This window comes from Deinococcus aquaticus (assembly GCF_028622095.1).
GTDB classification, from domain to species: domain Bacteria; phylum Deinococcota; class Deinococci; order Deinococcales; family Deinococcaceae; genus Deinococcus; species Deinococcus aquaticus.
On record NZ_CP115165.1, the window covers coordinates 2,059,032 to 2,115,666 of the forward strand.

The following is a 56,635-nucleotide window of genomic DNA, read 5'->3' on the forward strand; positions in this document are numbered from 1 at the left end:
CCCACCGCGGCGTCCACCATGCCCAGCAGCGTGGTCGGCAGGGTGTAGAACGCCACGCCCCGCAGGTAACTCGCGGCCGCGAAGCCCGCCAGGTCGGTCGCGGCCCCACCGCCCAGGCCCACGACCGCGCCGTCACGGGGAATGTTCGCCCCGGCCAGCCTCGACAGCACGCCGCCGAGCACGTCCAGGGTCTTGCAGTCGTCACGGGCGGGCACCTCGATGGTCAGGGCCGGGTTCAGGGCGGCCTGCACCTGCGCCACGAACTCGCGTGGCAGGTCCACCGGATGAATGAGTGCCACGTGCCGCTCCGGGACGCTCAGGCCAGCCAGCAGGTCCGCGCCGACCGTGACCGTGTAGGCACCGGGCTCTCCGGCGTGGCCGACCTCAATCCGCCGCACGGTGATCCCCCCCGGCGCCACCCTCGGGCGCGGCGGCGGCCCAGGCGTGCTGCACGTCCGCCCAGTCCCACAGCCGCTCGATGATCTCCTCGACGATTTCCTCGCTGGGCCGCCCGTCGCTGTGCACGTGAATGGTGCCCTGCCGGTACACCGGTTCGCGTTCATCCATCATCGAGCGGATGGTCGAGAGGGGATCCTCGACGCGCAGCAGCGGCCGGTCGCTGTGCTTGGTGCGCTGGTACACCGTTTCCGGCGTGGCCCACAACACCACGACCGGGCCGCGCTCCAGCAGCTGACGGCGGTTCTCCTCCTGAATGAAGGTCCCGCCGCCCAGGCTGATCACCGCGTGCTCCAGGCGCGTGACGCGGTGCACGACCTCGTGCTCGCAGGCCCGGAAGTACCCCTCGCCCTCCTGCTCGAACACCTCGGGGATGGTCTTGCCCACCACCCGCGTGATCAGCTTGTCGGTATCCACGAAGTGCAGCGCCAGCGCCCGCGACAGCTCCCAGCCGATGCGGCTTTTCCCGGTCCCCATGAAACCGGCCAGAGCCACCCACGACACGGGGCGCTCAATGAGGCCGGAACTGAACATGGGGGACAGTGTAAGGGAATCCCCGGCGAGCGGCGTGACGGATGCACCCTCCGTGAGCGCCACCTCCGGCGGAAGTTCCCGCAGGTGCCCGTTCAGGCCGTCCTCCAGGCCCGCCAGGAAGGCCGCCAGTGCCCCCGCGCCTGCCTGCTGCGTGTCGCTCAGCACGCGCCCGCCTCAGTACGCCTGGGCGAAGGCGCGGGCCGCCGCCACGCGCTCCTGCAATTCGGGCAGGGTATCGCCGCCGAACTTCTCCAGCATCGCCTCGGCCAGCACCCAGCCCACCGCGCACTGCAACACCACGCCCGCCGCCGGAACGGCCGTCGTATCACTGCGCTCACGGGCCGCGTCGGACGGCTCGTGCGACACCACGTTCACGGTCGGCAGCGGCTTCATCAGCGTGGCGATGGGTTTCATGGCGACCCGCACGATCAGCTCCTCGCCGTTCGTCATGCCGGCCTCCAGCCCACCCGCGCCGTTCGTGTCACGCGCGTACGTCCCGTCCCGGTAGTACACCGCGTCATGCACGCCACTGCCGGGGCGAGTGGCGTTCTCGAAGGCCCGGCCGATCTCCACGCCCTTCATGGCCTGCACGCTCAGGCACGCCTGCGCGATCCGCCCGTCCAGCTTGCGGTCGTAATGCACGAACGACCCCAGCCCCACCGGCAGGCCCCGGAACCGGACCTCCAGAATGCCGCCCAGCGTATCGCCGTCCTTCTTGGCCTGATCGATCCGTTCGCGCATCTGCCCGGCGGCGTCCGCGTCCGGCGTGCGCAGGTCGCTGTCCTCGATCACGTCCAGCGCGTCCCAAGAGAACGGCTGCCGCGTCTCGATGCCCGCCAGGTTCGCCACGTAGTTCGCGCCCTGCACACCCAGCTCGCCCAGTAGTTTCAGGGCCACGCTGCCCACCGCCACGCGCGCCGCCGTTTCACGCGCACTGGCGCGCTCCAGCACGTCCCGCAGGTCCTTGTGCCGGTACTTGATACCGCCCGTCAGGTCCGCGTGACCGGGCCGCGCGTCCGTCAGTGACTTCTTGCGAGGCTCGCCGCCCGGCTCGGGCGACATGATCTCCGTCCAGTTCCGGTGATCCTTGTTCGCAATGGCCAGCGTGACCGGCGCGCCCGTCGTGCGGCCCGCCCGCACGCCACTCAGGATCTCGGCCTCGTCCGTCTCGATGACCATGCGCCGGCCCCGGCCGTACCCACCCTGCCGCTTTCGCAGCCACGGGTCGATATCACCCTTGCCCAGATTCAACTGCGCAGGCAGCCCCTCGATGATGGCCGTCAATTGCGGCCCGTGCGACTCCCCGGCGGTCAAGTACCTCATACCACCGGACTGTAGCGCCCCTCCGCGCCCCGCACGGCAGGCATGACCAAACAAACACGCCCCCCGGGCCGCAGCGCGCGGCGAGGGGGGCAGAGTGGACGCGAGGGGTTACTTGACGACGTTCCCCGTGATGACCACCAGCAGCTGCGTCGTCTCCTTCTTGGTGGCTTCCTTGCCGAACAGTCCGCCGATCACCGGGATGGTCGACAGGAACGGCACGCCGTCGCGGTTGGTCGACTCGGTATTCTTCAGCAGCCCGCTGAGCAGCAGTGTCTCGCCGCTCTTGAAGGTCAGGGTCGTCTGAGCCTCGCTGTTCACGAACTGCAGCAGGTTCGGCACGGTATCCGCCGTGATGGCCGTGCGCAGATCGTTGATCTGGCCGCGCACCCGCATGGTGATCGTGCCGTCCGGCGCGACCTGCGGATCGAAGAAGTCCAGGTTCACGCCGTAATCGATCTGCTTCTGAATGGGTGCCACGTTCGCCGCCGTCGAGGGAATGTTCAGCTCCAGTCGCCCGCCGCTCTTGATGGTGGCAGCCGCCGAACCCGAGGCATTCTGGGTGCTGGTGCCGCTGCCCAGGGACCGCTGACCGCTCTGCATGGTGATTGCGCCGTCGTACACGCTCTTGCTCAGGCCCTGGCCCTGCAGGGTGTTCAGGGTCGCGCCCAGGTTGAAGCCCACCAGACTGCGCGTCGGATCGAAGGCCGCGCCCAGCCCGCCGCTGCCCGCGCTGACCGTGAAGCCCCCGAAGCCCGCTTTCCAGTCCATGCCCAGACTGCGGCTGGCGGTCTCCGTGACCTCCTGAATGCGCACCTGCACGTTGATCTGCGGTACCCGCTGATCCAAGTTCGGGATCAGTTCGGCCACCTGCGCCACCTGATCCGCCGTGCCGCGCACGATCAGGGTGTTCGTCCGCTTGTCCGCAATGATCGACGCGGTGGCGGCCTTGGTGTCGGTCGCCGCCGTGCCGGTGCCGGTCGTGCTGGACACAGGGTTCAGCGGCGCGTTCGCCAGCGCCCCCGTCGTGTACGGCTGCCCGGTCGTCGGGTCGATCAGCGTGGCGTTCGGCACGATGGAAGTGCTGCTCAGTTCACGGGCCAGCGCACCTTCCAGGGTCGCCTTGACTTCCTCGGCGCTGGCGTTCACCAGCTGGAAGACCCGCTGCGTGATCTGCGCACCAGCCACCACGGGCGAGGTGCGGTCCACCTGACCCAGCAGGGTCACGGCGGCGTCCAGCTGGTTCTGCGGTCCCGTGATCACCAGTTGCCCGGTCTGCCCGACTGGCGTGACCTTCAGGCCCGGGTACTGCGCAGCCAGCACGGCCACGATGTCGGCCTGCGCGCCCTTCACGGCGTACACGCGCTGCACGGTCTGCGTTTCGGTGGTGGTCGCGCTGGTCCCGGCCCCAGGGGTGCTGTCCAGTTGCCCCAGCAGGCGCGTGACCTCGGCCACTTCCTTGTTCGTGCCGCGAATGATCACGCTGTTGCTGCGCACGTCCGGAATGATCCGCAGGGTCGCGGAATCCAGTTTCACGTCCGCCAGGGTGCGCAGGACGCCGGTCGTGTTGCCCTGCGCGTCCTTCTGCGGCGTTTCGCTGTAGGTGGGCGTCCCGAAGAACAGTTTCACCTGTTGTGAGGCCTGCGTGGCGTCCGCGTTCTTCAGGGTCACGTTGCGCTGGATGGGCGTGTTGCTGACGCGCAGGACCGGTTCGCCGCTCAGGCGCACCACGTCGTAGCTCAGGCCGTACACGTCCATCAGCAGCGGCCAGACCTCATTGAAGGGTTTGTTCTGGAAGGAGTACACGACCGGGCGGGCCGTGCCCGTCGCGGCGGCCGTACCGGCGGTGCCGGTGCCTGCCTCGGTGGTGGGGGCCGCCGTACCGGCCGCCGAGGGCAGCGCGTCCACGTTGGTATCCAGGATCAGGCCGTACCCGGCTGCCTTGGCCAGCGCGGCCAGCAGGCTCGACAGCGGCCCGCCGTACCGGCCGATCTCGATGGTCACGTTCGCGCCGGACAGCGCGCCGTCGGCCACGGTGCTGGTCTGTGCGGCCGGGGTGGCGGGAGAGGTCTGCGCGGTGGCCATGCCCAGCGCGGCGGTCAGCAGGAGGAATGCGAAGCGTTTAGTCATGGCTCACCTTTTATCCAGTTCGAGTGTCTTCGAGTTGTTGCCCAGGCTCAGTGTGGCGCTGGTCGCCGTGACTTCCTTGACGGTGACCTTGGTGTCGGGCAGCGTCTGACCGACCGACACGACCACGAAGCCGTCCTTGCTGCGGAAGATGGCGGTGTTCACGGGGCCCAGCACCACGGCGTTGAACGCCAGGTCCTGCGCCTGCACGAAGGAGTCGAGTTCATTCAGGGTCGGGACGCTGGCGTTCCCGCTGCCCAGGTCCGTGATGACCTGCGGCGTGCCGGGGCGGGGCGTGCCCGTCACGGGCGCGGAGGTGCCGCCGCCTGCGCCCGCAGCGCCGGAAGAGGTGCCGGTGCCGGAGACCGGAGTGCTGGTCTGGGGGGTCAGGGTGGGCACGCGGGTCACGCTGGGCACGCTGACGCCCGCCACCGGGGGCTTGATGGGCGCGGGGGTCGGCTCGGTGCCGGTCCCGTTGCTGCCTGCGCCGTTACTGCCATTACTGCCCGTACCGCTACTTCCAGTGGTGCCGTTCCCGGTTCCCGGCGTGATCACGACTGGCTCGGTCCCGCCGGGGATGGGCGTCACGACCACGGGGGAAGCGGCGCTGCCGGTGCTGCCGTCCCCGCCAGGAATGGGAGACACTGGCAGCGGCCCGGCGCCCGACACGGAGCCGCTGCTCGTGCCGGGCAGGGGCGTGATGGCCAGGGGACCGTCCGCCGAACCGAACGAGTCGGGGTTCGTGGGAACCGTGACCGGCTCGGGCAGCGCCGCGCTGGGCGTGGAGACCGGCGTGGTGGCCGGAGTGCCAGAGTCGCCGCCCGCCGACGCGGAGGCGTCGAGTTGCAGGGGCCGGAAGGGGTTGTTGCCGGGCACGGAAGCCAGCGCCGCCTCGGGGTTAATGCCGGACGGGCTGGGCGGCACGTCGGTGGAGGTCGTGGGGTCGGTGGCGCTGCCGTCGGTGGGGAAGGGCGGGATCACCTCGACCTGCACGGGCGCGTCGGGCTGCACGGCCACGCCGGGCGCGGTGCTGGGCGTTTCCGTACCGGTTTCCGGGGTGGGGGCGGGCGTGACGGGAATGGTGTCGTCACCCGGGCCGCCTGTCACGGCGGGCGGTTGCGGCTGGTTGGCCAGTTCATCGCTGGCGCTGCGGTTGGTCAGCAGGTACCACAGGCCGATCAGGGCGACCATGAGCAGCAGCAGCAGCAGCAGCTTCATCTCACGGGAGAGTTTCACGGGCGCTCGCGTCACTGGGTGCCTCCTGCGGGAGCGGCGTTCGGGGCGTCTGGAGCCTGCGGCGTCTCACCGGCAGCCGGGGTCGCCTGGGCCGGGTCGAAAGTGTACACGGTCAGGGCCAGCGTGCCTTCCAGCGTGGGATCAAACGTCGTTGCGGTCGGAAGTTGCAGGGCCACGTTGTTCACGGTCGTGAAACGGCTCATGGTTTCCACTGAGCGCAGCATCTGGAATAGCTGAGCGAAACGCCCGCTGACCGCCACGTTCAGCCCGATGGGCCGCACGCCGGCCGGCAGGCCCGCCGTATTACCGCCCTGCACGGTGAAGCTGTTCATGGTCGCTCCGGCGGCGCTGGTCGTCAGGCGCAGCTCGTCGAGTACCCCGCCGAAGTTCGCGGTCTGCGGCAGCGCGGCCAGGAACTCGTCCTGCTGCACCTTGAGTTTCGCGACCTCTTCACGCAGGGCCGGGACCCGCTGGGCGTTCGAGCGCAGCGTGGTCACACGGGTCGTGATGGTATCCAGTTCGCCCTGCAGGTTACTGATCTCGGTCTGCCGGGGCGTGAAGCGCATGGTGAAGTACAGCGCCAGAATGATCAGGCACACGCCCAGCGCTACGAAGAACAGATTTCTGGGAGAGAGTTTAGTTAACACTGCCGCCCCCCTGCGTGGTTCCGGCCGGCGCGGCTGGAGCGGCCGGCGCGCTGCCCGGCGTGGCCGGATCGGTCGCGGACGCCGTAGCCGTGGCCTCCTGCACGATGCCCACGCTGGCGCTGAAGGAGTACTGTCCGGTAGCACTGTCCGTCTGCATGGACCGGAAGTTCACGCCGAAATTCGGGTTGGTCTCGAACGTCCGCAGGAACGTCACGACTGCCTGCTGACTGGATGCCGAGCCGGTCAGGTCAATTTCCCGGCCGACGTTCTTGCCGCTGTACACGCCGGTCTGCTGCAGGCTGCTCAGGGCGTTGGCGTCCAGCGCCTTGATGGTCATGCTCTTGACGGCCACGCCACTGCCGGTCGGCAGCTGCGCCGTGAAGGCCGCCAGGTCGTTCGTCCAGTAGGTTTTGCCTTCGCGCAGCTGGTTGGCGATCGCGGTGATCTGCTCCAGCTGGGTCTTCTCGGTGGTCAGCTGACCGTACTCCCGGTTGACGGGGGCCAGCGCGGTGGCCTCGCCGTTCAGGCTGTCGATCTGTTTGCGCAGGTCCCCGGCGCGCGTGGCGGTCATGACTTCCGGAATGAGGAGGGCGGCGACCGTGACCGGAATCAGGGCGTACGTGGCAAAGCGCCAGGCGCTGGGTTCCGACTGCTTGCGGTATTGCTGCGGCAGCAGGTTGATTTCAACCACGGTTGGTCACCCCCCGCAGCGCCAGCCCCAGCGGCACGGTGAATTCGGGCGCGTTGGCCTGCAGGTACCCGGTGTCCACGTTCGCCTGATCGGTCTGCACGGTCAGCCAGGGGCTGGCGACCTCTACCCGGAAGCCCAGTGCGTCGCTGATCGCGGCGGCCAGTCCGCGTAGTTTTGCGCCGCCGCCCGCCAGGAAGGTCCGGTCGATGACCACGTCGCCGCTCTGCACACGGTAGAACTCCAGGCTGCGGCGGATCTCGGTGATCAGGTCGCCCAGTACCGGGCGGATCACTTCGAACACGCGCGCCGGGCTGTACTGCTCGCGGGCCATGTCGAAGTTCAGCAGGTCTTCCTCGTCCTCGGTGGGCGTGGTGGCGGTCGCGTACCCGAGCTTCACGTCCTCGGCGGCGCTGAAGTCCAGGTCGAAGGCCTTCTGCAGCGCGGTCGTGAAATCGTCGGCGGACACGTTGATGTTACGGGCCATCAGCACCCGGTCGCCGCGCACGAGGTTGATCACGCTGCTGCTCGCGCCGATCTCCATGACCAGCGCCACCTCGCCGGCCTCGGTGTAGTTCGTGCCGGTCAGGGTGCTCTTGGTCAGGTGCTCGCCCAGCAGGTTGCCGCGCAGGGCGCGCAGCGACGCGAAGCTCTTGAGGTCCACCACGGTCGGTTCCAGGCCCGCCAGGCGCAGCACCTCGATCTGCCGCGCGATCGCCTCGGTGGGTGCGGCGGCGATCACGACTTCCATCTGACCGTCCTCGGGGATGGTGCTCAGGTCGTCAAGCAGGTCGAAGTCCAGGCTGACGTCGTCGATGGGGTAGGGAATGTAGCGCTCGGCTTCCCACTTGATGGCTTCTTGCAGGTCCTTGCGTTCCATGCGCGGCACCATGATGTTACGCGTGACCGCCACCTGGTTCGGGACGGCGGTCACGGCGTACTTGGTGGTGATGCGGTGCTGGGCCAGCAGGTTTTTCAGTTCGGTCGCGACGGCCTGCGGTTCGACCACCAGCCCGTCGCGCATGCTGCCGATGGGGGTGGGCACCATCACGGCGTGCTGGAGGGAAGGCGGTGAGCCGGGGCGCAGGGCCACGACCTTGATGGCACTCGTGCCGATTTCCACGCCGAGGGCATTCGGGCGTGGGTTTAAGAGACGGTTCAGGAAACTCGACATTCTCCCTCCAGGATCACGCGGATTTTAGCATTCACTCATCTGGCGTCGTGCGGGCCCAGAGGGAGCAGAGGTGGGAAGACGGAAGTGAGGCGGCTGGACAGGCATGTAAGCACCATGCAATCACCTTCACGCTTACGGAACTCTGACACCCCCGGAAGAAGCTGGGAGGTGCGTGCAGCAAGGCGTTTCTCCTGCGCCGGCGTACCCCGTGAGGCGAGGGGGTACGCAGGGTGGACCTGCCCCTGAATCCACCCCGAACATGAAGGCGTCCCGGGCTGAGGCAGTTGCAGTACACCACACAGTACCCTTCATCTTGCTCACGCGGCCTGCTGCCCCGGCCGGCGCGCGCAGGTCCAGAGCGCCGACACACCCCTTCCGGGGGCGTGGACCCCGGAACGCCATCCCTGCGGCGCGCGGTTGGCGCTGGCGATCAGGGACCACCCAGGTCGGCGCTGAAGGTCCGCACGGCCCCCGACCCGGACACCGTGACGATCTGCGCCCCCACCCGCCCGACCCGGCCCGGCCCGTGCGCAACGCCCGTCACCACCCGCCCCGCCGCGTCGACGCGTTCCAGTTGCTGCCCGGTCAGGCGGTACGTGCCCCACGGCGTCCCCACCTGCGGGGCCGCGCTGCCCACCGCGCCGTCCAGCGTGACGCTCAGGAACGCCGCCCCCCGCGACAACGTGGCCCCGTCAGAGACGCGCCTCACCGCGCCGTCCACCAGGGCGTACTCGCGGCCGTCCCCTCCGGTCACAGCGGACGACGGGAAGCCGGTCAGGGAACGGACGGCCGTGGGCGTTCCCGCGTAACTCACGGCGCTGCCGTCCTGCCGGTACACCTGCGCGCCGCTCAGGGCTGCGGCCTGACCAACCGGCACCGTCCGCGCCGCGCGGTCCAGCGTGACGATCACCCCCAGGTCAGGAACGGCTGCCCAGGCGTCCCCGCCGTTCCAGCCGACATCCACCACGGCCGGCAGGCGCGGGCACTCTGCGCGGAACGACGGGGCGCGCGCCACGCAGGCCCGGCCAGCGGATACCCACGCCACGCCCTGCTCACTGAACGCCGCCCGGAACGCCGCCGCTGCCGGAAGCTCCTCCAGCGCGGCAGGCGCGCAGCCGGCCACCCAGCCCGGCAGGGACAGCAGGACAACCAGGGAACGCAGGCGGCCAAAGCGGGAGGCGCGGGAAACCATGTCCGCATTCTGCCGCGCCCAGCCCAGCGTCCCGTGAGGGCCACACCGGCCAGCGGCTCCCGCCCACCACCCCTGGCCGGTGCTGCACCCCCGGGCCGGTTATTCCAGCCCATCCCGCGCGGCCAGCAGGGCGTTCACGACCACGTCCAGTCCCACGCCCTCCCGCGCGCGTTTTTCGGGCGTCCAGCTGATGCCCCGGCTGGCCTTGACCAGCAGCACGTCCCCGTCCCGCACCTCGGCCAGCAGCGCGTCCAGCAGTTCCGGCACGCTCGCGAAGGCCCGCTCGCCCAGCTCGGCCGCGAAGGCCCCCACCCCGAAGGTCAGGTCCGCGTGCGTGCGTGCGTACGCGCCCACCCCGGCGTGCAGTTCCTGCTCGGTCGGCCCGAGTTCCAGCATGCGCCCCAGCACACTGATCCGCCGTCCCTGCCAGCCGCTCAGGGCGTCCAGCGCCGCCCGCACCGCCACGGGCGAGGCGTTGTACGCATCGTCGATAACCGTGAACCGCCCCGGATGCACCCGGTACCGGCCGCCGGGCACACTGACCGCCGCCAGCCGCGCCGCCGCCTCTGGCAGTGGCACGCCCGCCTGCTGCGCCAGCGTCAGGGCCAGTACCGCCGCCTCGGCCTGCACCCGCGCCGCCAGCGGCAACGTGACGGGCACGCCCGCAAACCGGAACGACGCGCCCTGCGGCGTCACCGTCAGGTCCTCGCCCGCATGCGTGACGTCCCCGAACCCGTAACTGTCCACGCCCGCGTAGTAGGCCGCCGCCTGCGCGCCCACCAGCGCCCGCACCGGCTGTCCGTCCACGCTGCGCAGGATCACGCCCTTCTCCCGCACGATGCCCTCGATACTGCCCAGCTGCTCCAGGTGCGCCGGGCCGATACTGGTGATCACGCCCACATCCGGGCGCACCAGGTCCACCAGCTCGGCCATCTCGCCCAACCGGTCGATGCCCATCTCGACCACCAGCGGCCGCCCGGAAGCGCCCAGTTCGATCAGAAAGCAGGCAATCGCGGGCATGGTGTTGAACACCGGCATAAAGTGCGCGTCCAGCGCCGCCGCCACGAAACTCTTCGCAGTGGTCTTGCCCGCGCTGCCCGTCACGCCCACCACCAGCGGACTGAGCGCCCGCTGCTCCCGCGCCCACGCCAGCAGCGCCGAGTGCGCGTCCGGCACCCGCACCGCGCGCGGCACATCCAGGTCCGTCAGTACGAACGGGGCGCCCGCCGCCAGCGCCGCCTCCACGAACCGGTTCCCGTGCATCGACTCGCCGGGCAGGGCCACGAACGCCACCTCGGGCGACACCTGACGCGAATCCCAGGTCAGCCGCCGCGCCGGACGGGCCTCCGGATGAACAGCAGCGGCAAACGGCAGGGGCAGCAGGGGATCAACCATGACGCACCAGCATACCGGCCCTGACCACGCCCCCATGAGCAGCGGCCGTCCAGAACCTCTGGCCAGCGCTGCCGCGATGTGTACCGGGTCAGCTGCGGGACGGCCTGACCTTTCCAAAAGCTGACGTTTCTGTGCGTACAATGTGCTCTACATGAACAAATCGACCGCTGTGCTTCTGCTGACCTCGGCCCTCGGCCTGACCGCCTGCACCGAAACGCCCCGCACCCCCGAACCGGTCAACGTCACCATCCTCGGCCTGAACGACTTCCACGGGAACCTCGCGCCCACCAGCTTCACCAAGGCCGACGGCACCAAGATCAGCGCCGGCGGCATCGAGGCCATCGCCGCCGAAGTCAGCGACGCCCGCAAGGCCAACCCCAACACCATCTTCGTGGGCGGCGGCGACCTGATCGGCGCCAGCCCCATCAGCAGCGGCCTGCTGCGCGACGAACCCGCCGTGTACGCCCTGAACGGCATGGGCATGAAGGTCAGCGCCCTGGGCAACCACGAGTTCGACCAGGGTCTGGACGAACTGTTCCGCATGCAAAACGGCGGCTGCGCCAGCAACGACACCACCAAGGCCTGCCAGTACGACACCACCTACACCGGCGCGACCTTCAAGTGGATCGGCGCAAACGTCGAGTACAACGCCACCTCCGGCAAGACCGGCAAACCGTTCGCGCCGTACATCATCCAGGACATCAACGGCATCCGGATCGCCTTCGTGGGCGCCGTGACCAAGTCCACGCCCGGCATCGTGTCCCCCGACGGCATCAAGGCCCTGACCTTCACCGACGAGGCCGCCGCCGTCAACAAGTACATCCCGGAAATCAAGAAGCAGAAACCCGACGCGATCATCATGCTGATCCACGAGGGCGGCGAGATCGTCCGTCTTGACAAGGACGGCAAGCCTATCAACCAGGACGTGAACTACAGCACCGTGGGCTGCAAGGTACTGGATGAGAAGAGCCCCATCGTGGATATCGCCAAACGCGTCGATCCTGCCGTGAGCGCCATCATCAGCGGCCACAGCCACCAGGGCTACAACTGCCTCGTGCCCGACCCGACCGGCAAGGACCGCATCGTCATCCAGGGCGACTTCTACGGTCACCTGCTGCAGCGCCTCGACCTGACCGTCGACAAGGCCAACCACAAGGTCATGACCGTGGCGGCCGCCAACCTGGTCGTGAACTACGACGAGCGCAAGGCGAACGGCACGCGCGACGCGGCCATGACTGCCATCATCACCAAGGCTGACGCCAAGGTCGCCGCGATCAAGAACGTGCAGGTCGCCACGCTGGGTGACGCGCAGATCCAGCGCGGCGTCAGCAACGCCCGCAACACCGAGTCCCCGCTGGGCGACGTGATCGCCGACGCGCTGGTCTACACCACCAAGAACCAGGGCACCCAGATCGGCCTGATGAACCCCGGCGGCATCCGCGCCGACCTGCCCGACACCACCCAGATCAAACCCGGCAACGTCGTGAACTTCGGTGACGTGTTCGCCGTGCACCCCTTCGGCAACACCACCACTGTCGTCAGCCTGACTGGACAGCAGATCAAGGACCTGCTGGAACAGCAGTGGAGCGGCGCGAACGCCGCCGCCGTGAAACTCCTGCAGGTTTCCGAGGGCTTCAAGTACAAGTACACCCTGGGCAACGCCGACGGGCAGCGCGTGAACATCGCCGACATCACCCTGAACGGCACGCCCATCAGCGCCACCGCCACCTACCGCGTCGCCACCAACAACTTCCTCGCGGCCGGCGGCGACAACTTCACGGTGTTCAAGGCCGCCACCAACGTCGTGCAGCTCCCCGGCCTGAGCGACACCGACGTCCTCAGCCAGTACCTCAAGGCCTTCGGACCCAGCCTGAAGAACGTGGTCAAGGGCCGCATCACCAAGCTCTGAGCTGACTCCGATGGAATGGTTTGTAAAAACCGTTCAATCCGAGCGGAGCGAGCAGGAGCAACGAGGATCCGGGCGTGGAGTTGGCAACCCGGTGTGGTTCCGGGTTGTTAACGAAACAGACGGAATCCGTATGAGCTGACTGCCCGGCCTGCCCAACTGGCGCCCGCCCTTCCAACGTGGAGGGCGGGCGCTGCCGTACCCTGAACGGCATGACCCACCATCACCTCGGCACCGGCGCCATTCACACGGTCTGGGATCAGGCCCTGCCTCCTGCCCTGACCCTCGACAGTGGCGATACGGTCACGCTGGCCACCCTGGACGCCTCGGACGGCGGCGTGGCCCGCCGGGTCGCGGCAGGCGACCTGAACGCCCCGCCGGAACTGCGCGCCCTGATCGTCGCGGACGCCCACCCGGAACGCCCCGGCCCGCGCGGGCACCCCCTGACCGGCCCCATTCACGTGCGCGGCGCGCAACCCGGCGACGCTCTGCGCATCGAAATCCTGGACGTGCAGACCGCCACCTGGGGCTGGACCGGCTGCCGACCCGACGGCATCGGCCTGCTCGACGCCGCGCTGGCCGCCGAGGGCCTGACCCCCTACACGCACTTCTGGGACCTGCGCGCCCGCACCCACACCGACTTCCTGCCCGGCATCCGCCTGCCCCTTGCGCCGTTCCCCGGTGTGATCGGCGTCGCCCCCGCCGCGACCGGCCCGCACCCCACCGCGCCGCCACGCCATGTGGGCGGCAACATGGACATCCGGCAACTCGTGACTGGCAGCACCCTCTGGCTGCCGGTTGAGGTGCCCGGCGCGCTCCTGTCGTGCGGGGACCTGCACGGCGCGCAGGGCGACGGGGAACTCTCGGGCACCGGCATCGAAACCGCCGGGCAGCTCACGCTGCGCGTGCATGTGGAACGCAGCGCGGGCGTCACCACCCCCGAATTCACCACCCCCACCAGCGGCGGCACCAGCCGGCAGTGGCACGCCACGACCGGCCACCACCCGGACCTGATGACCGCCGCCCGCACCGCCCTGCGCGCCCTGCTGCGCCGCCTGCAAGCGCGTGGCCTCACACTGGAGCAGGCATACGTGCTGGCCAGTGCCTGCGTGGACCTGAAAATCAGCCAGATCGTCGACGCCCCCAACTACACCGTCAGTGCCTTCCTGCCACTCGACATCTTTGGTGGGGCAGAAGGCTAGAGGCGGAAGGCAGAAGGCGTGCTGACCTTCGCCATCTGCCATCCGCCTTGTGTATGTGTGACAGATCGCCCTGCGCGAAGCCCGCCATCACGCTGGGTTGGGGCGGGTGTGCCTGATCATGCCCACAGCTCGGGTGATCATGGGCCGCTCACGGGGGCCTTTCTAAGCTGCGTTCAACCCGGCCAGGAAGCCGGGAAGGAGGCAGGACTCATGATGAATGCGAAGGGTCTGGGAATGCTGATGGGCGGGCTGGTCACCTGGACGCTGCTGGGCGCGGCATCGGCACAGGGTACCTTGGGGCAGGGCACCTTCGGGTCGGGGACGCTCAGTCCGCTTCAGCCGGTGCTGAACCCGAATGTCCTGCGGGCCGTGACGGGACCGCCACTGCTGGTGCTGCCGGACGACGGCGCGGTGACGCTGGTGTGGCCCGGCGACGCGCGGGCCGCCGGGTACGACGTGTACCAGGGGAGCCAGAAGCTGACCGCGCAGCCCCTGCGGTCCGGCAAGGCGGGCGGGCCGATGTCGTTCCGGGTGAAGGGCCTGAAGAACGGGCAGCGGTACGACTTCCGGGTGGTGGCGCTGGGCGACCCGAAACTGGCGGCAGCGATGTCCCCGGCTCCGGCGTCCGGCGGGCCGCTGGTGTGCGCGCGCTACCCGGTGCAGGGCACGGACATGGGCGCGCAGTCGCAGAACGTCCGGGTGGGCGGCGCAGCGACTGTGACCGTGAACGGCGTGAATCTCGGCCTCTCGGGTGGGGGGCTGTACCAGGGCACCCTCCCGGCTCCCGTGGCGGTGGGTGCGCCGCTGAACCTGTTGACGCGGGTGGGCGAGTGCCTGGTGTTCGCGTCAGACGTCGTGCCGGAAGTGCCCGCCCTGACGGCCCCGGCGGCGGGCAGTAGCCTCGCGGCATCGGCGGCGCTGCCGGTCGCGTGGACGTCCGCGAGCAGCCCGCAGCGGTTCGTGGTGTCCGCGACCTGGGTGACGGGGGGCGCGGGAACCGGCTGGCGCTCCGGGGACCTGCCCGGCGCGACGCGTAGCTTCAGCATCCCGGCGGGGACACTCCCGGCGGGGCAGACCGTGAAGGTCCGCGTGTACGCGTACAACGACGGGACGTTCGTGGGCAGCTTCACGCCGGACTCGCGCATGGCGATCCGGGGCGGGAACGAGGCCGGTCGGGACGTGACGGTGCAGGCCGCCGCGCCGAACCCTCCGGCGGTCAGCTGGGGCGACCCGCACCTGATCACGCTGGACCAGACGGCCCTGGAATTCCAGGCGGTCGGGGAGTTCGACCTGACGCAGGCCACCACCGACGACTTCCGCGTGCAGGCCCGCCAGCGCCCCTGGGGTGGCAGCCGCGTCGTGAGCGTGAACACGGCGGTCGCCACCCGCATGAACGGGCAGAAGGTCGGCGTGTACGCCGGAATGATCCCCGCGCTGCGCATCGGCGAGGCGGGCGTGCGCACGGACGTGCCCGCCGGGGGCCTGGACCTGGGCGGCGGGCACCGCGTCACGCAGAGCGGCAACGTGTACACCCTGGACTTCCCCGGCGGGGAGCGGCTGGCCATCACGAACAACGGCGGGTATCTGGACGCCCGCCTGACCCTCCCGGACGTCCGGCGCGGGTGGGTGCGGGGCGTGTGGGGGAACTTCGACGGTGTGACCACGAACGACCTGACCGCGCGGGGCGGCGCGGCCCTGAGCAGTCCCGTGACGACCGCCGACCTGTACGGCGTGTTCGGGCAGTCCTGGCGGGTGCCGAACCCCGCCGAGTCCCTGTTCGTGTACGACACCGGTGAACGCTTCGGAGGTTTCGATGACCCGGCCTTTCCGTCCGCGCCGGCGGTCGTCCCGGCCGGCGCAGCCGCCGGCGCCGAGGCGACCTGCCGCGCGGCGGGCGTCACCGACCCCCTCCTGCTGGACCGCTGCGTGACCGACGTGGCCCTGACGGACAATCCGCGCTTCGCGGCGAGCAGCGCCGAGACGCAACCCGCCCGCGATCAGGTGCGCCTCGCCCTGCCGGACCTGACCGTCACCGCGTTCAGCGCCGTGTACAGCGGCACCTGCGCCAGCGGCGCGCCCCTCGTGACCGCCCGCGTGACCGTCCGGAACGTCGGCGCGGCCGCCAGCCCCGCCCGCAGCGACGTGGGTCTCGCGCAGGTCGTGGACACCCGCGACGAGACCCTGAGCGCCGGGTACCGTGGCAACGGCGTGGGCCTCCCCGCCCTGGCCCCTGGCGAGAGCGCCACCGTGACCGTTCCCGTGTACTACCCCGCCACGCAGCCCACCAGCGCACCCGGCCCGCATACCTACGCCGCCCGCGTGAACTTCGGCATGTACTTCCCGGAAGCCAGCACCGCCAACAACCGCTTCATGACCACCCAGACCGTGACTGTGCCCGCCGGGGACTGCCGCTGAACAGGGCAGTAGGCAGGAGGAACAGCGGAAAGGCCGGAGGGAGGATCCTCCGGCCTTTCTCTGCGGCGATGTGATCCACTCACCCCACGGCTCTCACTCCAGCGTGACGAGGTAGTCGTACAGGTCGGGGCCGCCGGCGTGCGCTTCGACTTCGACCATGGGGAATGCGGCGCGGATCCTGGTGCTCAGGGCGTCGAGGTCCTCCTGGGTTTTCTGTGGGCCGCTGAAGACCGTGACGATCTCCTGTCCGCTGAAGTGGCGGTTGAGCATTTCCATGACGCTCTCTTCGGGCGTGCCGCCGCTCTGGGTGAGTTCGTCGTCGATCAGGCCGATCACATCGCCCTCGGCGATATCCAGGGTGCGGCCGTCTTTCACGGTGATGTTGGTGGTGCGGCTGGCACGCGTGACTTCGAAGGTCGTGACGGCGCGCGCGGCCTCGGTCATGGCGTCCACGAGGTCGGCGGCGGGGACGTCCGCGCTGAAGTTCAGGGCGGCTCCGATGCCCTGCCCGAGCGTGCGGGTGGGAATCACGACGGCGCGGCCTTCCATGAGTTCCATGGCTTTCTCGGCGGCCATCAGGACGTTCTTGTTGTTCGGGAGGATGATGACCTGCTCGGCGCTGACGGACCGGACGGCGTCCACGATGTCCTGCACGCTGGGGTTGGCGGTCTGCCCGCCGGACACGATGCGCGCCCCGAACGACCGGAACAGTTTCACGAGGCCGTACCCGTTCGCCACGGCGACCAGTCCGCTGGGCTGGATTTCCTCCTCGGCGCGGGCGGACGCTCCGGCCATACCGAGGATTTCCGTGTGCTGCTCGCTCATGTCCTCGACCTTGGTTTTGAGCATCTTGCCGTGACGGCCGACCGTGGCGAGCAGTTCGTCGGGCTGGTTGGTGTGAATGTGGCCCTTGACGTACCCTTCGGCGCCCACGACCAGCAGGCTGTCCCCGAACGGGCTGACCAGTTCACGGATTTCCTCGATGGGCGCAGTGGCGTGGCTCATCAGGAACTCGGTGCAGAACCCGAATTCCTCGTTCTCGAACTGCTCCTGCGCGTAACTGGTGATCTCGGGGGCGGGGGGCAGCGCCTCGCCGCGCAGCGCGGCCAGCATTCCCTGCACGAGGTACAGGTACCCCTGGCCGCCGCTGTCGATCACGCCCGCCTGCTTCAGCGCGGGCAGCATGTCGGGCGTCTGGTCCAGCAGTTCCTGCCCGCGGAACAGGGCCTGTTCCAGGACGCCCTCGGCGCTGTCGGTCTCGCGGGGCAGCGCGGCGCCCTCGGCCACGCCGCGCGCAACGGTCAGGATGGTGCCCTCGACGGGTTTCATGACCGCGCCGTACCCGGTCTTCTGCGCCGCCTGGAACGCGCGGATCAGGGTGGCGGTATCGACTTCCCGCGTGTCCTTGATGGTGTCCGCGAAGCCCTTGAGCAGCTGCGAGAGGATCACGCCGCTGTTGCCACGTGCGCCCAGCAGCGCGCCGTAACTGATGGCGCGCGCCACGCCCGGCATGGAGTTCTCGTCGCAGGTGTCGAGTTCGCGCCGCACGGACTGCATGGTCAGGTGCATATTCGTGCCGGTGTCGCCGTCCGGGACAGGGTAGACGTTCAGGGCGTTCACCTGTTCGCGGTACACGCCGAGCCAGTCGGTGGCGTAGCGCAGCATGTGTGCCAGGGTCGCGGGGGTCAGGGTGACGTGCCCGGCGGGCTGGGGGGTCTGGTCAGACACGCTGGACTCCCACGGCGTGCACGCGAATGGCGGTCAGTTCGGTGCCCGCCTGGGTTTTCAGGGTGTGTTCCACGCGCTCCACGATATTGCGCGCGACCGTGGGAATGCTGACACCGTACGCGACGACCACGTACAGGTCGGCGCTGTAACGCCCGCCGTCCCGGCCGATCACGACGCCGTCACTGACGTTCGCGCGCCCCAGCACGCGGCTGATGCCTTCCTTCAGGTTCGCGGGGGCCATGCCCACCACGCCCGGAATCTCGTGGGCGGTCAGCCCGATAAGCGAGGCGAGGGCCGCCTCGGTAATTTGAATAGAGCCAGTCACAGTAAAGGGCAGTATACCGCCCGGCTGGCCTGCGCCCGCCGCAGGGACTGGCCTCGCGGGCCGTCCCGCGTGCCGGAACCCGCCGGGGGTTGGCCGTGCTGTACTGCGGGCATGCCCCTTGTTCAGAAGCTGGAGCGCGCCGACCTGACCCTCACGTTCGTCGGGACGGGCGACACCGACCGCGTGACCCGCGACCTGAAGCCCGGCGAGGTGCGTCTGCGCGCCCGCAGCGAATCGCACGACGAGGCCGCCGCCCTGATCCCCCAGAGTCCAGGCGAGGCCCGCGAGGTGGGCGAGGCCCTGGCGCGACTGGCCCGCGAGGTGCGCGCCGCCAGCGTGCAGGTCGCCGCGACCGACCACGCCGCCGCGCTGGCCGGGGCCGCCCTGAGCGCCGCGTGGCAGGACGCCCGTTACCGCGCGCCCACCGACCGCCCGGAGCTGACCCTGGCCGCCGACGGCCTGGGCAGCCAGGAGGCCGCCCGCGTGACCGGCCTGCACGCTGGGGTGACCTTCGCCCGCCACCTGACCAGCGCGCCTGCCAACGTCCTGAACCCGGCCACGCTGGCCCGCGAGGCCCGCACCCTGGAAGCCCTGGGCCTGGATGTGGACATCTGGGACGGCCCGGACATCATGGCGCGCGGCATGGGCCTGCTGGCCGCCGTCGCTGCAGGCAGCACGCACGGCCCGCGCCTGATCCGCGTGACCATCCCTGCGCGCGGCGAGGCCACGCGGGTGCTGGCGCTGGTCGGCAAGGGCATCACCTTCGACACGGGCGGGTACTCCATGAAACCCCCGGCCGGGATGTACGGCATGAAGAACGACATGGGCGGCGCGGCCGCCGTGCTGGGCGCCATGCGCGCCCTGGCCGACCTGCGCGCCCACATTCCCGAAGGCACCGAGGTCCGCGCGTACGTGGCCGCCGCCGAGAACATGGTCGGCCCCGACGCCATGCGCCCCGGCGACATCTACCGCGCCGCCAACGGCCTGCAGGTCGAGGTCACGAACACCGACGCCGAGGGCCGCCTCGTGCTGGCCGACACCCTGACCGTCGCCTGCCAGGAAGGCGCGACCGAACTCGTGGACCTCGCCACGCTGACCGGCGTGAAGATCAGCGCCCTGGGCAACGACATCGCCGCGCTGTTCAGCAGCGACCCCGCTCTGACCGACCGCCTGAAGACGGCCGCGCTGGCCGCCGGGGAACTCGTGTGGGAACTGCCACTGCACCAGCCGTACCTGAAAGCTTTCCAGAAAGGTACGCTGGCCGACCTGAAAAACAGCGACATGGCCCCCGCCGGAGGCAGCATCAAGGCCGCGCTGTTCCTTCAGCAGTTCGTCACGCGCCCCTGGGCGCACCTGGACATCGCCGGGAACGCTGCCCGCGACGAGAACGCCACCGGCTGGGGCGTGGGCACCCTCGTCGAGTACGTGCTGGGCCGCTGAAGGAGGAAGTGGTGAGTGAGTCGTGGCCAACTTCCCACTTACCACTTCCTGACCGCCACCTGCCGACCGGCTGGGGCTGTCTACATGGTGGGGCTCAGGCGGCCGCGCAGCATCAGGCGCATGCGCTGGCCCAGGCGTTTGTAGGCGGGCGGGGCGTGGTGCGCGCCGAAGTCGACGGTGGCTTCCTCGCTGCCCACGTCATGCCCGTACTTCTGGGTCAGGAAGTACCGGTGGTCCATGATCCACAGGTACAGGTCCGCCTCGGTACGGCCGGGGAAGCGGGTCATGACGTCGTGCTTCTCGATGTTCTCCACGATGCGGCTGTACATGCGCCGGTACCAGCTTTCGGCCGCTTCCTCGAAGGTCACGGGGGGCAGCCCGGCCCGTTCGGGTTTGCGGTCCAGGAAGTACTGGCGGGTGCGGATGTGTTCCAGCAGGCGTTCGTACCGGCCGGGCGTGGTGAAGCGGATGTCACAGTGGCCGGGCACGACACGGTCGAGGTTGGTGGCTTTCAGGAACTGCGCGTACTCGCCCTTGATGATCAGGGTCTTGAGGGTGTCGTCCTCCTCGGGCGGCACGGTGACGTGCAGTTCGATGACGTACGCGTCGATGTACTTCTGGCCCTGGCGGCGCGCGACGGACACGCGGTGGTTGCCGTCCTTCACGAAGTACAGGTCCCCGACCTTGTACACCTGGATGGGCGGCAGTTCCTTGCCCTGCAACTGCGCCGAGCGCACGCCGATCCAGCGTTCGTCCAGGTGGCGTTCCTTGGGCAGGTAATGCCGGTCGAATTCGCGGTAGCGGTCCACGGACCCGATGATGTGGTCCACCTCGATGGTCTGGAGGCCGCGCTGGAACTCGCCGTCCGGGGCGAGGTGGCGGACCCATTCGAAGGGCAGCAGTTCGTTCGGCTGGCGGCGCAGGATGGCCAGCAGGTCGCGGACGTCACCCAGGAAACGGGCGCGCTCTACTTCGTGCTTGGCCTGATCGAATGCGGACATGAGGCTCAACTCTCCTTGCGCCCGTGCGGGGCGCGTGTGGGCCGGGAGCCTGCCATCATCCAGGGGAACAGAGTAAGGCCCCGGTATGCTTCGCAGTTTACACCGCGCCCGGCCGGGCCGGCGGTACCCCTGTCCCTACTATGGGCCCGCGCGTCACCCGCCCGTCAGGGGGGGCAGGCCCGGCGCGCGGCGCGTCTATCGGAAGCCTTCATGTGCGCCTCCGATGGTGTGCTGCGCCCTGTGCGGCGCGGGGGCCGGGCGTGTTGAATGCAGGCATGCTCGGGAAATTCTTCAAGAAACCGGCCGACGACATGGGGGGCCGCGTGCCGCCCGGCCAGACGCTCACGACCCGCTTTCCGGTGCTGACGTACGGTCCCACGCAGCACTACGCGCCGCAGGACGTGGTGATCCGCGTGACCGGACTGGCCGGGGAGAAAACCCTGACCTGGGCGGATCTGATGGCCCTGCCGCAGACCACCCTGACGTACGACATCCACTGCGTGACGCACTGGAGCAAACTGGACACCACCTGGACCGGCGTGCGCGTCGTGGACCTGATGGAACACCTGCAACTGGAGCCCGGCGCCACCCACGTCATGCAGCACTCGGTGGGCGGCTACACCACCAATCTGAGCCTGGAGGACTTCACGCGGCCCGAGAACCTGCTGGCCCACACCTTCGACGGGCAACCCCTGGACGCCGAGCACGGCGGCCCGCTGCGGCTGGTCGTGCCGCACCTGTACTTCTGGAAGAGTGCCAAGTGGCTGACCGGCCTGGAATTCATGGCGGCCGACCAGCCCGGCTTCTGGGAGAAGAACGGCTACCACATGCGCGGCGATCCCTTCATCGAGGAACGCTACGACGACGACTGAGCGGCCGACGGCAGAATCCACGGCCGACCTGACCGGTGCGGGCGAGTACCTTGTGCCGGACGTGCTGTGCCCCGGCCTGACGCTGGTGCTGGTCGGCACGGCGCCCAGCCGGATCAGTGCCGCCGCCCGCGCGTACTACGCCAATCCCGGTAACAAGTTCTGGCGCACCCTGCACGCCGTGCGCCTGACGCCCACCCTGCTGGACCCGCAGGAGTACGCCCGGCTGCCGGACTTCGGGATCGGCCTGACCGATGTCGCAAAGCGGCACAGTGGCGTGGACGCCGCGCTGCCCGCCCACGCCTTCGCGCCAGACGAACTGCGCGGCAAGCTGTGCCGCTACCAGCCGAGCCTCGTGGCATTCACCAGCAAGCGCGGCGCGGCCGAAACGCTGGGTGTACCGACCGCCCGCCTCGGGTACGGCCCGCAACCGGACCCTCTGGAAGGCGCGGAAGTCTGGGTGCTGCCCAGTACCAGCCCGCTGGCGCACTCTCACTTTGTGCTGGAACCCTGGCAGGCGCTTGCGGCGCGCGTGACTGACCTGCGGGCAATGGCCCGAGCCGGGCTGAGCGGGAACGAATCTCACCCGCACGCCGTACCGTGAAGCGTATGGCGTCCCGTCCCACCAGAACACCGCTTGACCGTTCCCGGATCGTGGCGACCGGCGCGGCGCGGGCGGCCCGCACCCTGGTCCACGCGGCCCGCCGTGACCCGGACAGCCCAGCCGACCCCTGGTCGCCCGGCGCGGCCCTACAGCCCACCGTGCGCCGCGCCGGGAGCCTGCTGGCCCTGACCGTGATCGGCTTTCTGGTCCTGGGCGTGCTGGTGCCCCTGGCGATCCTGCTGGGCATCGGCGTGGCCAGCGGCAGCGACGTGGCCGGCTGGCTGCTGGGGCTGGTGCTGCTGCTGCTCTTGGCCTTCGGCATGTGGGCCTTCGGACGCGCCCGCACCCTGACCCGCCCCGCGCCCATCACGCTGGACGCCGCCGCGCCCCCCGAGGAGTGGACGCTGCTGGAAACGTTCCGGCAGCACGAGCGCCGCCTGCCCACCCCCGCCCGGCCCGCCCTGCAATCCGCCGTGCAGGCCACCCGCGAGGCCCTGCGCGTCACGGCCGGCGGCACCCTGACCCGCGACGCCTTCGACGCCCGGCAGGCCGCCCGCGAGGACCTGCCCGAGCTGCTGATGGCGTGGCAGAGCGGCCCGCGCCGCCCCGAGGACCTGACCCGCGAACTGGAAGTCATCGAAACCCGCATGCGGCAGGTCGCGCGGGCGCAGGCGGCCGGGCAGGACCGGGAAACGCAGGCCCGCGCCCGCTACCTGCGCGACAAGTACGCCCCAGGCGATTCCAGCGACGACTGACCGCCGCCTCTGCACTCCGGGCGGCTCGCAGCAGATGATACGGACTCCGGTTGAAAGGTTTTCAGAAGCTTTCCACCCGAGCGGACTCGTAGAGCTGCGCCGCAGAGCGAACAGGAGAGAAACGCCCTTCCGGGCGTGGAGTTGACAACCCGGCGCGTTGGTGGGTTGCCAACGAAACAGACGGAATCCGTATGAGATCCCCCTCTGCGTCAGCGCAAGAAACGCTGTATGACACCGCAAGTCACTGCGTTCCCTCCGGTACGTTTGTCCGGCCGGGCCGGGGAGAGGATGGGGGCATGAGTCGCCGTACCCTGCCTACCGCCGCGCTGACCGCCCTGTGCCTCGGCGTGCTTTCCAGCGCCGCCGGACAGGGCCGCCTGCCGCCCGTTCCTCCCCTCGCTCCGGCTCTCACCGTGCCGGAACGGCTGGACGCCACGGGAGTCCTGGCCGCCGGTCCCGCCCTCCCGGCAGAAGACGCCGCTCTGGTCTTCGACCCTGGTGTGGTGGCCCTGACCGACCCTGCCCAGCCGACCCTGGACGCCGTGCCCGCCCGGCGCGTCGTGCAGCCCGGCGCGTCCGTTCCCGGCACGCCCGCCGACCTGAACGCCAGCATCACCGTCCGTTACGGCCCAGGCACCCCGGCCGCCGTGCTGCTGCTGATGCCCGGTTACCTGGGCGGCGCGGGCAGTTTCGACCGGCTGGCGCGGCAGATCGTGACGCTGCACCCCACCTGGGCCGTGTGGGCCTTGGACCGCCGCAGCAACCTGCTGGAGGACCACTCGGCGCTGCTGGGCCGCGACATTCCCACCCTGCAACGCATCGTGCGCAGCGGACTGCCGGCCCGCCCGGCGTCCAGCCTGCCGTTCATGAAGGACTGGGGCCTGGACACCACCCTGCGCGACTGGCACGAGGCGGTGCTGGAGGCACGCAAACTCACGCCGAACGTGTTCATCGGCGGGCACTCCATGGGCGGCACCCTGACCGGCCTGTACGCCGCGTACGATTTCGGCGGCGTGGCCGGAGAGCGCGACGTGCGCGGCCTGATCATGCTCGATGGCCTGCCCGGCCTGATGAGCGGCACCCCCCTGACCCCCGACGAGTACGCGCAGGCGGCCCGCAACCCACTGGGGCCCCTGCCGGGCCTGAACGGTCTGGAACGCAGCCCCTTCGTGGACTCCGTGGTGTTCAGCCCCGTGTTTGCCAGCCGCGCCGCCGCGCAGGCCCGGCTGGCCGCCCTGAACCCCGGTGCCCTGGCCCCGGGCGGCGGCCTGACCCGCTACCCCGCCACGAACCTCGCCGCCGCGATGGGGCAACTGGAACAGCAGTACGCGCTGCTGCCGTTCCTGGCGCTGCGCAGCGGCCGCCCCACCAACGCCGCAGACGCCCCGAACCTGGGCGCGCAACTGCTGGGCGGGCGCGGCGCACGCTGGATCACCGGCCCGAAAGACCCCACGAAACCCGTCGGCTGGGAGACAGACGTCACCTCGCCCACCGACCCGCAGGACTTCACGCGGCGCTTCATCACACCCCTGAGCGACTACAGCGAGTGGTACTTCCCGAACCGCCTGACCCTGGACCTCGCCGCCGCCCGCACCGACACGCGCGGCACACCCTTCGAGAAGACCCTGCCCGTCTGGTACACGGCGCAGCTCAGCGTGCCCATCCTCGGCATCGCCGCCGCGCAGGGCGTGACCACCGAGGCGCAGTACCAGCAGTACGCCGCGACCACCCAGGCCGCCCTGACTACCCACACCCTGCCGGACGCCGCGCACCTGGACATCACCGTCACGCGTGGCGATCAGGTGGCCCGCTGGATCACCGACTGGATGCAGCCCCTGATGCGCTGAACGGACACCCGCTGAATGCCCACGCCCACATGGAAATAGCACAGGCCCCCGCGTGACAGCGGGGGCCTGTGTCATCCGGAACCCGGTTCTCTCCTGCTCGCTCTGTTCGGGTTGAAAGCTTTTGCAAACCTTTCAACCGGAGTCGGTATCAGTCGAGGTCTATGAACTCCCCATCCCCGGAGTTCACGTACTGCTCGATGTACTTCAGGTACCCCTGCCGTCCGGCCTCGCGCGTCCAGGTTTTCACGCTGCTGCGCAGGCGGTTCATGCCCAGCCGGAGTTCCTCGGCGCTGGGGTGCTCGCCCGGCTGTTCAAGCAGCGTGGTCAGGTTCCGCAGCGCGGCGTCGTGCACTGCGGCGCGCAGGCCGTCCAGTTTGCCGGGCTTGAACGGGAAGTTCGTCGCCTCGGCCCGGTAGCGGCGCGCGAGTTCCTCGAAGGCGCTGTCGGCCATGGCGTCCGTCAGGTCCGGGTGCTCGCCGTACACGCCGAGAACCGCGAGTTCCACGGTCATCAGGTACGGCAGCAGGCGGTCGTCTGGGACGCTCATTTCAGTTTCGCCTGCAGGTACGCGGTCAGTTCGCTGATCTTCACGCGTTCCTGCGCCAGCGTGTCGCGGTCACGGACGGTCACCGTGCCGGTCAGGCTGGCGTCCTCGCCCCTGTCCGCCCCGCTCTGGCCGATGGTGTCGAAGTCCACGGTCACGCAGTACGGCGTGCCGACCTCGTCGTGCCGGCGGTACGCCTTGCCGATGTTCCCGCTGTCTTCCAGCAGGATGCGGCCCAGGCCGAGCTTCTGCAGGTCGTTCTTGATGCTCCGGGCCAGTTCGACCAGTTCCGCCTTGTTGCGCGCCAGCGGAATCACGGCCACCTTGATCGGCGCAAGGTGCGGCTTCAGCTTCAGCACGATGCGCTCGTTGCCGTTCTCCAGGGTTTCTTTGGTGAACGCCTCGCTCAGCACGGCCAGCAGGGCACGGTCCACGCCGGCCGACGGTTCGATCACGAACGGCACGACCGGCTTGTTCGTCTCCGGGTGCGGGATGGTCAGCTTGGCGATGGAGTCCAGGTTCTCCTCGACGTTCGCCACCAGGCCCAGTTCGCTCTGGTTCTTGGTGTGGCTGCCCAGGTCGTAGTCGCTGCGGTTGGCGATGCCCTCGATCTCCTCGTGGCCCAGAGTGGGGTAGTCGTACATCAGGTCGTACGTGCGCTTGGAGTAGTGCGCCAGGTCCTCTTTCGGCACGTCCAGAATCTCGATCTTGCTGCGCGGGACGCCCTGCGCCTCCCACCAGCTCAGGCGCCGCTCCAGCCAGTGCTCGTGCCACTCCTCGTCCGTGCCGGGCACCACGAAGAACTCGATTTCCATCTGCTCGAGTTCCCGCACGCGGAAGATGAAGTTGCGGGGCGTGATCTCGTTCCGGAAGGCCTTCCCGATCTGCGCGATGCCGAACGGCAGGCGGCGGCTGGTGGAGTCCACGACGTTCTTGAAGTTCGTGAAGATGCCCTGCGCCGTCTCGGGCCGCAGGTAGCCGTAACTCTCGTCGTCAGCGACCGGGCCGATGGTCGTCTTGAACATCATGTTAAAGGGTTTGGGTTCGGTCCAGTCGCCCACTTCACCGCTGAACGGGTCGCGCACGCCCGCGTCTTTCAGGGCCTGCGACGCCTGCGCGGGGCTGGCGTTCAGGGCCGCCACGACCGCCGGGAAGTTCTCGGCACTCTGACCCATGGCCTCGGCGACCTTCGCAATCACGTCGGCTTTCTGGTCCTTCACGAGGTGATCGAGGCGGTAGCGTTTGTTGTTCTTCCTGTTGTCGATCATCGGGTCGCTGAAGGTCGCCTCGTGACCGCTGTGCCGCAGCACCTGCCGGTGCATGATGATGCTGGCGTCCAGGCCTTCCATGTCGTCACGCTCGTACACGTTGGCGCGCCACCACGCGGCCTTGATGTTGTTCTTCAGTTCCACGCCCAGGGGACCGTAATCGTAGAAGCCCTGAAGGCCCCCGTAGATCTCGCTGCCCTGGAAGATGAATCCACGGCGTTTACACAGGCTGACGAGTTCTTCCATCGAAGTTGCGGGCATACGTACTCCTTTTCGGGCAGGTACAGGAAAACGCCCCAGACGGCGGCCTCTTTCCGGCACTCGCTCGTCTGGGGACGCATGAAGTCACGCGCGGTTCCACCCCAGTTCCGGTCACCACTGTCTGCGGCCCGACCGGCACTTTTGTGTCTGTTGAAGCTCCCCGCCGCCCTTCACGCGCGCCTCGCCCTGCCTGACTCTCACCGTCTCAGACTCGCTCCGTGGGGGCACTCGCGTTACTCCTGCGGATCAACGCCCGTCCAGTGTGCGCCAGTCCGCCCCGGAGGGTCAAGTCAGGGCCAGCAGGTCAGGGCCGGTCGGGCCATGGGAGGTCTGTACCCCCCACTACCCACTGCGCCGGCGGCTGCACACTTTGCAGCACACCGACCGGCGGCAGGCTGGAATTCACGGTGCGCGTGAACGACACGGCGTTCCAGCCGCGCAGCAGGTTCAGTCCGAAGGTCACGTTCCCACGGACCTCCGACCGGCCCGCGTCCCGCAGGCCCGGCAGCACGCACGCCACCGTTCCTGACACCTGCACGGGCCGGTCGCTGAACAGCAGGCCGCCACTCCCGCGCAGGGTTTCTTTCGGCACGCCGTTCACACTGGTCACGGACCCGCTCAGGGGTGCGGCCTTCTGGGCGCCGACCGTCACGCTGGCCCGCACCGCGCGGGCGTCCGGCACGCTGAACGTGGGCGGCGCGTCGCACCGTAGGCCCAGCACGTCCGCCGACAGCACCGACCCCACCCCGGCCGCCAGGGTCGGAAGGGGCAGCGTGACGGCTCCCGCCCCCGTCAGCGTGGACCGCTCCAGTTCGGTGCCCGTAGCCGCCTCGCTTAGTACCAGTGGGGCCGCGCTGCCCGTCCACGGCTGCGTGAGCGGGCCGCTGCTGCCCTCGCCCGCGTACTGCACAGCCGCGCCGCGCACCCCGGTCAGCCCCGGCGGGAGCGTGATGGTCACATCCAGGAACTGTTCGGCGGTATTCCCGGCCCCGTCGGTCGCCTCGGCCCCGTAGCGGTACGTACCGCCGCTTCCCAGTGGGTCCGTCCACTCGAACGGCGCGGCCCTGTCCGTGCCCAGCAACTGCCCGTCGCGCCTGAAGGTCACCCCCGCCACGCCGGATTCGTCACTGGCCCCGGCCAGCAGATGCACCACGCCCGGCGCACTCTGCGAGAGCGGCGTGCCCAGCCCCAGCGTCACCACGGGCGGCACGTCGTCCTGCGCGGGCACCGAACGCGGCGGCGTGCAGCCACTCAGGGCGGCCAGCAGCAGCGCCGCCGCGCCGCACGACCGCGCAGTCACGGGGGACCGGTCCCGCGTCCACCCGCGCTGCGCAGGAAAGGAATCCGTGTGAGGCCGGACCGGGAAGGGAGTCATGCCCAGAGTGTACCGGCGGTCAGTTAATGCGGGTGTGCGGCGTCTGTGCACGGCCTGAAGGTCCCCCGTGCCCGCGCCCCGTGCCGGCATCCACGTAAGTGAGGCGTGAGAGACGCATGAACTTTGCCACTGTCGTTGGTGCAATGAAACTGCACCCTATCCTGACCACCTCCATCACCGGCCTGCTGGCCCTGAGCGCCTGCACCCCCGTACAGCCCGGCACCACCGATTACGTGCCGCTCGTGCAGGACAGCATCCTGGCCTTCACGCGCCTCGCCCCAGGCCAGACCGTCTTCGTGGAGTACCGCTACCCCCGCTCGCTCCTGGAAGAGAACGAGGAATTCGACACCTACTTCAACGCCCTGACGTTCGACTACGCTCCGGGCGCCCGCGTGAACGGCAACGTCCCCGACCCGGTCCGCGCCGCCGACTGGCTGAAATTCAAGAGCGCCGACGCACCCAAAGGCGTGACCATCTCGGTTCAGAAGGTCAACGTGGCCCGCGCCGTGCGCCGCACCACCGAGACGGGCGGCAGCGTCAATGTGCAGTACAACGACCAGTTCCGCGTGACGTACAAGATCACGGCCACTGCCGACGCGGCGACTGGCGTGGACGCCGCCACCGTCACCTTCACGGATGGCAAGAACAGCCCCGACGTGAACCTGAACCTGAACATCAACAAGTAATACGGACTCCGGTTGAAAGGTTTGCAGCAGCGTTCAACCGGAGCGGACTCGTAGAGCTGCGCCGCAGAGCGAGGGGGAGCAGAGCGGACTGTCGGGCGTGAAGTTGGCAACCCGGCGCAGTGGTGGGTTTTGAACGAAACCGGAATCTGTACCTGGGCCCGGCGGCCCGCCAGAGCAGGTGCCCTCCCAATCCGGTGAGGGCACCTTGCCGTATGGCGTACACCCGTCCCTGTCTGAGCGGCCCGCGCCGACTGTCAGGTCTGTCGGGTCAGAGTGGCCCCGCAGGCCGTATCCTGTGCGTTATGCCTGTTGCGGAATCCCGTCCGGAAACACACCCGGATTTTGAACTTGAACGTGAGCACCTGTCCCAGACGGTCTCGGCCATGATCCGCCAGATCGAGTTCTGGGAGGACCGGGACCGGCAGATGGGCGCGGACCTGGAAACCAGCATCATCCTGGGTGATCAGGCCGAGGAGTTCGCGGCGATGCTCTCGCCGCACGTGCACCAGCCGTTCTTCGGGAGCCTGAAGGTGCGCGTGGCGGGCCGTGAGCAGACGCTGTACGTCGGGAAGCACGGCTTCCGGGACGTGAAGGGGCCGTACTCGGTGGTCAGCTGGGACAGCGAGGTGGGCAGCCTGTTCTACTCGGACGCGCTGGGCTGGACGCCCCGCAAGGGCAGCGCCGGGGTCATCAAACGCCGCCGTCAGCTGGACGTGCACAGCAAGAAACTGCTGCGCGTGACCGACCTGTACGACGACGAGCACGGCGGCGACACCGGAGGCCGCGAGGAGGTGCTGCTGCGCCGCCTTCAGGAGGACAGCACCGCCGGAATGCGCGACGTGGTCGAGACCCTGCAACCCGAGCAGAACGCCGCCATGCGCGCCCCCGCCGGGACGCCCGTGATCATTCAGGGCGCGGCGGGCTCCGGGAAGACCACCATCGGCTTTCACCGCCTGACCTGGATGACCAACCCCGACCGGGGCGTGCACCGCGCCCGCCCGGAAGCGTGCATGGTTCTGATGCCCAACCGGGTGCTGGCCGCGTACGCCGCGCGCATCCTGCCGGAACTGGGCATCGAGCGGGTCGTGGTGACCACCCCGGAAACCTGGGCGACGGGCCTGCTGGGCCTGGAGAAACTGGAGGTCACGGACCGCACCCTGAGCCTGCTGCTGACCGACCGGGACAACACCCGCCGGGCGCTGGCGTGGCGTAAGGCGAAACTGCTGGGCGACGCCCGCATGCTGGACGTGGTCCGCACGCACCTGTGGGGCAAGTTCAACGCGGGTCTCGCCGGGCAGAGCATCCGCGAGAGTATCGAGGTGCGCGGGCGTGAGCCGGTCGTGCTGCACTTCCCGGAAACCGAACTGGCCGCCATGCTGCGCGACGTGTTCGCCGCCGACCCACTCGCCGGGTACCGCGCCGGGATGCGCCGCGCCATCGAATCCGAGGCCCTGTCGCGCCTGAACGTCCCGGAAGGCGAGGAGGTGGGCGTGCTGCGGCAACTGTCCGCGCCGCTCACGACCTTCCTGGGCCGCGTGTTCGCCTCGACCACGCCCATCACCGAGGCCCGCCGCCTGCTGGGCAGCGCCGACGCCCTGGCTGCCAGTGGCCTGCTGACCGACCGCGAGATTCAACTGCTGCTGACCGACCCTCTCAGCGGCATTCCCACGCCGCGCCGCGCGAACGCGGACGTGACCGAAATTCCCGTCATGCTGGCCGTGCAGGCCTTCACGGGCGGCATCGGGCGACTGGACGGCCGCACGCTCGAACCCTTCGATCACGTGGTGCTGGACGAAGCGCAGGATTACTCGCCGCTGCTGTACGCGCTGCTGGGCCGCGCCACCCGCCCCGGCCACATCACCGCGCTGGGCGACCTGAACCAGGGCATGCATGGCTACAAGGGCCCCAGTTCCTGGGAGGCCGTGCAGGCACAACTGCCGGGCGCGCAGGTGCTCACGCTGGGCCGCACGTACCGCTCGACGCGGCAGATCACGGAACTCGGGGCGCGGATCGCCGCGACGTACAACCGCGCCGCCGCCGTGCAGGGCGTGGACCGCGACGGGGCCGACGTGCAGCGCTACACTGCCCCGGCCAACTCCCCGCACGGAGAACTGCCCCTGATCGCGCAGGCCGTCAAGGACGCGCAGGCCGCCGGGCACAAGAACATCGCCATCGTCACGCGGCGCGGCGTGGACGCCGACCGCCTCGCCGAGGCCCTGCGGGAATTCGATACGGACGCCCAGCCCATCACCACCCAGGAGCACCGCTTCCGGGGCGGACTGGTCATCCTGCCCGTCAACCTCGCCAAGGGCCTGGAATTCAGCGCCGCCATCGTCGCCAGCGCCAACGCGCAGACGTACGACGAGAGCACCGAGTACGAACGCCGCCTGCTGTACGTCTCGGCCAGCCGCGCCCTGCACTGGCTGGGACTGGTCAGCGCCGGGGACCTGCACCCGCTGATCGCCTGAACGTCAAGGTTTGCGCGCCGCACTCCTCATCCCGCCCTGGGCGGGGTGGGGGAGAGTGGGGTCATGAGCGACGATCAGAAGACCACTGGCCAGGGCGGCCTGCCGGACGACGCCGGGAACGGCATGAGCGAACGCAGCGGCCACTACGACGAGTCGGGTACGGGCACGCAGGACACGGCTCTGGGCAGCAGTGCGCCCGCCACGCCCGGCGCGGTGCCGGAAGATCAGGCGTCCGGGACCGGCACGACCTTCGGCGCGGACCCGAACGACGACCAGCGTTCCTGACCCCAGTTCCCACCCGCCTTCCGGGCCTCCGCCACCTTTGGGGCGGGGGCCTTTCCCGTACACTGGTCGGCTGATGAGCGCCCCTGCCCGCCCGCCCCTGACGCTGTCCGTCGCGCCTATGATGGACTGGACGGACCGGCACTGCCGGGTCTTTCACCGCGCCCTGACCCGCCGGACGCTGCTGTACACCGAGATGGTCACGACCGGCGCGATCATCCACGGGGACCGCGACCGGCACCTGGGCTTCGACGCGGCCGAGCATCCGGTGGCGTTGCAGCTGGGCGGCAGTGACGCCGCTGCCCTGGCCGAGTGCGCCCGCATGGGCGAGGACTTCGGGTACGACGAGATCAACCTGAACTGCGGCTGCCCCAGCGACCGCGTGAGCAGCGGGTCGTTCGGCGCGTCCCTGATGGGCACGCCAGACACCGTGGCCCGCGCCGTCGAGGCCATGCGCGCCGCGACGCGCCTGCCCGTGACGGTCAAGCACCGCATCGGCATCGACGACCTCGACAGTTACGAGCACCTGACGGGCTTCGTGCAGACCGTGGAGGCCGCCGGGTGCGACACGTTCATCGTGCACGCCCGCAAGGCGTGGCTCTCGGGCCTGTCCCCGAAGGAGAACCGCGAGATTCCGCCGCTGCGGTACGACGTGGTGCGGCAGTTGAAGGCCGACTTCCCGCACCTGACGGTCGTGCTGAACGGCGGCGTGCTGACCCTGGACGCCGCGCAGGACGCGCTGGCCTGGGCGGACGGCGTGATGATCGGCCGCGCCGCGTACCACGACCCGTTCATCCTGGCCCGCGCCGACCAGGACGTGTTCGGCGAGAGCGCGCCGCCCGTCACGCGCCGCGAGGCCATCGAGGCCTTCGTGCCGTACGTGGCCGCCCAGCTGGAGGCGGGCCAGCCGCTGCCGCGCATGATGAAGCACACCCTGGGCCTGTTCGCCGGTCAGCCCGGCGCCCGCCACTGGAAACGCACTCTCAGCGAGCAGGGCTACAAACCCGGCGCCGGACTGGAAGTGGTGCGCGCCGCCCTGGAAGGCGTGCCCGCCGAGGTGCTCGACGCCCGCCCCGGCATAACTGCGCCCCAGCCCGCCTGACCGCGACTGGCAGACAGCAGGGCGACACCGGAATTCCGCGTGTCGCCCTGTTCAGTGGGCCGTCAGGCCTACTCCTCCCTCACCCCCGGCGCGTGAAGTCCGGCGTTTCCGGCAGCGCCCTGATCCACGCGGCGATGATGTCCGTGCAGGCTTTCACGTCGTGCTCGTCGACCATCTCGCTCGGCGAGTGCATGTACCGGTTGGGGATGCTGACGACGGCGCTGGGCACCCCGGCGCGCACGAGGGTCAGCGCGTCGGCGTCCGTGCCGGAGTAGCGGCCGGTCGCGCCCAGCGTGAAGGGAATCCCGGCTTCGCGCGCCGCGTCGGTCATCTGGCGCGTGATGACGGGGCTGACCATCGGCCCGACCGTCAGGTTCGCGCCGGACCCGAACGGCGCCACGCCGTACTTCTTCTCGCTCACGCCCGGCTGCTTGGTCTCGTGCGTGACGTCCACGGCCACCCCGGCGATGGGGTCGAGACGGTACCCGCCGAGCTGCGCGCCGAAGCACCCGATCTCCTCCTGGCTGGTGCCGACGGCGACCACGCGGTACTTCAGGTCGTGGTCCTTCAGGGCGCGCAGGGCTTCCAGGACGATGAACGCGCCCACGCGGTTGTCCAGGGCGCGGCTCACGACGCGCGTGCCGACCATGATGGGGCCCTGCTCGATCACGCCGTACGTGCCGACCGGAATCAGGCTCTGCACCTCCTCCTTGGGGAGGCCCACGTCGATCCAGAGGTCTTCGAGCTTGCTGGCCTTGGTCCGCTCGTCGGCGTCCATGACGTGAATGGCTTTCTTGCCGATCACACCGATCACGTCCCCACCGGGCGCGAGCAGGCGGATGCGCTGCCCGACGAGTACCTGCGGGTCCCAGCCACCGACCGGCAGCACCGCCAGGAAGCCCTCGCTGTCCACGTGCGACACGATCAGGCCGATCTCGTCGAGGTGACCCATCAGCGCGATGACGGGCGCGTCCTCGGGGCCGATCTCGGCGTAGGCGTTGCCGTAGTGGTCCTCGCTGGTGCGGGCGAAGGTCGCGGCCTCTTTCAGCCACACGTCGGCGGCGCGGCGTTCCAGGCCGCTGGGCGCGGCGACTTCCAGCAGGCTGAACAGAAATTCACGGTTGATGACACTCATGGCTGCGAGTCTACGCCGCGCCCGTTATGCTGGGCCGCATGAATTCCCCCATCCGCTCGGACGGGCCGGACAGCGCCGGCCCGGACATCCGCGTTCAGGTGAACGTGCAGTACGTGGCGGATCACAGCACCCCGGAACGGCACCTGTTCATGTACGTGATTTACATCGAGAACCGCAGCGACGACACCTGGCAGTTGCTGGCCCGCCACTGGGACATCATGGACGCCACGGGCCGCGTGACCCACGTGGACGGCGAGGGCGTGGTGGGCGAGCAACCCGTCATGGCTCCGGGCGGCACGTTCCTGTACGACTCGTTCGTGACGCTGGAAGCCGCGCCCGGCCACATGGGCGGCCACTACCTGATGCAGGACGCCTGGGGTGTGCAGGTGCACGTGCCCATCCCGACCTTCGCGCTGATCCTCCCGGGCCGCACCCTGAATTGATCCGGACGCCGGGGCCGCTAAGTACGTTGAAGCTACCATTGCGAGGTTCCGGGAAAGCGCCGCAACCTCTCCATTCCCGCTTTGACGTACTTTGTCTGCTGCGCGCTCCGCGCGGTTTATCTAAAAGATAAACGCAGGGTACTTAACGCAGCAGGTCTTCCACCCCGTTATGGCGCGGGTCGAGCAGTTCCGCCACGGCTTCCGGCGTCAGGGCGTTGAAGTCCACCGGCACGGCCCGCCCGGAAAAGCGCAGCCCGTGCGCCTCGCAGCTCTGCATCAGCCCCTCCCACAACACCTCGTAGTCCGCCAGGGTCACGGGCGTGCCGTCCTCGCGGGAGACCAGACCCATGACGGCCCAGGTGTCCGCCTCGAACCGCGTTTCCGGGTGCCTGTGATTGTTCATGACCGCATGTTCTCACCGGGCGTCTGTCCGGCGCGTCACAGGGGAGGCGGCCAGTGTGAGATTCACGACGTCAGGCAGGTCATACGGACTCTGGTTGAAAGGTTTGCAAAGCCTTTCAATCCGAGCGGATACGAGGAGGAGCAGAACGGACTTCGGGAGTGGAGTTGGCAACCCGGTGTCCTTGCGGGTTGTTAACGAAACGGACGGAATCCGTATCAGGCCTGCGGCATCTCGGCCTCGACCAGCGTGCCGTGACCGGGGCTGGACAGCACGCGGTACAGGCCGCCGCGCGCCTCGACCCGCTCACGCATCTGAAGCAGGCCCAGCCCCCCGGCGCTGCTGACCCGGCCCGTGGCCTGCTCCGGGTCGAAGCCCGCGCCGTTGTCCTGCACGCGCAGCGTCACGCGCTCGCCGCCGTGCAGGGTCACGCGGACCTCCTGCGCGCGGGCGTGCTTGGCGACGTTGTTCAGGCTTTCTTGCAGGATGCGGAACACCACCGCCTCGTCGCCGGGCGAGAGGTGCACGTCGCCGCTGATGTCCAGCGTCGCCCGCAGGCTGTTCTGCTCGCCGAAATCCAGCACGTAGCGCCGCACGGTCTCCAGCAGCCCGTAGCGTTCCAGGTCGATGGGCCGCAGCGCGAAGATCGAGCGGCGCACCTCGCGGATCTGCTCGCGCAGCAGGGTGGTCGCGGCGCGCACCTCGCTCTCGGCGCGGGCCGGGTCGCTGTGCACCTGCCGGGCCACCACGTCCAGCTTCAGGGCTGCGAACGCCAGGGACTGCGCTACGCCGTCGTGAATCTCGCGGGCGATGCGGGCGCGCTCGTCACTGATCGCCAGTTCCTCCGAGTACAGGTACGCCCGCGCGTTGCGCACCGCCAGCGTCGCCTGCCCGGCCATCAGCGCCAGCAGCGACACCCGCGCGTCGTCGAAGGCGTTCGGGCGGGCGTCGCCCAGCATCAGCACGCCCACCAGTCCCTCGTCGTCCCGCATGGGGATGCCCAGCACGCTGCGAGCGTCCGGGAAGACCTCGCCGGCGTCGGCGGCGGTCGTGATCAGCGGCCCGTCCGCCAGCGCGACCCGCAGCGCGAAGGGCGGCGCGACCCCACCGCCGCGCGCCTCGCCCTGCCGGTCCTGCGCGTACTCCAGGCGCAGCACGCTGTCCTGATCGGTCAGGAACACCGCGCGCGCCTCGGCCCCCACGCGGTCGGCCATGGTGCGGGTCACGCGGGACAGCAGGCGGCGCATGTTGCGCTCGGCGCGGATGCTCTGATCCACCGAGTACAGCGTCATCAGGTCCAGCGTCCGCTGCCGCACGGCCTCCACGCCGCGCGCCACCTCGGCCGCCAGCGCCTGCGCCAGCGACTCGGTATCCGGGGTGGGCGGCGAATCGAAGTGCAGCGCCAGCGCCCCACCGCCCGGAATGGACACCCGCAGCGGGAACAAAGCCGCGCTGGGCGACGAGAGCAGCGTGCTGCCCCGCGCCGAGCCGCTCAGGCCGCCGGGGACGGTCAGGGTCGCGTGGGTCGCGCCGGTCACGCGGACCGCGCCGCGCGCCGCGATGTCCAGCACCGCGCCCATGTCGGCGGCGTCCGTCAGGTCCCGCATGAGCGCCTGTACCGCGCCCAGCTGCGCGTGAGAGGCCCGTAGCTGACCGTACAGGCCGCGCAGTTCCCGCTCGGCCCGTTCGCGCGCGCGGGTGCCTTCCGCGATCCACTCGACGCTGAAGTACGTGACGGCCGGCCCTACCAGCCCGTAGAACAGCAGGTGCGCCCACAACTCCTGCGCGGTCGGCAGCAGCGAGATCAGGAACTCCACGGCGCCCACCACCAGCACGATCAGCGGCGGCAGCACGTTCCGCACCAGTTTCACGCGGTCCGACAGCTGGAACGTGCGCGGCAGAGGGCCGTCCACCCCCACGTCCAGTTCCTCTGAATGCAGCGCTTCCGGGTCTTCCAGCAACTCGTTCACGGGCCGGTCATCGGGCAGCGGTCGCGTGGCAGCGGACGGGGCGACAGGCACCCCGGCAGGCAGGGGAGAGGTCAGGGGAGCGTCCGGTCTGGACGGATGGGGAACGTCCGACATACCCGGCAGTCTAGAGCAGCCGCCCCGCCCCTCACCGCAACGGAAGCCGCAGGGCCGGACCGGAAGCGCCGACTCTGCCAGGGTGCAGCAGAAGGTGCTGGGATTACTGCTGACCGGTGGGCTGCTGGTCGGCCTCGACCTGTTCCAGATCGGCCTGCGCCAGATCGTCTGCGGCCGGTCCACCCACCTGCGGCGCGGATGGGTCGGCGCGGCGGGGTGCGGTCGTGCCGCGCGTGGCGGCGTCCTCGACCTTCCACTGCACCTGCCGCAGCAGGCCCCGGAACAGGCGGCTCTCGGCGCTGCTCATCAGCGCGCGGTCCAGCAGGGCGCGCCACAGGCGCAGAGTGTGCCGGGCCCGCACCGCGTCCGTGTACCCGATCAGCTGCATGGCCTCGTGCAGGTGCCCGTACATGGATTCCATCTCCTCGCGCGTGGCGGTCTTGCGGGTGCGTTCCGGCTGCTCCTCGACCCCCTGAAGGAACTCGTAGCAGACCAGCAGCACCGCCTGCGCGAGATTCAGGCTGGCGTAATCCCCGGTCGGCACGCGCACTGTCACCTGACACTGCTCCAGGTCGCTGTTGATCAGCCCGGTCTCCTCCGGCCCGAACACCAGGGCGGGCGCGGCGGCGGCGCGCACCAGGGACCGCGCCTGCGCCGGGTGCTGCGGGGCCGGCAGGTCCGCGCGGATGCGGGCGCTGGTGCCCACGCTCAGGTCGCGGTCGGCCAGCGCCTCGCGCAGCGTGGGGTAGATGCGCGCGCCGCGCAGCAGGTCGGCGGCGTGCACGGCCATCGCGACCGCCTGCGAATCCAGGTGATCGCAGCGCGGCGCGACCAGCCGCAGGTCCTGCGCCCCCATGTTCAGCATGGCGCGCGCCGCCGAACCGATGTTGCCAGGAGTTTTGGGGGAGACAAGAACGACGGCCAGATTCACAGCGGGGATGTTAGCGCATCCGCCGCAGGGTCACCGTGCCCGCCCCCAACTCCTCTTAGGGCGAGGCGAGGATGGGCGTCTCGTCGGCCACGTGCAGGCCCAGGCGCAGGTCGTGCGCGAGTTCCCCGGCCGTGTCCCCCCAGGAGTCCACGCTGACGCGCGTGATCCCGGCGGCCCGCAGGCGCGCGTTCACGCTGTTCAGCAGCGCGGCGCGCACGTTGGTGTGCCGCCACGCGACCGCCACGCCCGGCGAGTCCAGGCGGCCCAGGCCCTCCTCGATGGCGGCCCGGCAGATGCCGATCCCGCGCCCCTGGGCGTCCAGCGCCACGTGACTCAGGTGCGAATCGAAGCCACCGGCGCCGTCCTGCGCCGCTTCCGGCAGGGCCGCGTGATGCCCCACGCGGTCCTCGACGGTTTTCAGCGCCTCCAGCCGCGCGGCCTCGCTCACCTCGGCCAGGGGGCGCAGGGTCACGCCGTCCGGGGCGTCCACGTGCCGGTACGGCACCCGGCCTTCCAGGCGGCGGTACGCGCCCACCTCACGGAACCCCGCCTGCACCAGCGCCTCGGGGGGGAACAGGTGCCCCTCGGCGAAGGCGTACACGCGGCCCACCTCCTGCCAAGCGGCGCGGGCCAGGGCGGCCGCCACCTCCGCGCGGCGCGGCCCGGCGAACACACCGCCCACCAGTTCGGACCCGTGCGCCGGGCTGGGGCGGGTACCGACCGCGCCCAGCACCACCTCACGCACCCCGGCCTCTGCCGGCTCCGGGTCCAGCCCGGCAGTCAGGGTGTCGTCCGGCGCGACCTGCACCTCGAAGGCCACCCAGGCGTGCGTGCAGGCCTGCGCCATCCACGCGACCGCCTCGCGCGGGGCCTCGTACAGCGCCGCCAGGACCAGTTCCAGCTGCTCGCTGGCCATGGGTTCCACCTGCACGGGACTGCCGGAGGGGTCCAGGACATCGCCGCTCATGCCGGTGCTCCGGCCTGCTCCTGCGGCGCGTCCAGGCCGGTCAGGGGGGACAGGGGGCTGCTCAGTACCCGCGCGTACAGGCCCAGGTACGACCGGGCCGGGGCGTCCCAGCTGAAGCTCAGGGCCATGGCCCGCTCCACGCGCGCCGCCCAGTCCGCCCGGTCGCCGAACGCCGCGAACGCCTCCTGGCACGCGGCCGTCAGGTCCGCCGCCGTCGCCTGCTCGAACGTGAAGCCCACGTCGCCCGGCACGGTATCCACCAGTCCCCCGGTCAGGCGCACCACCGGCAGCGTCCCGTAGCGCATGGCGATCATCTGAGACAGCCCGCACGGCTCGAAGCGGCTGGGCATGGCAAAGGCGTCCGCCCCAGCGTAGATGCGGTGCGCCAGCGGCTCGTTCATGCCCTGCGCGAACACCACGCGCGGGTGCGCCGCCCACTCCCGCAGGCCCGCCTCCAGCGCCGGGTCACCGCCGCCCAGCACAACCACGTTCCAGTCCTGCACCAGTTGCGGCAGCGCCAGGATCAGCAGGTCCATGCCCTTCTGCTCGGCCAGCCGGCTGACACTCGCCAGGATCGGCGCGCCGTCCAGCCCGAACTCCGCGCGCAGCGCCGCCACCGCCGCACCCTTGCCAGCCGGGTCCGAGAACGACGGCACGTCCTGATCGGTGCGCGGGTCCCAGCGTTCCTGATCCAGTCCGTTCAGAATCCCGCTCAGGCGACCCTCGGCCTCCAGGCGGGTCATCAGGCCCTCCAGTCCCTCCCCGAACGCCGGGGTGGTGATCTCGCGGGCGTACGTGGGACTGACCGTCGTCACCTGCGACGCGAACACCAGCCCCGCCTTCATCAGGTTCACGTCCCCGTGAAATTCCAGCCCCTCGGGCGTCAGCGTCCAGTCGGGCAGGCCCGTCCAGGGCGCGCCGTCCGGCAGGTTCCAGCGGCCCTGGTACTGAAGGTTATGCACGCTGAACACCCCCCGCACGCCCGACAACCGCGCGCGCGCCACGACCAGACCTGCCTGCCAGTCATGCCCGTGCAGCACGTCCGGCACGACCCCCAGCCCCGCCAGGACCGGCAGGACCGCCCGCCCGAACTGACTGAAGCGCCACACGTCGTCCGGGTGGTACAGGCCCGGCCGGTCAAAGCACGGCAGGCCCACGAACACGAAGCGCACCCCGCCGCGCCGCACCTCGCCCACCCGCACCGGCGGCAGCACCGGCAGGCCCGGCCCCGACATATCCGGCAACGTGCCACTCCAAACCTCGGTCACCTCGTCCGGCACGTCCGCGTACCAGGGCGACACGACCGTCACCTCCGCCCCCAGGCGGGCCTGCACCAGGGGCAGCACCCCCAGCACATCACCCAGCCCACCGGACCGCGAGAACGGGAACACCTCGGACGCCACGTGCACGACTTGCATACCCCGCACTGTACCCGCCAGACCCACCCACACCCCACAGTTTGACAATGCAGGCCCCCGTTGCTACACTTCCCCTCGCCTGAACGACGGGCACGGCGCAGGCGCCTGAGGGCTCTTAGCTCAACGGTCAGAGCAGTCGGCTCATAACCGATTGGTTGCCGGTTCAAATCCGGCAGGGCCCACCAACAATCCGGGCGGTTAGCTCAGTGGTAGAGCATTCGCTTCACACGCGAAGGGTCGTAGGTTCAAATCCTATACCGCCCACCAGAACAGAAAAATACCCCGCTTAGGCGGGGCTTTTTCTTGTGAGTTCGTTTGCATGCGTTCAGTTGCGCGGCCTGAACGGGGTCCGCTTCACTTCATGCCGGCGTTCCCGGTCTGCTTGACGGCTTCCATGCGGCCCAGCGCCTCCAGCCAGTCGGCCTCGTTCACGCTGTCCAGCAGCTGCCCGTCAAAACGCCCGGCCAGCACGTCACGCATGGCCTCGGCCTCCAGCAGACTGGCTCCCTCACGGCCCAGCTTCTCCAGAATCGGGTCCAGACTCATCGAGCGGCTGATCATCATGACTCCACCGTACCGCCGCGCCGCCACCCCGCAGGTGAAGCCCGGCCCCGCGTGACCTTCATCTGGCCCGCTCAGCTGACTGCTCTCAGGCGCGCCTGCCCCGCGGCCCGCATCCCGTATGCTGAGCAGCGATGAGCGCCGTGATCCACCTGCAAGCGCTCGGGCTGACCGAGTACGAAGCCCGGGCCTACACCGCCCTCCTGGCCCTCGGGCGCGCCGTGCCCGCACGCGTGGCCCGGCAGGCCGGCATTCCCCGGCCCAAGATCTACGAGACGCTCGAACGCCTCGAAGGGCGCGGCTTGGCCGCCAAGGTCGGTCAGAACCCACTGGAGTACGCACCGCTCAGTGCCCGCGAGTACCTGGCGCGCGCCCGCCGCTCCTTCGACGACCGCCTCGGCGCGCTCGACCGCGACCTGTCCCGCCTCGCCCCGGACCCCGCCCCGGAAGCCGTGTACCACCTGCACGGTGAGGCCGCCATCCGCAGCCTCTGCGAGGACCTGACCCTCAACGCCCGCCGCAGCCTGTACATGGCCGGCGAGGCCAGCTTCGCCGAGCGCCTCGAACGACTCACCCCACGCGGCGTTGAACTGCACCGCACCGCCCTGGACCACGTGCCCGGCATCGCCGCGCACGGGCAGCGGGCCTTCCTGCTCGCCCGCGACGGCGAGGCCGCCCTGATCGCCCATTTCATAGAAGAAGACGGCGCGGGCGAGGCGCACGGCGTGCACACGCACAACCCCGTCATCATTCACCTGATCGAAGGGTACGTGCAGCTCGCCGCGCAGCACCCCGGCCAGCACTCCACCCCGAATGCTCCAGACCCCACCAGCACCCCCTGACGCCCCGCGCACCCCCACGCCTGTTGACAGGTCGGGAGACCGCTGTTAATCTATCTGAGCCTCGAAAGGGGTCAGTGGGAAAAAGCGGGGCTGTGGCGCAGTTGGGAGCGCGTCTGAATGGCATTCAGAAGGTCAGGGGTTCGAATCCCCTCAGCTCCACCAGAGAACGCCCCCGCCCCAAGGCGGGGTTTTTTCAAGGCGATGTAGCTCAGCTGGTTAGAGCGAACGACTCATAATCGTTAGGTCCCCGGTTCAAGTCCGGGCATCGCCACCAAAGGTAAGAATCCTCGTCCTGGACGGGGATTTTTTTTATACCCGGTTCACGGGATCGATTCACTGGCAGGGATCGTTTGCTCCAGCGGGGTGCAAACAGCAAGGCCCGCCGGACTGCTCGGGGCGGCGGGCCTTGCTGTTCTGTTACGTCTGTTCAGTTGCCGGGCCCGGTGTTAGCGGGTGGCAGGGCGGGAATGGCCTGCAGTGAAATGGCCGGGGGTGGAGTCTCGGCGGGCGGTTCGGTCGGTGCGGGCCCGGCGGCGTCCGTGTTACCAGGGCCGGCGTTACCAGGGATGGGATTGCCAGGACTGGTGCTGCTGGGGCCTGCGTTGCCGGGGCTGGTGCTGACGGGGATGGTTTCACTGGTGGCCGCGGTGTCCGCGACCGCGTCGGCGGGCGTGGTATCTGCGGGGGCGGGGGTGCTGGCGGTGTCTGCGTCCGGGCTGCCGGTATCGGTGCTGCTTTCGTTTGCGCTGCCCGTGGCGGGCAGGGGAGCGCTGGTCGCGGCCGGTGCCGTCCGCGCAGAGGCTGGTGCGGGTCGGGGCGCAGGTCGGGGCGCGGGCTGCCGGACGGCTGGCGTGACCGGGGCGTCCTGAGCGGCGGGCGCGTCACCCGTGACCTGCGGGACTGGCGGGGTGGGCGCCGCGTCCGGCGTGGGCGTGACCGTGACGGTGGGCGTGACTTTCCCCGGTGCGGGCTGCGGGACCACCTGCGGTTTCGTGGGAGTCGTGGCCGGGGCGGGTTCCACGGGTTCGGTGATCGGGTCAACCATGCTGGGCGTGCTCACGCCGTCTTCCGTGCTGGTCTGCTGGCTGCTGGTGAGGTCCGGGGCGGCGGCGCGGCGGGTCAGGGTGGTGGCGGCCAGCGCGGCAACCAGGAGGGCCCCGGCGACCATCCACACGACGGGGCGCGGGCGGGCGGCCGGGCGGGTGGGTGCGTCGGCGTTGCGGGGAATGATCAGCGGCCCCTCCTGAATCGGGGCGGCGATGAGTGCGGGTGCGGCGACCGGGAGGGGAGCTGCGGGAGGAACGACCGGCGCGGGTGACTGGATCGGCGCGGGAGGCGTGACTGGTGCAGTCGGTACTGGCCCGGTGGACGCGGGCGGCGCGGCGGGCGCGGCGGCCGGGAGTGGCAGGGTGATGTCCGGCGCGGCGGCGGGGGTGCGGGGCGTCACCTGCGCGTCCCGCAGGGGCAGCAGGCTGGCGTGGGTGCGGCGCTGCTCGCTGCTGCGGCTGGCAGTCACGCGGGTCAGGGTGTCGATGGCGCGCTGCACGGCCTCCTGCTGCGCCGCCGCTTGCGTCTCACTGGTGGGCGTCTGGGCGTGCATGGCGATCAGGTCATGCAGGGTGCGGTCCAGATCAGCCTGCTGGGTGGCGAGGACCTGCCGGTCGGCCGCCTGACGCACGCGCACGCTCAGGGGTGCAGCCAGGGCCGGCGTGCCGGTGGTCTGTGCCAGGGCCGTCTGCCGCTCCTGCACGTGCTCCTGCGCGGTGCGCAGCTGGTCTTGCAGGTCGGTCACCACGGCCGCCAGTTGCTGCGCCGGGTCCGTCCAGGCGTCCGGGAACTGCGCGAGGCGCGCTTCCAGCCGGGCCTGCATGGCCTGCATCATCACGCCCCGGATGTCGTCCTCGCCCAGCCGCGAAACCCGTTCAGGCAGGCGCAGGGCCTCCACACTCAGGTGCGCGTGGGCCGGAGTCAGGCGCAGCACGTCCGGCTCGCGGTACCGTTCGGGCGGCACGAACCCCACCTGCACCGTCTGACCCGTCTGCAGCGTGAATACGTAGTGCCCCTGCGCGTCCGTCACGGCCCACACCTGTTGCCCGTCGGCTTCGGCCCACACCTGCACGCCCGCCACCGGCTGGCCTTCCAGGGCGTTCAGGACGCGGCCCTGCACGAACGACAGCGTCGCCGCGTGCAGGTTCAGCAGGTCCGGCAGGCGCGCGGCGTCAGCGGGCTGCCAGTCCGCGCGGGGCCACGCGCCCCCCTGCTCCTGAAGGCTGGCGTGCAGCGCGGCAGGCAGCGTGTCGTCGGGCAGGCCGGTCAGGGCGTTCACAGGAACCGCCGCGTACCCGTGCCCGGCCAGCCACGCACGCAGGGCCGAGGCGGCCAGGGCGGCCTCCTGAACATCGTCGGCCAGCAGGTCGATGCCGCCGGGTCCGACCAGCGCCGCCTGAACCGCCCGGGCGCCTGGGCCCGGCAGCGTGAAGTCCAGCAGCGCCACGGTCTGCGGGGACCAGCGCAGCACCCGCCCGATCTGCGCCGCCCACGCCTCCGTCAGGGCAGGGTGCAGTGGGCCGGGACCGCTGAACACGCGTTCGCCGGGCAGACTCACGCGGGCCGCCCAGGGCTGAATACGGCGGACCGGCGGGGTGGATGAGGAAACGGAACAGCGCAGGGCAGCATTCCCACGAGTGTAGGGGATGGGAAGCGCCGCCAGCCGGGGCCAGCGCGCCCAGTGCCCCCGTCAGGGGAGAGGTGGGGGTCAGGGAAGCTGCCGGCCCACCCGGCGGAACTGCAACCCTGGCCGGCATCCGGGAAAGCGGGTCGGGCCTAGAATGACGCTCATGACGGACGTTTCCCCCAGCACCCCCCCCACCCCCCTGACGCGCGGCGAGGTTCCGCGTGACGTGCTCGTGGCGTGGCTCAACGAGTACCTGAACATCGGCGCGTACCCGGACCCCAGCCTGAACGGCCTGCAGATCAGCGGGACCGACGTGATCCGCCGCGTGGCGGTCAGTGTGGACACCAGCCTGAAAACGCTGCAGCACGCCGCCGACAGCGGCGCGGACCTGCTGATCGCCCATCACGGCCTGTTCTGGGGCCAGCCGCTGCCCGTGACCGGCCCGCACCGCGACCGCCTGCGCACGGCGATCATGGCCGACCTGAACCTGTACGTATCGCACATCCCACTCGACGCCCACCCGGAAGTCGGGAACAACGCCATGATCGCCCGCGCCCTGACCCTGCAGAACCTGCGGCCCTTCGGGGACTGGCAGGGCCACAAGATCGGACTGGCCGGCGAACTGCCCATCGAGCAGACCCTGCAGGACTTCGCGGACCGCGTGCAGAAACTCACGGGCGAGATCTGCCTTGTGCACGGCGGCGGCCTGTCACCCACCGTCAATCGTCTGGGTGTCCTGAGTGGCGGCGGGGCCGGCAGTGTCGCCGAGGCCGCCGCGATGGGCCTGGACACCCTGCTGACCGGCGAACCCGAACACAAGCACTTCCATGACGCCTTCGAGTACGGCGTGAACGTCGTGTACGCCGGACACTACGAGACCGAGGTGTTCGGCGTGCGCGCCCTGGCCGCCCGGCTGGAAGACGAGTTCGGGCTGGCGTGGCAGTTCCTGCACCACCCCACTGGCCTGTGACCGGGACTGCGACCCACCCGTCCGGCGGTCTGTTCATCTCCTTCGAGGGCCCCGAGGGCGCGGGCAAGAGCACGCAACTGGCCCGCCTAGCCACGCAGTTACAGGCTCACGGGCGGGCGCACACCGTCACCCGCGAACCCGGCGGCACCCCCCTGGGCCTGCGGGTGCGCGAGGTGCTGCTGGACCCGGCCCTGACCATCGATCCCCTGCCGGAATTCCTGCTGTACTCGGCCAGCCGCGCCCAGCTGGTCCGCAACGTCATCCGTCCGGCCCTGGAGCGCGGCGGGGTCGTCATCTGCGACCGCTACGCCGACTCCAGCCTCGCGTACCAGGGCGGCGGACGCGGCCTGAACGCCGACCTGCTCGGGCAGATCACGCGCGAGGCGACCGGCGGGCTCACGCCACAACTGACGGTCCTGCTTGACCTCGACCCGGCCGTGGGCCTGGAACGCGCCGCCCGGCGCGGGCAACCCGACCGGCTGGAACAGGCGGACCTGGACTTTCACCGCCGGGTCCGGCAGGCCTTCCTGACCCTGGCGGCCGCCGAACCGGCCCGCTTCCTGATCCTGGACGCCACGCAGGACGAGGACACCCTGGCGGACCTGATCTGGCAGGCCGCCCAGGCCCGCCTGCCCTGACCGGACAGCTGCAAGGCACGCGCCGCCCCGGAGTCCGGTGGCGGCGCGTGTGTCGATCGGCCGTGACGCTGTTGAGTCCTGTTCAGCGGCGGGGGGCGGCGCGGCCACCGACGCCGGGGTCGACTTTCACGCCCGGCACCTTCACCTCGAACAGCGTGCCCCAGCGTTTGCCGGTCAGCAGCAGCGTGCCGCGTTCCGGTACGAACGCAATGCCGTTGGGTACGTCGTCGAAGGTCAGGGGACGCCCGGCCTGCGCGGCCTCCCGGCTGACCTCGCGGGTCAGGGCGGACACGTCGATCCAGGCGGTGACCTTTCCGGTCTGCGCGTCGATCCGCGCGATCCGGTCGGTCAGCCACACGTTCGCGTACACGCTGCCCTGCACGTACTCCAGTTCGTTCAGGTTCTTCACGGCCTGCCCCTGATCCGTGACGCGCACGGTCCGGACGCTCCGGAAGGTTTTCGGGTCGCGCCAGACCAGCGCGGACGTGCCGTTACTCATGATCAGGTTCTTCCCGTCGTGCGTGAGGCCCCAGCCCTCCCCGCTGTACCGGAAACGGCCCGTTTCCTTCAGGGTAGCCGCGTCGAACGTGAAGGCCAGGCCGTCCTGCCAGGTCAGGTGGTACGCGGTCGAGCCCAGCACGGTCACACCCTCGCCGAACGCGCTGGCGAGCGGGGTGGCGACCTGCATCTCCGGCTTCCCGGTTTTCAGGTCGGTGCGCCGCACGCCGGAACGCCCGGTTTCGCCGGTGCTTTCCACGTAGCGTCCGCTGCCCAGGTACTGCAGACCCTCGGTGAAGGCCGCGCGGTCGTGCGGGTAGCGGGCTGTGACGACCGGCACGATGACCGGCGTCACCGTCTGGGCCGCCGGGGCCGGCGTGGTCTGGGCTGCGGCCAGGCCTCCCGCAGCCAGGAGCAGGAAGGAACACAGAAGAAGGGAACGGGCGCGCACGCCTTCATGGTAGACCGCGGCGGCCCGCAGAACTTCATGCTTTCTGAAGGCTGTCCAGAATGACACGCCACAGTCCGTTCTGCTCCTGCTCTGCGGGGCAGCTCTACGAGTCGCGTCCGCCCGGACCCAGTGGCTTTGTAGGCCATTCAATCGGAGTCCGGATCAGGCTTCGCCCAGGATCGCCGCCGCGCCCTCCCGCACGGCCTCGTGCGGGTCGTCCAGCAGCGCGCGCACTCGGCCCGCCTCGCCCCACTGGCCCAGCGCCCAGGCGGCTGCCTCGCGCACCTCCCAGGCGGGGTCCTGCGCGCCGGCCAGCAGCAGCGGCCAGCCCTGCGGCGCGCGGGTGTTGCCCAGGACCGTCAGTGCGTTGCGGGCCATGCCCTTGCGGCGGGGGCGCAGGAACGCCGTGCCTGCCCACTGCCGCTCGAATTCACGCTCGCTGATCCCGAAGAACCGGCTCAGGTCCGGATGTGCCAGCTGCGGGTCCGGGCGCAGCAGCCTCGCCAGCGGCCCGGCTTTCACGGTCCAGGGGCAGACTTCGCTGCACACGTCACAGCCGAACAGCCAGTCGCCCACCCCGGCCCGCAGGTCGTGTGGGACCGGCCCGCGGTGCTCGATGGTCAGGTACGACACGCAGCGGCGCGCGTCGATGGCGCGGTCCGGGCCGATCGCGCCGGTCGGGCAGGCGCTCACGCAGCGCAGGCAGCGGCCGCAGCGGTCCGGGTGCGCCGCGCCGCTCCCCCCGGCGGGCAGGTCGGTCAGGACGACCGCCAGCGTCACGAACGCGCCCAGGCCCGTGTTGATGGTCATGCCGGACTTCCCGCGCCAGCCCAGCCCCGCGCCGGACGCGAACAGCCGTTCCATGACCGGCCCGTGATCCACGTACCCGCGCGCCCGCACGCCCAGCGCCGCCGCCTCCTGCTCCAGCCGGGTCAGGACCGGCTGCAACTGATCGTGGTAGTCCGGCGTCCAGGCGTAGCGCGCCACGCGGCCCACCCGCACGCCCCCGTCCGGCACGAGCGGCGGCTCGAAGGCGTGCGATACACCCAGCACCAGCACGCTTCCCACACCCGGCAGCCGCTGGGCGGGATCGGCCCGCACCGGCAACTGCCGTTCCAGGTAGGTCATGCCCGCGTGCCGCCCGGCGTCCAGCCACGACTGGTACTCCTGCACGGCGGCGGCCGGCACTGGCGCCGGAGCCCAGCCGACCGCGTCGGCGCCCAGCGACAGGGCCAGTTCGGACAGCAGATCGGCCGCGCTACTCATGCGGACTCCGATTGAACGGTCTGCAAGAACCGTTCAATCCGAGCAGATGCGAGCAGGAGCAGAGGCGGGTTCCGGGGTGCGACCGAAACAGACGGAATCCGTATCACGGGGCGCAGTATGCCCCGAAAGCAGCCCGGCCAACCGTGGCAGGTGACTGAAGGGGGTTACCCGAGTTGAGCGGCGGCCGCCTCGTCCAGGAACCAGACCGGGCCGGTCACGCCGGCGACCGGGTGGTGTCCCTCGCCGCGCTGCACCTCGGCCAGCACGCCCGCCTTGCCGGCGCCCGTGACCAGCAGCCAGCGCTGACGCGCCGCGTTGATCTCGGGGAACGTGAAGGTCAGGCGCTCCGTGTCGAGTTTCGGCACCCGGTTCGCTGCGACCCGGCCGCCGGCGTTCAGGGCGTCCGTGCCGGGGAACAGGCTGGCGGTGTGCCCGTCGTCGCCCATGCCCAGCAGGACCACGTCCAGTTGCGCGGGCAGCGCCTGCGCGTAGGCCTGGGCGGCCTGCTCAAGCGGCCGGACCTCGCCCTGCATGCGGTGCACCTGCTCCTGGGGCACCGGCACGTGCCGCAGCAGTTCCTCGTGCGCGAGGCGGTAGTTGCTGTCCGGGCTGTCCGGCCCGACCGGGCGCTCGTCGCTGAAGTACACGTGCGTGGCTTCCCAAGGCACGCCGGGCAGGCCGCGCAGTTCCGCGTACATCAGCTTCGGGGTGCTGCCGCCAGACAGCGCCACGTGAAACGCGCCGCGCGCCGTGACCGCCTCGCGCGCCGCCTGCACCAGCGCGTGCGCGGCCGCCTGCGCCGTCGCCTGCGGGGTGGGGGAGACCCGGCGCTCCGTCAGCGGCCCGCTCACAGGGTTTCCTTGGCAAGTGCCCAGGCGTGCTCGAAGACCTCGCCGCGTTCCGGGCGGGCCATCACGCGCGCCAGTCCGTCGGCCAGCGTCATGGCGGGCACCGGTACCTCGGACTCGCGTTTCACGCCGTCCCAGCGGCACTCCAGGCTGACCACGTCACTGTGGGCGCTGCCGTCGGCACTCAGGGCGAAGCGCACGCCGTCGCCCAGCAGTTCCACGCCGCACAGGTCGCCGTTCTCGCGCCCGCAGCGGCCCGAACGGAACTCCACGTTCTTCAGGTCCGTCCAGCCCAGCGTGTCGGCAATGAACCCCGCGTACAGCCGCGCCGGCAGGTCCTTCTTGCCGGCGTGCCGCACGACCAGCCGGTCGATGTTCGGCAGTTGCCGGGCCGCATCGGGGCTGTCGAACACCTGCGCCAGCGCCTCACGCCACGGGGCCGAGCGGCTCCAGCCCAGGTCCGCCAGCGCGTAGTGCCGCGAGGGCGGCATGTCCAGCGTCAGGCTGTCCACGATCACCTGATCGGCCAGGTCCGTCAGTTCGGCCAGCAGCGTCCCGCCGGGTCGGCTGTCCGCGCCCCACCACACGTGGTTCACGGTGGCCGGGCGGATCAGCGGCAGGATCGCGCCCTGAAGCTGCTCGGCGCTGGCTTCCAGCGTCAGGCGTTCCACGTACAGCCCGCCGCGCTGCGGAACGAGGCTGGCGTGCACGGTCAGGTCGTCCGTGCCGTCCATCACGCCGATGATCTGCCGTCCCGCGTAGCGGCCCTCAAGGCCCGCCAGGGCTTCCTGCACGCGCCCCAGGTGCTTTTTCATGGTCAGGGCGATGATGTTGCCGGTGTACGCGCGGGTCTCGACGGTCGTCTGCACCCACAGTTCGTCCAGCGTGACCTGGGCCTTGCGGACGGTGGTATCCACCGGGCCCAGCGGTTTCAGGTCGGTCGCGTACGTCATGGTCGGCCTCCGGCCGGGTGGATGGGTGATGGGCGGCGGGTCATGGAAGGGCTCAGGAATGCCATCACGCGTCCTCCATGCTCTGTCCTCTTCACAGGCGCCGCCAGCGGCGGTCCTCGCCCATCAGTTCGTCGGCCTCGTCGGGACCCCAGGTGCCGGACGTGTAGTTCGGGAAGTCCGGCCCCTTCTCGCGGCGGCCCGGTTCGGCCTCCCACACGTTCAGGATGCCGCTCACGATCTGCCACGCCAGGTCCACCTCGTCCTCGCGGGGGAACAGGGTCGCGTCGCCCAGCATGGCGTCCAGCAGCAGGCGCGAGTACGGGCTTTCCAGCTGCGCGCCGAACGCGTCGTAGCGGAAGTCCATGACCACCTCGCGCAGCACCATCTCCTGCCCCGGCGTTTTGGAGCTGAACTTCAGGCTCACGCCCTCGTCCGGCTGGATGCGGAAGGCCAGCACGTTGCGTTCCAGACCGCCGGGGAAGATGCCCAGCGGCGGGCGCTTGAACACCACGGCGATCTCCGTGACCTTCTTCGGCAGCCGCTTCCCGGTGCGCAGGAAGAACGGCACGCCCTGCCAGCGCCAGTTATCCACTTCCAGCTTCAGGGCCACGTAGGTGGGCGTGACGCTGCCTTCTTTCACGTTCGGTTCCTCGCGGTAGCCCGTGACCTTCTCGCCGTACATGGTGCCCGGCCCGTACTGCCCGCGCACCGCGACCGACTTCACGCGGCCCGAGGGGATCTCCTTGACGGCGCGCAGCACCTTGACCTTCTCGTCACGGATGGCGTCCGCGTCGAAGGCCGCCGGGGGTTCCATGGCGGTCAACGCGAACAGCTGCATCAGGTGGTTCTGAAGCATGTCGCGCACCACGCCCGCCTCCTCGTAGTACCCGGCGCGTCCTTCCAGGCCCAGGTCCTCGCTGGCGGTGATCTGCACGTGATCCACGTACCCACGGTTCCACAGCGGCTCGAAGATGGCGTTCCCGAAGCGGATCGCCATCAGGTTCTGCACGGTCTCCTTGCCCAGGTAATGGTCGATGCGGTACACCTGCGACTCGTCCCAGACCTTGTGGATGGCGTCGTTCAGGTCGCGGGCGCTGGCCAGGTCCCGCCCGAAGGGTTTCTCGATCACCAGCCGGCGCCAGCCCTCGCTCTGATCCGCCAGTCCCAGGCGGCCCAGGCCGTTACTGATCGGCTCGAACAGGCTGGGCGGGGTTGAGAGGTAGAACAGCGCGTTCTTGCGGCCGCCGTGCGCTTCCTCGGCCCGGTCGAGTTCCTTGCCGACCAGGTCGTACACCTCGTCCCCGGCGAAATCGCCGTACTCGTAGTACAGCAGGTCCCGGAATTTCTCCAGGCTGCCGGGCTGAATGGCGTCGGTCTCCTTACTTTCCTTCAGGGCCGCGATCGCGTAGTCCTTGAAGGCCTCGTCCGTCATCTCCTGACGGCCCACGCCCACGATGTTGAAAGCACTCCCAAGCAGGCCGTCCTGCCACAGGCCGAACACGGCGGGCAGCAGCTTGCGGCGCGACAGGTCGCCGGTCGCGCCGAAAATCACCAGCGTGGCCGGTTCCGGCGCGCGGTTGCGGCGCATCAGAGCCCGGAAGGGATTCTGACCGTCGTGACCGGGCGCGGCGCTGCTCTTGCCCTTGCGGGGCGCGGAGGTCTGCGCGGTCTTCACGCTGGCGCGGCGCTTGGCGGGAGCGGCCTGCGCTACGCCCACCGTGCGGGCCGCGAGGTCCGTTTCCACGTTCGCCTGCACGTTGGCCGCGACCTTGCTGCCCGCCGCCTTCCTGGCTGTGGTCTTGCCGGTGGCCTTGCTGGCCGGGGCCTTGGCAGCGGGCTTCGTCGAGGCGGATTTCGTCGTGGCGGCCTTGCTGCTCGCGGGTTTCTTGGGGGCGCTCATTCGTCACCTTTCACGCGCTGCTGCCCGGTTTCACCGAGCTGTTCGGCGCTGCTGCCGCTGCCGCCGCCGCCCTGGCCGATGTTGGCGGGCGCGGCGGCACTGGGGTCCTGACCGGCCTGCACTTCCGGCACCAGTCCTTCCTGGCGGGGCGTTTCGATGGTCTTGACCGCGTGACCGCCAAAGGCGCGGCGCATGGCCGAGAGCATCTGCCCGGCGTAACTGACTTCCTGCTGGCTGCGGAAACGCATCTGCGTGGCCAGCGTGATGACCGGCGTGGGCACGCCCAGTTCGATGGAGTCGATGATGGTCCAGCGGCCCTCGCCGCTGTCGGCCACGTAATCCGACAGCGCCTCAAACTCGGCCTTGTTCTGCAACGCCTCGGCGGTCAGGTCCAGCAGCCAGGAGCGCACGACGCTGCCGTGACGCCACAGTTCGGCGATCTGCGCCATGTCCAGGTTGAAGCCCTGGTGGGCTTTCATCAGCTCGAAACCCTCGGCGTAGGCCTGCATCATGCCGTACTCGATGCCGTTGTGCACCATTTTCACGTAGTGGCCGCTGCCGGCGGGTCCCATGCGACCCCAGCCGCGGTCCGCGCCGGGCGCGAGCACCTCGAACACGGGCCGCAGGCGTTCGACGGCTTCCTCGGTCCCGCCGATCATCATGGCGTAGCCTTCCTGAAGGCCCCACACGCCGCCGGACGTGCCGACATCCACGAAGTGCAGACCTTGCGCGGCGAGTGTCTCGGCGCGGCTGACGCTGTCTTTGTAGTTGCTGTTGCCGCCGTCGATGATGATGTCACCGGGTGCCAGGCGCTGCGCGAGGTCGTCGATCACGCTCTGGGTGATCTTCCCGGCGGGGACCATCAGCCACACGGCGCGCGTGCCGGGCTCGCCCAGCGAGGCGATCAGTTCGTCCATGGAGCGCGCGCCGCGGGCACCCTGCGCCTCGATGTGCGCGACGCTGTCCTCGCTACGGTCGAATCCCGTGACCTCGATGCCGCCGCGGGTGAGTCGCAGGACCATGTTGCCGCCCATCTTGCCGAGTCCAATCATGCCGATCTTCATTGCGTGACCTCCTGCCGCCCGGAACCGATTCCAGTTCGGCGGCTTTACCGCCCGCCACTATACGACTCGGGCCCGCGCCGTCCGCCGGTCTTCAGCTCACGTTTCACCCGGTCGCGGGCGTGGCGATCCGCCCGCGTGGTCCGGTGGCCGGCCCGGAAGACCCGTCTGGAACGGGGCCGGGCGAAGATGGTGGCCGCATGAGAATTCAGGCATTGACAGATATCTGTTGAAACGATTAATTTGGACGCAAGGTGATCCGCCGGTCATGCAGCGGTGCTCCGGCCCAGACACCCCGGGCCAGGATGTCTGGGCCGGACACCCCAGCCCTCTGCCCGCCCGGAACACCGACTTCGCCACCCTTTCCCGCTCCTCCAGAGAGACAATGACCGTACTCATGCCAGATACCCTGACCTCCGCGCCCGCCCCCCTCACGCCGCCCGCCCAGCCCGGCGCGCCCGGCAGTCTTCAGCATCAGGCCTACCTGGCCCTGCAACGCCTCGCCCTGCGCCAGCAGCATGAGGGCGCGGAACTGTTCCGCGAGTACGGCCTGAGCGCCCCGCAGTTCAACGTGCTGCGCATCCTGCGCGGCGCAGAGGACACCGGCCTGACCTGCAGCGAGATCAGCGACCGCCTGCTCGTCCACGACCCGGACGTGACCCGCCTGCTCGACCGCCTCCAGAAGGCCGGACTGGTCAACCGCGACCGCGACCGCCCGGACCGCCGCATCGTCGCCACCCGCCTGACCCCCGCCGGACACGACCTGCTGACCCGCATTGACCGGCCCCTGATGCACCTGCACGCCCAGCAATTCGCGCACCTGAGCGACGCCCAGCTTCAGCACCTGCTGACGCTTCTGACCCCCCCGGAGCCCACATGACCACCCTGAACCCCGCCGTACCCGCCGACCGCACCGACCTCGCCCTGCTGCTGATCCGCCTCGCCACCGGACTGGTGTTCCTGATGCACGGCATTCAGAAATTCTTCACGTACACGCTGCCCGGCACCACCCAGGCCTTCACGCAGATGGGCGTGCCCGTCCCCGGTATCAGCGCCCCCCTCGTCGCGGGCGTCGAACTGATCGGCGGCGTGCTGCTGATCGCAGGCGTCCTGACCCGCTGGGCCGGCGCCGCCCTGGCCGTGAACATCCTGGTCGCCCTGCTGCTGGTGCACCTGAAAGCCGGATTCTTCAACCCGAACGGCGTGGAATTCCCGCTGGTCCTGCTGGCGGCCTCCGCCGCGCTGGCCATTGCCGGACCCGGCCGCTACCGCGTGCCCGTCGGCCCCGCCTGAACCAGCAGGGCCTGAACCCAGGATGCCCTGCCAGTCGGGCCGCACGCACCGGGAACCACCCCCGGCCGCGCGCGGCCCGACCTGCATTCGGTTCCCCGTTACGACCGGGTAGGCTGAGTTTCATGGGCAGTCACCTGTGGTGGTACGTCGAACCCTATGAACCGGATGTCGCTGCCGTCCTGCACCGGGTTCAGCAGCGTGAATTCCAGGCCGGCCGGTACTCGCCGGTCATCCCGTATCCGGCGTTCCCGGTGACGGTGAACTCGCCTGTACCGGGAACGCCGCACGACAGCATCGACGACGCCCTGGAAGCCGCAGACGCCGACGGCACGCGCACGATCCTGGACGTGCCGGGACTCGCCGCCAGCGAGGACGAATGGGGCATGAGGCAACTGAGCGACGAGGCGCTGCTGAACCTGTTCGGCACCACGCAGCCAGCCCTGACGCAGGTACAGGCCAGTGACGCACTGACGGAACCCCTGGGCCGGGGAGAGAGTCTCTACGTGGTGGCCTACGCGGCCGGGCAGCCAGCGCACCTGTACTTCACCGGGTACTCCTACGACTGATCCGGACGGCCGCCCGGACCCTGTGCCCGGAGAGACCAATGCCCGCCGCCCCCGGTGCTACCGTACCCTCATGACCGCCACCGTCCCCACCGGAACCGCCCTGCTCGACCGGGCCGCGCAGGGCGAGCGCCTGCACCACGCCGAGATCGAGGCGCTGTACTCCCTGCCGCTGCCCGACGTGGCCGCCGCCGCGCACCACCTGCGCCTCGCGCGCCGCGACCCGCGCACCGTGTCGTTCCTGATCGACCGGAACATCAACTACACGAACATCTGCAACGTCGGCTGCAACTTCTGCGCCTTCTACCGCACCCCCCGCCAGAAAGACAGTTACACCCTGGATTACGAGCAGATCAGCCACAAGATCCGCGAACTTGAGGCGGTGGGCGGCACCCGCATCCTGCTGCAGGGCGGCGTGAACCCCGCGCTGGGCCTGGACTACTACACCGGCCTGCTGCGCCACGTGAAGGCCAACCACCCCACCATCCGCATCGACGCCTTCTCGCCCGAGGAGGTGCTGTTCATGGAGAAAACCTTCGGGCACACCCTGGACGCCCTGCTGGACATCCTGATCGAGGCCGGACTGGACGGCCTGCCCGGCGCGGGCGGCGAGATCCTGGAAGACGAGGTGCGCGCGAAGGCCGCGCCCGCCCGCATCCGCAGCGAGGACTGGTTCCGCATCATCGACGCCGCGCAGCGCAAGGGCCTGTACACCATCGCCACCATGGTCATCGGTTTCGGTGAGACGTACGCGCAGCGCGCCAATCACCTCCTGAAAATCCGTGACCAGCAGGACAGGGCAACCCGCGAGTACGGCGGGAACGGCTTTTCCGGCTTCGCCATGTGGACCCTTCAGACCGAGCACACCCGCCTGCACGGCAAGGCGCCGGGCGCGACCGCGCACGAGTACCTGCAACAGCTGGCCATTGCCCGCATCGCGCTCGACAACGTGCCGAACATCCAGGCGTCGTGGCCCGCGCAGGGCTTCAAGGTCGCTCAGTCCGCGCTGTACTACGGTGCGAACGACCTGGGGTCCACCATGCTCGAGGAGAACGTCGTCTCGGCGGCCGGTGGGCACGGGCGGCACAACGCGACCGTCCGCGAACTGATCCGCATTGCCGTGGACGCCGGATTCGACCCCGCCATCCGCAACAGTCGCTTCGAGATCATCGAGCGCCCGGACGTGAACGCCATCCTGGCGCGCGGCGAGACCAACCCGGAAGGGGACCGCGCCGTCGGCGCCTCCGCCGCCCGCTGAACCCCGAGCAGACGCACGCACCTGCAGGATCGGGGTGCGTGCGTCTGTCTTTACTGTGGCTCTTCGCGGTGTTTGCTGTCTCTACTGGGGGCGCGGGGGCCGCGCGGGTCCGTCAGGCGGCGCCGGGGTAGCGGTAGGCGGCGTCCACGCGCACCTGACGCTCTATGTCGTTCAGGGTGGCGGCGTACAGGTCCCCGGTCACGCGGGGCAGAAGCGCCAGTTCCAGCGCCGCTTCCTCCAGCGTGTCGTGCAGGCTGCGGTGCTGCCAGCCCGGCCCCTCGACTTCCAGGCGAACGCGGCCCGCTGCGGTGAGGATTCTCACGCGGCCAGCGTCCAGCCGCGTATCGCTGAAATGACGGGGAACATTCATACCCCCAGCATAGCCAGGGAGTCTGACAGGCACATCCGCCAAAGTAATGATGCCTTCACGCACTGGCCCGGGACTCAGGGCTGAGCGACACTGTTGCCGTTACTGCGGCTTGTTCCGGTCCGCGCCGCTCTGGTCCGCTGCTTTCTGCTCGGCGCGGCGGCGCAGTTCGGCGGCCAGGTCCGTGAAGTCCTGCGCGCCCGGGAGCACGCGGCGGGAGTCCTGCTTGGCTTCCTGCACGACCTTCACCTGCTGGTCCCGCGAGGC

52 protein-coding genes and 4 tRNA genes (2 of these 56 only partly in view) are annotated in these 56,635 nt (G+C 69.9%); 24 read left to right on the forward strand and 32 right to left on the reverse strand.

All coding sequences use genetic code 11. The features are described 5' to 3' along the window. From aroB to murF, 10 genes are all read right to left on the reverse strand, one after another. A protein-coding gene (gene aroB / locus M8445_RS09950; RefSeq protein WP_273987615.1) for a 3-dehydroquinate synthase crosses the window boundary here: on the reverse strand, positions 1-398 show its 5' portion. The gene continues 709 nt to the left of window position 1, outside the view; the window shows 398 of its 1,107 coding nt (coding positions 1-398); it begins with the start codon at positions 396-398; the stop codon falls past the left edge of the window. Next, the gene (locus M8445_RS09955; protein WP_273990879.1) at positions 385-1,074 is read right to left on the reverse strand and encodes a shikimate kinase; all 690 of its coding nucleotides are present in this window, start codon (positions 1,072-1,074) and stop codon (positions 385-387) included. Before M8445_RS09955 ends, aroB begins: the two co-directional genes overlap by 14 nt. Positions 1,075-1,164: 90 nt before the next feature. Continuing rightward, entirely contained in the window at positions 1,165-2,313 is a 1,149-nt protein-coding gene (gene aroC, locus M8445_RS09960) for a chorismate synthase (RefSeq protein ID WP_273987616.1), read from the reverse strand. A 108-nt stretch (positions 2,314-2,421) separates the two neighbouring features. Beyond that, positions 2,422-4,440 carry a secretin N-terminal domain-containing protein gene (locus M8445_RS09965; RefSeq protein WP_273987617.1) on the reverse strand — a complete coding sequence of 673 codons (2,019 nt, stop codon included), beginning with the start codon at positions 4,438-4,440 and terminating at the stop codon, positions 2,422-2,424. Positions 4,441-4,443: 3 nt separating this feature from the next. Next, positions 4,444-5,688 carry a hypothetical protein gene (locus M8445_RS09970; RefSeq protein ID WP_273987618.1) on the reverse strand — a complete coding sequence of 415 codons (1,245 nt, stop codon included), beginning with the start codon at positions 5,686-5,688 and terminating at the stop codon, positions 4,444-4,446. Then, positions 5,685-6,320 carry a type IV pilus inner membrane component PilO gene (locus M8445_RS09975; protein ID WP_273987619.1) on the reverse strand — a complete coding sequence of 212 codons (636 nt, stop codon included), beginning with the start codon at positions 6,318-6,320 and terminating at the stop codon, positions 5,685-5,687. The genes M8445_RS09970 and M8445_RS09975 overlap by 4 nt, the downstream gene beginning before the upstream one ends. Next, a complete protein-coding gene (locus M8445_RS09980) occupies positions 6,310-7,011 on the reverse strand; it encodes a fimbrial assembly protein (RefSeq protein ID WP_273987620.1) in 702 nt (233 codons plus the stop codon). Before M8445_RS09980 ends, M8445_RS09975 begins: the two co-directional genes overlap by 11 nt. Next, on the reverse strand, positions 7,004-8,182 hold the full coding sequence (pilM, locus tag M8445_RS09985) for a type IV pilus assembly protein PilM (RefSeq protein WP_273987621.1): 1,179 nt from the start codon (positions 8,180-8,182) through the stop codon (positions 7,004-7,006). Before pilM ends, M8445_RS09980 begins: the two co-directional genes overlap by 8 nt. A 430-nt stretch (positions 8,183-8,612) precedes the next feature. Beyond that, positions 8,613-9,374 carry a hypothetical protein gene (locus M8445_RS09990; protein WP_273987622.1) on the reverse strand — a complete coding sequence of 254 codons (762 nt, stop codon included), beginning with the start codon at positions 9,372-9,374 and terminating at the stop codon, positions 8,613-8,615. A gap of 99 nt (positions 9,375-9,473) precedes the next feature. Beyond that, the gene (gene murF / locus M8445_RS09995) at positions 9,474-10,769 is read right to left on the reverse strand and encodes a UDP-N-acetylmuramoyl-tripeptide--D-alanyl-D-alanine ligase (protein ID WP_273987623.1); all 1,296 of its coding nucleotides are present in this window, start codon (positions 10,767-10,769) and stop codon (positions 9,474-9,476) included. Positions 10,770-10,920: 151 nt separating this feature from the next. On the opposite strand from murF, the gene M8445_RS10000 reads away from it, so the two are divergent. From M8445_RS10000 to M8445_RS10010, 3 genes are all read left to right on the forward strand, one after another. Beyond that, on the forward strand, positions 10,921-12,678 hold the full coding sequence (locus M8445_RS10000; RefSeq protein WP_273987624.1) for a bifunctional metallophosphatase/5'-nucleotidase: 1,758 nt from the start codon (positions 10,921-10,923) through the stop codon (positions 12,676-12,678). Between the two features lie 209 nt (positions 12,679-12,887). Beyond that, positions 12,888-13,877 carry an acetamidase/formamidase family protein gene (locus M8445_RS10005; RefSeq protein WP_273987625.1) on the forward strand — a complete coding sequence of 330 codons (990 nt, stop codon included), beginning with the start codon at positions 12,888-12,890 and terminating at the stop codon, positions 13,875-13,877. Positions 13,878-14,087: 210 nt separating this feature from the next. Then, positions 14,088-16,292 (forward strand): VWD domain-containing protein, encoded by a 2,205-nt coding sequence (locus M8445_RS10010; RefSeq protein WP_273987626.1) that lies wholly within the window; start codon positions 14,088-14,090, stop codon positions 16,290-16,292. A gap of 93 nt (positions 16,293-16,385) precedes the next feature. Here M8445_RS10010 and M8445_RS10015 read toward each other — a convergent pair whose 3' ends face one another. Together M8445_RS10015 and M8445_RS10020 are read right to left on the reverse strand one after the other, a co-directional pair. After that, the gene (locus tag M8445_RS10015) at positions 16,386-17,957 is read right to left on the reverse strand and encodes a DAK2 domain-containing protein (protein ID WP_273990880.1); all 1,572 of its coding nucleotides are present in this window, start codon (positions 17,955-17,957) and stop codon (positions 16,386-16,388) included. Positions 17,958-18,012: 55 nt separating this feature from the next. Continuing rightward, complete coding sequence (locus M8445_RS10020; RefSeq protein WP_273987627.1) at positions 18,013-18,345, reverse strand: Asp23/Gls24 family envelope stress response protein; 333 nt, start codon at positions 18,343-18,345, stop codon at positions 18,013-18,015. A gap of 111 nt (positions 18,346-18,456) precedes the next feature. Between M8445_RS10020 and M8445_RS10025 the strand changes: the two genes are divergently transcribed. Continuing rightward, a complete protein-coding gene (locus M8445_RS10025; RefSeq protein WP_273987628.1) occupies positions 18,457-19,785 on the forward strand; it encodes a M17 family metallopeptidase in 1,329 nt (442 codons plus the stop codon). A gap of 80 nt (positions 19,786-19,865) precedes the next feature. Here M8445_RS10025 and M8445_RS10030 read toward each other — a convergent pair whose 3' ends face one another. Beyond that, positions 19,866-20,786, reverse strand: coding sequence for a DUF4032 domain-containing protein (locus tag M8445_RS10030; RefSeq protein WP_273987629.1), 921 nt, complete (start codon positions 20,784-20,786; stop codon positions 19,866-19,868). A 275-nt stretch (positions 20,787-21,061) separates the two neighbouring features. Between M8445_RS10030 and M8445_RS10035 the strand changes: the two genes are divergently transcribed. The 4 genes from M8445_RS10035 (at position 21,062) to M8445_RS10050 (ending at position 24,861) form a co-directional block, all read left to right on the forward strand. Continuing rightward, complete coding sequence (locus M8445_RS10035; protein WP_273987630.1) at positions 21,062-21,658, forward strand: sulfite oxidase-like oxidoreductase; 597 nt, start codon at positions 21,062-21,064, stop codon at positions 21,656-21,658. A gap of 52 nt (positions 21,659-21,710) precedes the next feature. Further along, positions 21,711-22,259: a mismatch-specific DNA-glycosylase gene (locus tag M8445_RS10040; RefSeq protein WP_273987631.1), complete on the forward strand. Its 549-nt coding sequence runs from the start codon at positions 21,711-21,713 to the stop codon at positions 22,257-22,259. A 5-nt stretch (positions 22,260-22,264) separates the two neighbouring features. Beyond that, a complete protein-coding gene (locus M8445_RS10045) occupies positions 22,265-23,014 on the forward strand; it encodes a hypothetical protein (protein ID WP_273987632.1) in 750 nt (249 codons plus the stop codon). Positions 23,015-23,310: 296 nt separating this feature from the next. After that, positions 23,311-24,861 (forward strand): alpha/beta fold hydrolase, encoded by a 1,551-nt coding sequence (locus M8445_RS10050; RefSeq protein ID WP_273987633.1) that lies wholly within the window; start codon positions 23,311-23,313, stop codon positions 24,859-24,861. A 148-nt stretch (positions 24,862-25,009) separates the two neighbouring features. Here the strand turns inward: M8445_RS10050 and M8445_RS10055 are convergent, their stop codons facing one another. From M8445_RS10055 to M8445_RS10065, 3 genes are all read right to left on the reverse strand, one after another. After that, the gene (locus tag M8445_RS10055; protein ID WP_078302459.1) at positions 25,010-25,408 is read right to left on the reverse strand and encodes a hypothetical protein; all 399 of its coding nucleotides are present in this window, start codon (positions 25,406-25,408) and stop codon (positions 25,010-25,012) included. Continuing rightward, positions 25,405-26,934 (reverse strand): glycine--tRNA ligase, encoded by a 1,530-nt coding sequence (locus M8445_RS10060; RefSeq protein ID WP_273987634.1) that lies wholly within the window; start codon positions 26,932-26,934, stop codon positions 25,405-25,407. The genes M8445_RS10055 and M8445_RS10060 overlap by 4 nt, the downstream gene beginning before the upstream one ends. 304 nt (positions 26,935-27,238) lie before the next feature. Then, the gene (locus tag M8445_RS10065) at positions 27,239-28,309 is read right to left on the reverse strand and encodes an Ig-like domain-containing protein (RefSeq protein ID WP_273987635.1); all 1,071 of its coding nucleotides are present in this window, start codon (positions 28,307-28,309) and stop codon (positions 27,239-27,241) included. A 143-nt stretch (positions 28,310-28,452) separates the two neighbouring features. On the opposite strand from M8445_RS10065, the gene M8445_RS10070 reads away from it, so the two are divergent. The 4 genes from M8445_RS10070 (at position 28,453) to dusA (ending at position 32,847) form a co-directional block, all read left to right on the forward strand. Next, entirely contained in the window at positions 28,453-28,995 is a 543-nt protein-coding gene (locus M8445_RS10070) for a hypothetical protein (RefSeq protein ID WP_273987636.1), read from the forward strand. A gap of 302 nt (positions 28,996-29,297) precedes the next feature. Continuing rightward, positions 29,298-31,463, forward strand: coding sequence for a HelD family protein (locus tag M8445_RS10075; protein ID WP_273987637.1), 2,166 nt, complete (start codon positions 29,298-29,300; stop codon positions 31,461-31,463). A gap of 63 nt (positions 31,464-31,526) precedes the next feature. After that, positions 31,527-31,748: a hypothetical protein gene (locus M8445_RS10080; RefSeq protein WP_273987638.1), complete on the forward strand. Its 222-nt coding sequence runs from the start codon at positions 31,527-31,529 to the stop codon at positions 31,746-31,748. A 73-nt stretch (positions 31,749-31,821) separates the two neighbouring features. Next, the gene (gene dusA, locus M8445_RS10085; protein WP_273987639.1) at positions 31,822-32,847 is read left to right on the forward strand and encodes a tRNA dihydrouridine(20/20a) synthase DusA; all 1,026 of its coding nucleotides are present in this window, start codon (positions 31,822-31,824) and stop codon (positions 32,845-32,847) included. A 79-nt stretch (positions 32,848-32,926) separates the two neighbouring features. Here dusA and M8445_RS10090 read toward each other — a convergent pair whose 3' ends face one another. Next, positions 32,927-33,982, reverse strand: a complete 1,056-nt coding sequence (locus M8445_RS10090; protein WP_273987640.1) for a M20/M25/M40 family metallo-hydrolase — start codon at positions 33,980-33,982, stop codon at positions 32,927-32,929. A gap of 38 nt (positions 33,983-34,020) precedes the next feature. Between M8445_RS10090 and apaG the strand changes: the two genes are divergently transcribed. After that, entirely contained in the window at positions 34,021-34,425 is a 405-nt protein-coding gene (gene apaG, locus M8445_RS10095) for a Co2+/Mg2+ efflux protein ApaG (RefSeq protein WP_273987641.1), read from the forward strand. 142 nt (positions 34,426-34,567) lie between these two features. Here the strand turns inward: apaG and M8445_RS10100 are convergent, their stop codons facing one another. The 5 genes from M8445_RS10100 to M8445_RS10120 form a co-directional block, all read right to left on the reverse strand. Then, positions 34,568-34,828 (reverse strand): hypothetical protein, encoded by a 261-nt coding sequence (locus M8445_RS10100; RefSeq protein WP_273987642.1) that lies wholly within the window; start codon positions 34,826-34,828, stop codon positions 34,568-34,570. A 215-nt stretch (positions 34,829-35,043) separates the two neighbouring features. Then, positions 35,044-36,696: a GAF domain-containing sensor histidine kinase gene (locus M8445_RS10105; RefSeq protein WP_273990881.1), complete on the reverse strand. Its 1,653-nt coding sequence runs from the start codon at positions 36,694-36,696 to the stop codon at positions 35,044-35,046. Positions 36,697-37,012: 316 nt separating this feature from the next. Further along, positions 37,013-37,840: an RNA methyltransferase gene (locus M8445_RS10110; protein ID WP_273987643.1), complete on the reverse strand. Its 828-nt coding sequence runs from the start codon at positions 37,838-37,840 to the stop codon at positions 37,013-37,015. Between the two features lie 55 nt (positions 37,841-37,895). Further along, positions 37,896-38,807, reverse strand: coding sequence for a hypothetical protein (locus tag M8445_RS10115; RefSeq protein ID WP_273987644.1), 912 nt, complete (start codon positions 38,805-38,807; stop codon positions 37,896-37,898). Then, positions 38,804-40,225 (reverse strand): glycogen synthase, encoded by a 1,422-nt coding sequence (locus M8445_RS10120; protein WP_273987645.1) that lies wholly within the window; start codon positions 40,223-40,225, stop codon positions 38,804-38,806. Before M8445_RS10120 ends, M8445_RS10115 begins: the two co-directional genes overlap by 4 nt. 109 nt (positions 40,226-40,334) lie before the next feature. Between M8445_RS10120 and M8445_RS10125 the strand changes: the two genes are divergently transcribed. Both M8445_RS10125 and M8445_RS10130 read left to right on the forward strand, forming a co-directional pair. After that, a tRNA-Ile gene (locus M8445_RS10125) sits at positions 40,335-40,410 on the forward strand. 7 nt (positions 40,411-40,417) lie between these two features. Beyond that, positions 40,418-40,492: transfer RNA gene (locus tag M8445_RS10130), tRNA-Val, on the forward strand. A gap of 87 nt (positions 40,493-40,579) precedes the next feature. On the opposite strand, the gene M8445_RS10135 is transcribed toward M8445_RS10130, so the two are convergent. Beyond that, entirely contained in the window at positions 40,580-40,789 is a 210-nt protein-coding gene (locus M8445_RS10135) for a hypothetical protein (protein ID WP_273987646.1), read from the reverse strand. Between the two features lie 131 nt (positions 40,790-40,920). On the opposite strand from M8445_RS10135, the gene M8445_RS10140 reads away from it, so the two are divergent. The 3 genes from M8445_RS10140 (at position 40,921) to M8445_RS10150 (ending at position 41,902) form a co-directional block, all read left to right on the forward strand. Beyond that, the gene (locus M8445_RS10140; RefSeq protein ID WP_273987647.1) at positions 40,921-41,628 is read left to right on the forward strand and encodes a TrmB family transcriptional regulator; all 708 of its coding nucleotides are present in this window, start codon (positions 40,921-40,923) and stop codon (positions 41,626-41,628) included. A gap of 86 nt (positions 41,629-41,714) precedes the next feature. Continuing rightward, positions 41,715-41,790, forward strand: a tRNA-Ala gene (locus M8445_RS10145). A gap of 35 nt (positions 41,791-41,825) precedes the next feature. Continuing rightward, a tRNA-Met gene (locus M8445_RS10150) sits at positions 41,826-41,902 on the forward strand. A 153-nt stretch (positions 41,903-42,055) separates the two neighbouring features. Here the strand turns inward: M8445_RS10150 and M8445_RS10155 are convergent. Further along, a complete protein-coding gene (locus M8445_RS10155; protein WP_273987648.1) occupies positions 42,056-44,233 on the reverse strand; it encodes a hypothetical protein in 2,178 nt (725 codons plus the stop codon). Positions 44,234-44,465: 232 nt separating this feature from the next. Between M8445_RS10155 and M8445_RS10160 the strand changes: the two genes are divergently transcribed. Together M8445_RS10160 and tmk are read left to right on the forward strand one after the other, a co-directional pair. Next, the gene (locus tag M8445_RS10160) at positions 44,466-45,272 is read left to right on the forward strand and encodes a Nif3-like dinuclear metal center hexameric protein (RefSeq protein ID WP_273987649.1); all 807 of its coding nucleotides are present in this window, start codon (positions 44,466-44,468) and stop codon (positions 45,270-45,272) included. Then, positions 45,269-45,910, forward strand: a complete 642-nt coding sequence (gene tmk, locus M8445_RS10165; protein ID WP_273987650.1) for a dTMP kinase — start codon at positions 45,269-45,271, stop codon at positions 45,908-45,910. The genes M8445_RS10160 and tmk overlap by 4 nt, the downstream gene beginning before the upstream one ends. 82 nt (positions 45,911-45,992) lie before the next feature. Here tmk and M8445_RS10170 read toward each other — a convergent pair whose 3' ends face one another. From M8445_RS10170 to gnd, 6 genes are all read right to left on the reverse strand, one after another. Then, positions 45,993-46,859, reverse strand: a complete 867-nt coding sequence (locus M8445_RS10170) for a glutaminyl-peptide cyclotransferase (RefSeq protein WP_420704087.1) — start codon at positions 46,857-46,859, stop codon at positions 45,993-45,995. Positions 46,860-47,021: 162 nt separating this feature from the next. Further along, positions 47,022-48,125, reverse strand: coding sequence for a tRNA epoxyqueuosine(34) reductase QueG (gene queG / locus M8445_RS10175; protein ID WP_273987651.1), 1,104 nt, complete (start codon positions 48,123-48,125; stop codon positions 47,022-47,024). Between the two features lie 164 nt (positions 48,126-48,289). Next, complete coding sequence (pgl, locus tag M8445_RS10180; protein WP_273987652.1) at positions 48,290-48,976, reverse strand: 6-phosphogluconolactonase; 687 nt, start codon at positions 48,974-48,976, stop codon at positions 48,290-48,292. Continuing rightward, positions 48,973-49,926, reverse strand: a complete 954-nt coding sequence (locus tag M8445_RS10185) for a glucose-6-phosphate dehydrogenase assembly protein OpcA (RefSeq protein WP_273987653.1) — start codon at positions 49,924-49,926, stop codon at positions 48,973-48,975. Before M8445_RS10185 ends, pgl begins: the two co-directional genes overlap by 4 nt. A gap of 91 nt (positions 49,927-50,017) precedes the next feature. Next, on the reverse strand, positions 50,018-51,514 hold the full coding sequence (zwf, locus tag M8445_RS10190; RefSeq protein WP_414740088.1) for a glucose-6-phosphate dehydrogenase: 1,497 nt from the start codon (positions 51,512-51,514) through the stop codon (positions 50,018-50,020). A gap of 308 nt (positions 51,515-51,822) precedes the next feature. Beyond that, positions 51,823-52,890, reverse strand: coding sequence for a phosphogluconate dehydrogenase (NAD(+)-dependent, decarboxylating) (gene gnd / locus M8445_RS10195; RefSeq protein WP_380090554.1), 1,068 nt, complete (start codon positions 52,888-52,890; stop codon positions 51,823-51,825). Between the two features lie 394 nt (positions 52,891-53,284). On the opposite strand from gnd, the gene M8445_RS10200 reads away from it, so the two are divergent. From M8445_RS10200 to mqnC, 4 genes are all read left to right on the forward strand, one after another. Continuing rightward, complete coding sequence (locus M8445_RS10200) at positions 53,285-53,767, forward strand: MarR family winged helix-turn-helix transcriptional regulator (RefSeq protein WP_273987655.1); 483 nt, start codon at positions 53,285-53,287, stop codon at positions 53,765-53,767. Then, entirely contained in the window at positions 53,764-54,180 is a 417-nt protein-coding gene (locus M8445_RS10205; RefSeq protein ID WP_273987656.1) for a DoxX family protein, read from the forward strand. Before M8445_RS10200 ends, M8445_RS10205 begins: the two co-directional genes overlap by 4 nt. A gap of 122 nt (positions 54,181-54,302) precedes the next feature. Continuing rightward, a complete protein-coding gene (locus tag M8445_RS10210) occupies positions 54,303-54,746 on the forward strand; it encodes a hypothetical protein (protein WP_273987657.1) in 444 nt (147 codons plus the stop codon). A gap of 70 nt (positions 54,747-54,816) precedes the next feature. Continuing rightward, the gene (gene mqnC / locus M8445_RS10215) at positions 54,817-56,001 is read left to right on the forward strand and encodes a cyclic dehypoxanthinyl futalosine synthase (protein WP_273987658.1); all 1,185 of its coding nucleotides are present in this window, start codon (positions 54,817-54,819) and stop codon (positions 55,999-56,001) included. Positions 56,002-56,113: 112 nt separating this feature from the next. Here mqnC and M8445_RS10220 read toward each other — a convergent pair whose 3' ends face one another. Both M8445_RS10220 and M8445_RS10225 read right to left on the reverse strand, forming a co-directional pair. Continuing rightward, positions 56,114-56,371: a hypothetical protein gene (locus M8445_RS10220; protein ID WP_273987659.1), complete on the reverse strand. Its 258-nt coding sequence runs from the start codon at positions 56,369-56,371 to the stop codon at positions 56,114-56,116. A gap of 99 nt (positions 56,372-56,470) precedes the next feature. Beyond that, positions 56,471-56,635, reverse strand: the 3' portion of a protein-coding gene (locus M8445_RS10225; RefSeq protein ID WP_273987660.1) for a YcjF family protein. The gene runs 426 nt beyond the window's last position; 165 of the gene's 591 nt are visible here — the last part of the coding sequence; the start codon falls outside the window, past its right edge; the stop codon is at positions 56,471-56,473.

Coding starts and splice junctions, on each gene's coding strand:
- aroC (WP_273987616.1), bottom strand. CDS start 2,313: ATGAGGTACTTGACCGCCGGGGAGTCGCACGGGCCGCAATTGACGGCC.
- M8445_RS09965 (WP_273987617.1), bottom strand. CDS start 4,440: ATGACTAAACGCTTCGCATTCCTCCTGCTGACCGCCGCGCTGGGCATG.
- pilM (WP_273987621.1), bottom strand. CDS start 8,182: ATGTCGAGTTTCCTGAACCGTCTCTTAAACCCACGCCCGAATGCCCTC.
- M8445_RS09990 (WP_273987622.1), bottom strand. CDS start 9,374: ATGGTTTCCCGCGCCTCCCGCTTTGGCCGCCTGCGTTCCCTGGTTGTC.
- murF (WP_273987623.1), bottom strand. CDS start 10,769: ATGGTTGATCCCCTGCTGCCCCTGCCGTTTGCCGCTGCTGTTCATCCG.
- M8445_RS10000 (WP_273987624.1), top strand. CDS start 10,921: ATGAACAAATCGACCGCTGTGCTTCTGCTGACCTCGGCCCTCGGCCTG.
- M8445_RS10005 (WP_273987625.1), top strand. CDS start 12,888: ATGACCCACCATCACCTCGGCACCGGCGCCATTCACACGGTCTGGGAT.
- M8445_RS10010 (WP_273987626.1), top strand. CDS start 14,088: ATGATGAATGCGAAGGGTCTGGGAATGCTGATGGGCGGGCTGGTCACC.
- M8445_RS10015 (WP_273990880.1), bottom strand. CDS start 17,957: ATGCTGCGCTACGCCACCGACTGGCTCGGCGTGTACCGCGAACAGGTG.
- M8445_RS10025 (WP_273987628.1), top strand. CDS start 18,457: ATGCCCCTTGTTCAGAAGCTGGAGCGCGCCGACCTGACCCTCACGTTC.
- M8445_RS10030 (WP_273987629.1), bottom strand. CDS start 20,786: ATGTCCGCATTCGATCAGGCCAAGCACGAAGTAGAGCGCGCCCGTTTC.
- M8445_RS10035 (WP_273987630.1), top strand. CDS start 21,062: ATGCTCGGGAAATTCTTCAAGAAACCGGCCGACGACATGGGGGGCCGC.
- M8445_RS10045 (WP_273987632.1), top strand. CDS start 22,265: ATGGCGTCCCGTCCCACCAGAACACCGCTTGACCGTTCCCGGATCGTG.
- M8445_RS10050 (WP_273987633.1), top strand. CDS start 23,311: ATGAGTCGCCGTACCCTGCCTACCGCCGCGCTGACCGCCCTGTGCCTC.
- M8445_RS10055 (WP_078302459.1), bottom strand. CDS start 25,408: ATGAGCGTCCCAGACGACCGCCTGCTGCCGTACCTGATGACCGTGGAA.
- M8445_RS10060 (WP_273987634.1), bottom strand. CDS start 26,934: ATGCCCGCAACTTCGATGGAAGAACTCGTCAGCCTGTGTAAACGCCGT.
- M8445_RS10065 (WP_273987635.1), bottom strand. CDS start 28,309: ATGACTCCCTTCCCGGTCCGGCCTCACACGGATTCCTTTCCTGCGCAG.
- M8445_RS10070 (WP_273987636.1), top strand. CDS start 28,453: ATGAAACTGCACCCTATCCTGACCACCTCCATCACCGGCCTGCTGGCC.
- M8445_RS10075 (WP_273987637.1), top strand. CDS start 29,298: ATGCCTGTTGCGGAATCCCGTCCGGAAACACACCCGGATTTTGAACTT.
- M8445_RS10080 (WP_273987638.1), top strand. CDS start 31,527: ATGAGCGACGATCAGAAGACCACTGGCCAGGGCGGCCTGCCGGACGAC.
- dusA (WP_273987639.1), top strand. CDS start 31,822: ATGAGCGCCCCTGCCCGCCCGCCCCTGACGCTGTCCGTCGCGCCTATG.
- M8445_RS10090 (WP_273987640.1), bottom strand. CDS start 33,982: ATGAGTGTCATCAACCGTGAATTTCTGTTCAGCCTGCTGGAAGTCGCC.
- apaG (WP_273987641.1), top strand. CDS start 34,021: ATGAATTCCCCCATCCGCTCGGACGGGCCGGACAGCGCCGGCCCGGAC.
- M8445_RS10100 (WP_273987642.1), bottom strand. CDS start 34,828: ATGAACAATCACAGGCACCCGGAAACGCGGTTCGAGGCGGACACCTGG.
- M8445_RS10115 (WP_273987644.1), bottom strand. CDS start 38,807: ATGAGCGGCGATGTCCTGGACCCCTCCGGCAGTCCCGTGCAGGTGGAA.
- M8445_RS10120 (WP_273987645.1), bottom strand. CDS start 40,225: ATGCAAGTCGTGCACGTGGCGTCCGAGGTGTTCCCGTTCTCGCGGTCC.
- M8445_RS10135 (WP_273987646.1), bottom strand. CDS start 40,789: ATGATGATCAGCCGCTCGATGAGTCTGGACCCGATTCTGGAGAAGCTG.
- M8445_RS10140 (WP_273987647.1), top strand. CDS start 40,921: ATGAGCGCCGTGATCCACCTGCAAGCGCTCGGGCTGACCGAGTACGAA.
- M8445_RS10160 (WP_273987649.1), top strand. CDS start 44,466: ATGACGGACGTTTCCCCCAGCACCCCCCCCACCCCCCTGACGCGCGGC.
- queG (WP_273987651.1), bottom strand. CDS start 48,125: ATGAGTAGCGCGGCCGATCTGCTGTCCGAACTGGCCCTGTCGCTGGGC.
- M8445_RS10185 (WP_273987653.1), bottom strand. CDS start 49,926: ATGACGTACGCGACCGACCTGAAACCGCTGGGCCCGGTGGATACCACC.
- zwf (WP_414740088.1), bottom strand. CDS start 51,514: ATGCGCCGCAACCGCGCGCCGGAACCGGCCACGCTGGTGATTTTCGGC.
- gnd (WP_380090554.1), bottom strand. CDS start 52,890: ATGAAGATCGGCATGATTGGACTCGGCAAGATGGGCGGCAACATGGTC.
- M8445_RS10200 (WP_273987655.1), top strand. CDS start 53,285: ATGCCAGATACCCTGACCTCCGCGCCCGCCCCCCTCACGCCGCCCGCC.
- M8445_RS10205 (WP_273987656.1), top strand. CDS start 53,764: ATGACCACCCTGAACCCCGCCGTACCCGCCGACCGCACCGACCTCGCC.
- M8445_RS10210 (WP_273987657.1), top strand. CDS start 54,303: ATGGGCAGTCACCTGTGGTGGTACGTCGAACCCTATGAACCGGATGTC.
- mqnC (WP_273987658.1), top strand. CDS start 54,817: ATGACCGCCACCGTCCCCACCGGAACCGCCCTGCTCGACCGGGCCGCG.
- M8445_RS10220 (WP_273987659.1), bottom strand. CDS start 56,371: ATGAATGTTCCCCGTCATTTCAGCGATACGCGGCTGGACGCTGGCCGC.